This is a genomic window from Pedobacter sp. N23S346, from assembly GCF_048515415.1.
Taxonomy (GTDB): Bacteria; Bacteroidota; Bacteroidia; order Sphingobacteriales; family Sphingobacteriaceae; genus Pedobacter.
Window position 1 is genome coordinate 1 of the sequence record NZ_JBLYEE010000005.1, and the last position, 56971, is coordinate 56971.

Annotated in this window: 63 protein-coding genes (1 of these 63 cut by a window edge); 16 read left to right on the forward strand and 47 right to left on the reverse strand. The window is 36.8% G+C overall.

The window, feature by feature from the left end:
- Positions 1 to 682: 682 nt before the first annotated feature.
- Genes ACN1CD_RS10350 through ACN1CD_RS10360 form a run of 3 tightly spaced genes read right to left on the reverse strand, consistent with a single transcriptional unit; the run spans position 683 to position 3109 of the window.
- Positions 683 to 1042, reverse strand: coding sequence for a CoA-binding protein (locus ACN1CD_RS10350; RefSeq protein WP_419130319.1), 360 nt, complete (start codon positions 1040 to 1042; stop codon positions 683 to 685).
- 26 nt (positions 1043 to 1068) lie between these two features.
- A complete protein-coding gene (locus ACN1CD_RS10355) occupies positions 1069 to 1536 on the reverse strand; it encodes a DinB family protein (protein WP_419130320.1) in 468 nt (155 codons plus the stop codon).
- 31 nt (positions 1537 to 1567) lie between these two features.
- Positions 1568 to 3109: an FAD-dependent protein gene (locus ACN1CD_RS10360; protein ID WP_419130321.1), complete on the reverse strand. Its 1542-nt coding sequence runs from the start codon at positions 3107 to 3109 to the stop codon at positions 1568 to 1570.
- A gap of 414 nt (positions 3110 to 3523) precedes the next feature.
- On the opposite strand from ACN1CD_RS10360, the gene ACN1CD_RS10365 reads away from it, so the two are divergent.
- The 5 genes from ACN1CD_RS10365 (at position 3524) to ACN1CD_RS10385 (ending at position 6521) form a co-directional block, all read left to right on the forward strand.
- The gene (locus ACN1CD_RS10365) at positions 3524 to 4105 is read left to right on the forward strand and encodes a LemA family protein (protein ID WP_154279073.1); all 582 of its coding nucleotides are present in this window, start codon (positions 3524 to 3526) and stop codon (positions 4103 to 4105) included.
- An 87-nt stretch (positions 4106 to 4192) separates the two neighbouring features.
- Positions 4193 to 4636, forward strand: coding sequence for a TPM domain-containing protein (locus ACN1CD_RS10370; RefSeq protein WP_419130322.1), 444 nt, complete (start codon positions 4193 to 4195; stop codon positions 4634 to 4636).
- Between the two features lie 3 nt (positions 4637 to 4639).
- Complete coding sequence (locus ACN1CD_RS10375; RefSeq protein ID WP_419130323.1) at positions 4640 to 5419, forward strand: TPM domain-containing protein; 780 nt, start codon at positions 4640 to 4642, stop codon at positions 5417 to 5419.
- A gap of 114 nt (positions 5420 to 5533) precedes the next feature.
- Complete coding sequence (locus tag ACN1CD_RS10380; protein ID WP_419130324.1) at positions 5534 to 5920, forward strand: hypothetical protein; 387 nt, start codon at positions 5534 to 5536, stop codon at positions 5918 to 5920.
- Between the two features lie 43 nt (positions 5921 to 5963).
- A complete protein-coding gene (locus ACN1CD_RS10385) occupies positions 5964 to 6521 on the forward strand; it encodes an NUDIX hydrolase (RefSeq protein WP_419130325.1) in 558 nt (185 codons plus the stop codon).
- 161 nt (positions 6522 to 6682) lie between these two features.
- On the opposite strand, the gene dnaA is transcribed toward ACN1CD_RS10385, so the two are convergent.
- The 3 genes from dnaA to ACN1CD_RS10400 form a co-directional block, all read right to left on the reverse strand.
- The gene (gene dnaA, locus ACN1CD_RS10390; protein ID WP_154279078.1) at positions 6683 to 8113 is read right to left on the reverse strand and encodes a chromosomal replication initiator protein DnaA; all 1431 of its coding nucleotides are present in this window, start codon (positions 8111 to 8113) and stop codon (positions 6683 to 6685) included.
- Between the two features lie 444 nt (positions 8114 to 8557).
- Entirely contained in the window at positions 8558 to 10099 is a 1542-nt protein-coding gene (locus ACN1CD_RS10395) for an acyl-CoA mutase large subunit family protein (protein ID WP_419130326.1), read from the reverse strand.
- Positions 10100 to 10367: 268 nt separating this feature from the next.
- Positions 10368 to 10898 carry a hypothetical protein gene (locus tag ACN1CD_RS10400; protein ID WP_419130327.1) on the reverse strand — a complete coding sequence of 177 codons (531 nt, stop codon included), beginning with the start codon at positions 10896 to 10898 and terminating at the stop codon, positions 10368 to 10370.
- A 92-nt stretch (positions 10899 to 10990) separates the two neighbouring features.
- Between ACN1CD_RS10400 and ACN1CD_RS10405 the strand changes: the two genes are divergently transcribed.
- A complete protein-coding gene (locus ACN1CD_RS10405) occupies positions 10991 to 11344 on the forward strand; it encodes a HesB/IscA family protein (RefSeq protein ID WP_029286505.1) in 354 nt (117 codons plus the stop codon).
- Positions 11345 to 11501: 157 nt separating this feature from the next.
- On the forward strand, positions 11502 to 12731 hold the full coding sequence (locus tag ACN1CD_RS10410; RefSeq protein WP_419130328.1) for an ABC transporter permease: 1230 nt from the start codon (positions 11502 to 11504) through the stop codon (positions 12729 to 12731).
- A 577-nt stretch (positions 12732 to 13308) separates the two neighbouring features.
- Here the strand turns inward: ACN1CD_RS10410 and ACN1CD_RS10415 are convergent.
- Genes ACN1CD_RS10415 through ACN1CD_RS10435 form a run of 5 tightly spaced genes read right to left on the reverse strand, consistent with a single transcriptional unit; the run spans position 13309 to position 18041 of the window.
- Positions 13309 to 14046 (reverse strand): tyrosine-protein phosphatase, encoded by a 738-nt coding sequence (locus tag ACN1CD_RS10415; protein ID WP_419130329.1) that lies wholly within the window; start codon positions 14044 to 14046, stop codon positions 13309 to 13311.
- A gap of 11 nt (positions 14047 to 14057) precedes the next feature.
- On the reverse strand, positions 14058 to 14615 hold the full coding sequence (locus ACN1CD_RS10420) for a hypothetical protein (RefSeq protein WP_419130330.1): 558 nt from the start codon (positions 14613 to 14615) through the stop codon (positions 14058 to 14060).
- A complete protein-coding gene (galE, locus tag ACN1CD_RS10425; RefSeq protein WP_419130331.1) occupies positions 14616 to 15638 on the reverse strand; it encodes a UDP-glucose 4-epimerase GalE in 1023 nt (340 codons plus the stop codon). It lies immediately after the preceding gene.
- A gap of 1 nt (position 15639) precedes the next feature.
- A complete protein-coding gene (locus ACN1CD_RS10430; protein ID WP_419130332.1) occupies positions 15640 to 16668 on the reverse strand; it encodes a UDP-glucuronic acid decarboxylase family protein in 1029 nt (342 codons plus the stop codon).
- Between the two features lie 59 nt (positions 16669 to 16727).
- Positions 16728 to 18041: a UDP-glucose dehydrogenase family protein gene (locus ACN1CD_RS10435; RefSeq protein WP_419130333.1), complete on the reverse strand. Its 1314-nt coding sequence runs from the start codon at positions 18039 to 18041 to the stop codon at positions 16728 to 16730.
- A 35-nt stretch (positions 18042 to 18076) separates the two neighbouring features.
- Between ACN1CD_RS10435 and ACN1CD_RS10440 the strand changes: the two genes are divergently transcribed.
- Positions 18077 to 19318: a 3-deoxy-D-manno-octulosonic acid transferase gene (locus tag ACN1CD_RS10440; protein ID WP_419130334.1), complete on the forward strand. Its 1242-nt coding sequence runs from the start codon at positions 18077 to 18079 to the stop codon at positions 19316 to 19318.
- On the opposite strand, the gene ACN1CD_RS10445 is transcribed toward ACN1CD_RS10440, so the two are convergent.
- From ACN1CD_RS10445 to ACN1CD_RS10490, 10 genes are all read right to left on the reverse strand, one after another.
- Positions 19308 to 19814 carry a gluconokinase gene (locus ACN1CD_RS10445; protein WP_419130335.1) on the reverse strand — a complete coding sequence of 169 codons (507 nt, stop codon included), beginning with the start codon at positions 19812 to 19814 and terminating at the stop codon, positions 19308 to 19310. The two genes, ACN1CD_RS10440 and ACN1CD_RS10445, sit on opposite strands and share 11 nt — an antisense overlap.
- A gap of 6 nt (positions 19815 to 19820) precedes the next feature.
- Positions 19821 to 20831 carry a ferrochelatase gene (gene hemH / locus ACN1CD_RS10450; protein ID WP_419130336.1) on the reverse strand — a complete coding sequence of 337 codons (1011 nt, stop codon included), beginning with the start codon at positions 20829 to 20831 and terminating at the stop codon, positions 19821 to 19823.
- 82 nt (positions 20832 to 20913) lie between these two features.
- Complete coding sequence (locus ACN1CD_RS10455; RefSeq protein WP_419130337.1) at positions 20914 to 21588, reverse strand: fatty acid desaturase; 675 nt, start codon at positions 21586 to 21588, stop codon at positions 20914 to 20916.
- Positions 21589 to 21658: 70 nt separating this feature from the next.
- The gene (locus ACN1CD_RS10460) at positions 21659 to 22510 is read right to left on the reverse strand and encodes a 4-hydroxy-3-methylbut-2-enyl diphosphate reductase (RefSeq protein WP_419130338.1); all 852 of its coding nucleotides are present in this window, start codon (positions 22508 to 22510) and stop codon (positions 21659 to 21661) included.
- A gap of 83 nt (positions 22511 to 22593) precedes the next feature.
- Positions 22594 to 22674 (reverse strand): type II toxin-antitoxin system YoeB family toxin, encoded by an 81-nt coding sequence (locus ACN1CD_RS10465; protein ID WP_419130610.1) that lies wholly within the window; start codon positions 22672 to 22674, stop codon positions 22594 to 22596.
- A 109-nt stretch (positions 22675 to 22783) separates the two neighbouring features.
- The gene (locus ACN1CD_RS10470) at positions 22784 to 22990 is read right to left on the reverse strand and encodes a DUF2683 family protein (protein WP_419130339.1); all 207 of its coding nucleotides are present in this window, start codon (positions 22988 to 22990) and stop codon (positions 22784 to 22786) included.
- A 29-nt stretch (positions 22991 to 23019) separates the two neighbouring features.
- On the reverse strand, positions 23020 to 23694 hold the full coding sequence (locus ACN1CD_RS10475) for a carotenoid biosynthesis protein (protein ID WP_419130340.1): 675 nt from the start codon (positions 23692 to 23694) through the stop codon (positions 23020 to 23022).
- A complete protein-coding gene (locus ACN1CD_RS10480; RefSeq protein ID WP_419130341.1) occupies positions 23664 to 24761 on the reverse strand; it encodes a glycosyltransferase in 1098 nt (365 codons plus the stop codon). Before ACN1CD_RS10480 ends, ACN1CD_RS10475 begins: the two co-directional genes overlap by 31 nt.
- Positions 24758 to 25381, reverse strand: coding sequence for a 1-acyl-sn-glycerol-3-phosphate acyltransferase (locus ACN1CD_RS10485; protein ID WP_419130342.1), 624 nt, complete (start codon positions 25379 to 25381; stop codon positions 24758 to 24760). Before ACN1CD_RS10485 ends, ACN1CD_RS10480 begins: the two co-directional genes overlap by 4 nt.
- A 343-nt stretch (positions 25382 to 25724) precedes the next feature.
- Positions 25725 to 26231 (reverse strand): phosphoribosyltransferase family protein, encoded by a 507-nt coding sequence (locus ACN1CD_RS10490; protein ID WP_419130343.1) that lies wholly within the window; start codon positions 26229 to 26231, stop codon positions 25725 to 25727.
- A gap of 128 nt (positions 26232 to 26359) precedes the next feature.
- On the opposite strand from ACN1CD_RS10490, the gene ACN1CD_RS10495 reads away from it, so the two are divergent.
- Positions 26360 to 27064, forward strand: a complete 705-nt coding sequence (locus tag ACN1CD_RS10495; protein ID WP_419130344.1) for a head GIN domain-containing protein — start codon at positions 26360 to 26362, stop codon at positions 27062 to 27064.
- A 134-nt stretch (positions 27065 to 27198) separates the two neighbouring features.
- Here the strand turns inward: ACN1CD_RS10495 and ACN1CD_RS10500 are convergent, their stop codons facing one another.
- The 4 genes from ACN1CD_RS10500 to ACN1CD_RS10515 form a co-directional block, all read right to left on the reverse strand.
- Complete coding sequence (locus tag ACN1CD_RS10500; protein WP_419130345.1) at positions 27199 to 27609, reverse strand: hypothetical protein; 411 nt, start codon at positions 27607 to 27609, stop codon at positions 27199 to 27201.
- A gap of 63 nt (positions 27610 to 27672) precedes the next feature.
- Positions 27673 to 29097 carry a 23S rRNA (uracil(1939)-C(5))-methyltransferase RlmD gene (gene rlmD / locus ACN1CD_RS10505; protein WP_419130346.1) on the reverse strand — a complete coding sequence of 475 codons (1425 nt, stop codon included), beginning with the start codon at positions 29095 to 29097 and terminating at the stop codon, positions 27673 to 27675.
- Between the two features lie 186 nt (positions 29098 to 29283).
- Positions 29284 to 29394 (reverse strand): phenylalanyl-tRNA synthetase subunit alpha, encoded by a 111-nt coding sequence (locus tag ACN1CD_RS10510; RefSeq protein ID WP_419130347.1) that lies wholly within the window; start codon positions 29392 to 29394, stop codon positions 29284 to 29286.
- A gap of 222 nt (positions 29395 to 29616) precedes the next feature.
- Positions 29617 to 29745 (reverse strand): hypothetical protein, encoded by a 129-nt coding sequence (locus ACN1CD_RS10515; RefSeq protein WP_419130348.1) that lies wholly within the window; start codon positions 29743 to 29745, stop codon positions 29617 to 29619.
- Between the two features lie 41 nt (positions 29746 to 29786).
- Here ACN1CD_RS10515 and crtD point away from each other — a divergent pair, with 41 nt between their 5' ends.
- Positions 29787 to 31259: a 1-hydroxycarotenoid 3,4-desaturase CrtD gene (gene crtD, locus ACN1CD_RS10520; protein ID WP_419130349.1), complete on the forward strand. Its 1473-nt coding sequence runs from the start codon at positions 29787 to 29789 to the stop codon at positions 31257 to 31259.
- Here crtD and ACN1CD_RS10525 read toward each other — a convergent pair.
- From ACN1CD_RS10525 to ACN1CD_RS10540, 4 genes are all read right to left on the reverse strand, one after another.
- On the reverse strand, positions 31256 to 31798 hold the full coding sequence (locus ACN1CD_RS10525; RefSeq protein ID WP_419130350.1) for a shikimate kinase: 543 nt from the start codon (positions 31796 to 31798) through the stop codon (positions 31256 to 31258). The genes crtD and ACN1CD_RS10525 overlap by 4 nt on opposite strands.
- A gap of 84 nt (positions 31799 to 31882) precedes the next feature.
- Positions 31883 to 32938, reverse strand: coding sequence for an ABC transporter permease (locus ACN1CD_RS10530; protein WP_419130351.1), 1056 nt, complete (start codon positions 32936 to 32938; stop codon positions 31883 to 31885).
- A complete protein-coding gene (locus ACN1CD_RS10535; RefSeq protein WP_419130352.1) occupies positions 32935 to 34089 on the reverse strand; it encodes a BT_3928 family protein in 1155 nt (384 codons plus the stop codon). The genes ACN1CD_RS10530 and ACN1CD_RS10535 overlap by 4 nt, the downstream gene beginning before the upstream one ends.
- Before the next feature lie 43 nt (positions 34090 to 34132).
- Complete coding sequence (locus tag ACN1CD_RS10540) at positions 34133 to 34675, reverse strand: DUF1599 domain-containing protein (protein ID WP_419130611.1); 543 nt, start codon at positions 34673 to 34675, stop codon at positions 34133 to 34135.
- A 101-nt stretch (positions 34676 to 34776) separates the two neighbouring features.
- On the opposite strand from ACN1CD_RS10540, the gene folP reads away from it, so the two are divergent.
- Both folP and cdaA read left to right on the forward strand, forming a co-directional pair.
- Positions 34777 to 35631 (forward strand): dihydropteroate synthase, encoded by an 855-nt coding sequence (gene folP, locus ACN1CD_RS10545; RefSeq protein WP_419130353.1) that lies wholly within the window; start codon positions 34777 to 34779, stop codon positions 35629 to 35631.
- A 61-nt stretch (positions 35632 to 35692) separates the two neighbouring features.
- On the forward strand, positions 35693 to 36484 hold the full coding sequence (gene cdaA / locus ACN1CD_RS10550; RefSeq protein ID WP_419130354.1) for a diadenylate cyclase CdaA: 792 nt from the start codon (positions 35693 to 35695) through the stop codon (positions 36482 to 36484).
- A gap of 175 nt (positions 36485 to 36659) precedes the next feature.
- On the opposite strand, the gene ACN1CD_RS10555 is transcribed toward cdaA, so the two are convergent.
- The 11 genes from ACN1CD_RS10555 to recJ form a co-directional block, all read right to left on the reverse strand.
- A complete protein-coding gene (locus ACN1CD_RS10555; RefSeq protein ID WP_419130355.1) occupies positions 36660 to 37070 on the reverse strand; it encodes a BrxA/BrxB family bacilliredoxin in 411 nt (136 codons plus the stop codon).
- Between the two features lie 100 nt (positions 37071 to 37170).
- A complete protein-coding gene (locus ACN1CD_RS10560; protein ID WP_419130356.1) occupies positions 37171 to 37638 on the reverse strand; it encodes a CCC motif membrane protein in 468 nt (155 codons plus the stop codon).
- 3 nt (positions 37639 to 37641) lie between these two features.
- Positions 37642 to 37962 (reverse strand): DUF2752 domain-containing protein, encoded by a 321-nt coding sequence (locus tag ACN1CD_RS10565; RefSeq protein WP_419130357.1) that lies wholly within the window; start codon positions 37960 to 37962, stop codon positions 37642 to 37644.
- Positions 37946 to 38374: a YkvA family protein gene (locus ACN1CD_RS10570; RefSeq protein ID WP_419130358.1), complete on the reverse strand. Its 429-nt coding sequence runs from the start codon at positions 38372 to 38374 to the stop codon at positions 37946 to 37948. The genes ACN1CD_RS10565 and ACN1CD_RS10570 overlap by 17 nt, the downstream gene beginning before the upstream one ends.
- A 17-nt stretch (positions 38375 to 38391) precedes the next feature.
- The gene (locus ACN1CD_RS10575; RefSeq protein WP_419130359.1) at positions 38392 to 39282 is read right to left on the reverse strand and encodes a YARHG domain-containing protein; all 891 of its coding nucleotides are present in this window, start codon (positions 39280 to 39282) and stop codon (positions 38392 to 38394) included.
- Positions 39282 to 39911: a DUF2306 domain-containing protein gene (locus tag ACN1CD_RS10580; protein WP_419130360.1), complete on the reverse strand. Its 630-nt coding sequence runs from the start codon at positions 39909 to 39911 to the stop codon at positions 39282 to 39284. Before ACN1CD_RS10580 ends, ACN1CD_RS10575 begins: the two co-directional genes overlap by 1 nt.
- A 27-nt stretch (positions 39912 to 39938) precedes the next feature.
- Complete coding sequence (locus ACN1CD_RS10585) at positions 39939 to 40343, reverse strand: putative toxin-antitoxin system toxin component, PIN family (protein ID WP_419130361.1); 405 nt, start codon at positions 40341 to 40343, stop codon at positions 39939 to 39941.
- Between the two features lie 2 nt (positions 40344 to 40345).
- A complete protein-coding gene (locus tag ACN1CD_RS10590) occupies positions 40346 to 40564 on the reverse strand; it encodes a hypothetical protein (RefSeq protein WP_419130362.1) in 219 nt (72 codons plus the stop codon).
- 39 nt (positions 40565 to 40603) lie between these two features.
- Positions 40604 to 42127: a GH3 auxin-responsive promoter family protein gene (locus tag ACN1CD_RS10595; protein WP_419130363.1), complete on the reverse strand. Its 1524-nt coding sequence runs from the start codon at positions 42125 to 42127 to the stop codon at positions 40604 to 40606.
- A gap of 9 nt (positions 42128 to 42136) precedes the next feature.
- Positions 42137 to 42877: an LPS export ABC transporter ATP-binding protein gene (lptB, locus tag ACN1CD_RS10600; protein ID WP_419130364.1), complete on the reverse strand. Its 741-nt coding sequence runs from the start codon at positions 42875 to 42877 to the stop codon at positions 42137 to 42139.
- A gap of 81 nt (positions 42878 to 42958) precedes the next feature.
- Positions 42959 to 44662, reverse strand: coding sequence for a single-stranded-DNA-specific exonuclease RecJ (gene recJ / locus ACN1CD_RS10605; RefSeq protein WP_419130365.1), 1704 nt, complete (start codon positions 44660 to 44662; stop codon positions 42959 to 42961).
- Positions 44663 to 44772: 110 nt separating this feature from the next.
- Between recJ and ACN1CD_RS10610 the strand changes: the two genes are divergently transcribed.
- Positions 44773 to 46119, forward strand: a complete 1347-nt coding sequence (locus tag ACN1CD_RS10610; protein ID WP_419130366.1) for a Fic family protein — start codon at positions 44773 to 44775, stop codon at positions 46117 to 46119.
- Between the two features lie 6 nt (positions 46120 to 46125).
- Positions 46126 to 46893, forward strand: a complete 768-nt coding sequence (locus ACN1CD_RS10615) for an MBL fold metallo-hydrolase (RefSeq protein ID WP_419130367.1) — start codon at positions 46126 to 46128, stop codon at positions 46891 to 46893.
- Positions 46894 to 47376: 483 nt separating this feature from the next.
- Here the strand turns inward: ACN1CD_RS10615 and ACN1CD_RS10620 are convergent, their stop codons facing one another.
- Both ACN1CD_RS10620 and ACN1CD_RS10625 read right to left on the reverse strand, forming a co-directional pair.
- Positions 47377 to 47964 carry a YceI family protein gene (locus ACN1CD_RS10620; protein WP_419130368.1) on the reverse strand — a complete coding sequence of 196 codons (588 nt, stop codon included), beginning with the start codon at positions 47962 to 47964 and terminating at the stop codon, positions 47377 to 47379.
- Positions 47965 to 48110: 146 nt separating this feature from the next.
- Positions 48111 to 49184: a serine hydrolase domain-containing protein gene (locus ACN1CD_RS10625; protein ID WP_419130369.1), complete on the reverse strand. Its 1074-nt coding sequence runs from the start codon at positions 49182 to 49184 to the stop codon at positions 48111 to 48113.
- Between the two features lie 148 nt (positions 49185 to 49332).
- On the opposite strand from ACN1CD_RS10625, the gene ACN1CD_RS10630 reads away from it, so the two are divergent.
- Positions 49333 to 49695 (forward strand): glyoxalase, encoded by a 363-nt coding sequence (locus ACN1CD_RS10630; protein WP_419130370.1) that lies wholly within the window; start codon positions 49333 to 49335, stop codon positions 49693 to 49695.
- A 104-nt stretch (positions 49696 to 49799) separates the two neighbouring features.
- Here ACN1CD_RS10630 and ACN1CD_RS10635 read toward each other — a convergent pair whose 3' ends face one another.
- Both ACN1CD_RS10635 and gcvP read right to left on the reverse strand, forming a co-directional pair.
- Entirely contained in the window at positions 49800 to 50426 is a 627-nt protein-coding gene (locus ACN1CD_RS10635; RefSeq protein ID WP_419130371.1) for a carboxypeptidase-like regulatory domain-containing protein, read from the reverse strand.
- Positions 50427 to 50673: 247 nt separating this feature from the next.
- The gene (gene gcvP, locus ACN1CD_RS10640; RefSeq protein WP_419130372.1) at positions 50674 to 53550 is read right to left on the reverse strand and encodes an aminomethyl-transferring glycine dehydrogenase; all 2877 of its coding nucleotides are present in this window, start codon (positions 53548 to 53550) and stop codon (positions 50674 to 50676) included.
- A 298-nt stretch (positions 53551 to 53848) separates the two neighbouring features.
- Here gcvP and ACN1CD_RS10645 point away from each other — a divergent pair, with 298 nt between their 5' ends.
- Entirely contained in the window at positions 53849 to 54697 is an 849-nt protein-coding gene (locus tag ACN1CD_RS10645) for a hypothetical protein (protein WP_419130373.1), read from the forward strand.
- 25 nt (positions 54698 to 54722) lie between these two features.
- On the opposite strand, the gene ACN1CD_RS10650 is transcribed toward ACN1CD_RS10645, so the two are convergent.
- The 3 genes from ACN1CD_RS10650 to ACN1CD_RS10660 form a co-directional block, all read right to left on the reverse strand.
- Positions 54723 to 55286, reverse strand: coding sequence for a hypothetical protein (locus tag ACN1CD_RS10650; RefSeq protein ID WP_419130374.1), 564 nt, complete (start codon positions 55284 to 55286; stop codon positions 54723 to 54725).
- Positions 55287 to 55608: 322 nt separating this feature from the next.
- Complete coding sequence (locus ACN1CD_RS10655; protein WP_419130375.1) at positions 55609 to 56502, reverse strand: EamA family transporter; 894 nt, start codon at positions 56500 to 56502, stop codon at positions 55609 to 55611.
- Positions 56503 to 56637: 135 nt separating this feature from the next.
- A protein-coding gene (locus ACN1CD_RS10660; protein ID WP_419130376.1) for a pyridoxine 5'-phosphate synthase crosses the window boundary here: on the reverse strand, positions 56638 to 56971 show its 3' end. 383 nt of this gene lie beyond the right edge of the window; 334 of the gene's 717 nt are visible here — the last part of the coding sequence; its start codon lies beyond the right edge, outside the window; its stop codon occupies positions 56638 to 56640.

The following is a 56971-nucleotide window of genomic DNA, read 5'->3' on the forward strand; positions in this document are numbered from 1 at the left end:
TCCGAAGCGGGATGCAAAGATAGCAAAAATTACAACCACTGCAAATGGGAAGGCAGATAAAATGAAGGGGAAATCATAAGCCACTGGGAATCATTATAGAAAAAGTTAAAATTATTAAAACTTTTTGGAAAAGAGGGTTTACGGGAGATTGGTTAGGGGGTTATAGGGTTAGAAAAAGGTTAGGGGTTAGCAGCGATGGTTAGTTTAGGATAGTTTTATGAAGTGGAACGAAAACCTGTAACGCTTAGCTTGGGGATGCCTCATGCTTTGGCATGACCGTGGGGGATAATACGGAAAGTATTTGCAACTATGTTAAGCGATCGCATTAGCCAACTAACAAGGCCAAACCACTGTTTCTTCGTTCTGCGCCTAGACCGGCATGGTCAATTTTTCGGGATGGCACTGACCTAGCTCACTTACTGACTTTAACAGAAAAACGGCGCAGCACTCATGAATACCATTGAAAATATAAAAACTATATGAATAATTGCGAGCCGGCACTTTTGTGTTTTCACATGTGTTTATTAGTTATTTTGTGTTCAAGCTAGCTCCGCTGGTCTTTTGGTGCCAAAAGAAAATAAGCCCATCCGGCTAGGACAAGATCATTTAAATAGGCTATAAAAATAGATTTTTTTCATAGTCTGGGACTATTTTAAGCTTCACCAGAAAGGCAAATACTTAATTAATATTGTCCGGTACTTAACAAGACCAAAGTACATGCTTCTACAGGTTCGATATTATGCTGATCCAGCAGTTTTTCTAACTCATAATTTTCTGTACCAGGATTGAAAATAACCCGCTTTGGTTTAGTTTCCAATATATAATCGTGGTACTGCGGTTGCAGCGCCGGGCCTATATATAAGGTAATCGTATCAATATCCTGATGGATTTCGCCTGGCTTCTCAATTTCTACTCCTGCAACTTCACCTTTTTTGATTCCAACATTAACAATTTCATGATTGAAACGCGTTAACATATGAGCAGCTTTATAAGAATATCTGGATGGATCCGGAGATGCACCAATTATTAATGTTTTTTTCATGGTCTTATTTTTTCAATACGATCAGTTTAGAACTTAGCTAATAATGCAATTTGACCCGCATGATAGGCATGATGTTGTGCCAATCCACTCAATAACTCTCTTTTAGTTATCGATTTACCTAAAATTACATTTGGTGCCTCATTTATTTCATCATCCCACTGGTTTACATCAATAGATTCACAATACCTGATTAATTCTTCGTTTGCTATTTTAAAATCGAAAATTATTTTCTCCCAAGCTTGCGGTGTCTGATGATCCGCAGAAGGCCAATCGCCCATTACTGGTTCATTCGCTAAATTGCCCATTAAACGTGAAGTAACTTCTTCTGTCCAGGCGGTTAAATGAAGCGCAATTTCTGCAATGGAATGGGCATTTGGTATAAAAAAGTTAAAGGCATTTTCCGGCTTTACGTTATTCAATACTTGCATCACATGGTTTCCATGCCACGCATCTCCATTAAAAGCCTTCTTAATTTCGTTAGTAATATCAAACATAATAAAACAACAATGCTGAAAGTAGAAAGTTTTAAGCTGTTGCTAAGATGGCATTTGCACAATTGATTCCATCTATAGCTGCTGAAATAATTCCGCCAGCATAACCAGCACCTTCAGCGCAGGGATATAATCCTTTGATCTGAGGATGTTGAAAGCTTTCTTTATCCCTCGGGATACGAACTGGTGAAGATGTTCTACTCTCCACACCAACTAAAATCGCTTCATTTGTATAATAGCCTTTCATCTTTTTCCCGAATACGGGCAATGCGGCCTTCAAACTTTCTGAAACAAAGCCAGGCAAAATATTATCCAGCATCACACTTTTTGTACCAGGCAAATAGGAGTTTTTGGGTAGGTCTATCGACAGTTTATTATGAACGAAATCAATCATCCGCTGTGCGGGAGCGACCAAATTTCCTCCACCTGCTTCAAAAGCAAGTTTTTCTATTTCAGACTGAAAATTCAACATTCTCAACGGATCATAGCCCTGAACATCGTTTAATGTAACTTGTACAACTGTGCCAGAGTTGGCAAATGGATTATTCCGTTTCGACGGAGACCAGCCATTAACCACAATTTCATTATCGCCAGTTGCACAAGGCGCAATGATTCCGCCCGGGCACATGCAAAAAGAAAATACGCCACGGGCGCCAACTTGCTCTACCAAGCTGTAATACGCAGGAGGAAGAAACTCAGATCTCGTATCGCAATGGTATTGAGCAGAATCAATAATTTCCTGAGGATGTTCTATCCTTACCCCTAAAGCAAATGGTTTTGCCTCGATTAATATATTTTTACTATTCAGCAATTCGTATACATCTCTGGCAGAATGACCAGTAGCCAGGATAATATGATCTGCGAATAATTTATCTTCAAAATTAATTTCTACTCCCTTTACTTTTCCGAATTCTATTAAAATATCAGTCATCTGACTATCGAACATCACCTCCCCACCTGCATTTAGGATGGTATCTTTAATGGCGGTAATAATATGGGGTAACTTATTTGTTCCAATATGCGGACGGGCATCGATTAAAATATCTTTTTCTGCGCCATGGTCTACAAATGCCTGAAGTACTTTATTAATGTCGCCACGTTTATTAGACCGGGTATATAGTTTTCCGTCAGAATAGGTACCTGCCCCACCCTCTCCATAGCAATAGTTAGATTCGGTATTTACTATGCCTTGTTTATTAATGGCCGCTAAATCTCTTCGACGCTGCTTAACGTCTTTGCCTCGTTCGATGATGATTGGCTTTAACCCATTTTCAATACACTGCAAAGCAGCAAATAATCCTGCCGGACCTGCCCCAACGATAATTACAGGCTTTGCATCACTCACATTTGGATAATTGATTGTATTGATTTCTGGCACCGGAACTTCATCCACAAAAACTTTAACCTGTAAACGAAAAATAACTTTTCTGGATCTTGCATCAATCGACCGCTTTAAAACATCATATGCTTTGATACGATCTTCATCTAGTTTTAATGCTTCGGCAAGTTTGGTTTTTATTACTTCAGACTGCTCTACCTCATGTGGGAGCAACGTAATTTCAATATCTTTTTGCATAAGTCAGTCAGGTTTTTATCCTGAATTGGCACAAATGTAAATAGAAATTCTAATATTTGAATAACAACTTCAGTTTGCTACTTATCGTTCATTTGGTAAAACTTTATATGAGATGTATGGTTGATTAAAATACACTCAAATTGTAATCATATTTATAAAAATTAGTTCATTCCAACTCCTTTATTGTGAGCGCTACTAAATATTTTCTCTTTAATTCAGTTTCTCAAATGATTGATATGACCTGGATAAATCTGCCTAAACGTATTGAATAATAGCAAAACAATCTAAATGCGACATAATTCACATACAAGTTGTCAGTTTTTAGACTAAATTGTAACAAAGGAACAGATTTTGTGATCTGATTATTAAATTGAAATATTATCAGTTTGACAACATAAGACAAAAACCATAAAAATGAAAAGATTAGTATTCGGAATTTTAGCTGCTGTAATTGCAGTTACCTCTTTGAGCTCATGCGGATATAACAGCATGGTTAAACTTGATGAGAACGTAAAATCAAAATGGGGAACGGTACAAACCCAATATCAAAGACGTGCAGATTTGATTCCAAACCTGGTAAGCACGGTTAAAGGTGCAGCTAAATTTGAGCAGGGAACTTTGACCGCTGTAGTTGAGGCTCGTGCAAAAGCCACACAGATGACAGTTAATGCTGATGATTTAACACCAGAAAACATTCAGAAATACCAGGCAGCACAAGGGCAGTTAAGCCAGGCATTGGGTAAATTATTATCGATTACCGAGGCTTATCCAGAGTTAAGGGCTACTCAACAATTCAGCGATTTATCTGCTCAGTTAGAAAGTACTGAAAATAGAATCACGGTTGCCCGTAAAGATTTTAATGATGCTGTTCAGGCCTATAATGGAAAGATCAGATCGTTTCCAACGAACTTAACATCTGGCATGTTTGGTTTTAAACCAAAAGGATACTTTGAGGCTGATGCCACTGCAAAAGATGCTCCAAAAGTAGAATTCTAATTCCTCAACAATAACATTTAAGGGTAGTGTATGTTTAATCTAATGATAAGCATGCATTACCCTTTTTACTTCAATTAAAACAAAATCATGTCGTTATTTTCAGATATTGAACAAGATAAAATAGCTCAGGCAATTTCAGATGCAGAAAAAGCAACATCTGGTGAGCTAAGAATTGCCATTGACAAACATTGCGAAGGTGATCCTTACGAAAAAGCAACAGATTATTTCTCCAAACTGAACATGGATAAAACATCATTGAAAAATGGTGTATTAATTTATCTTGCTCATGCAGATCATAAATTTGCCATTATTGGCGACTCTGGAATAAATAGGGTTGTACCTGCTGATTTTTGGGAAACCACCAAAATTGCAATGACGGCTCATTTTGCAAAAGGTAACTTAGCAGATGGAATTATTGCAGGTGTGGCACTGGCCGGTGAAAAGTTAGCCTTGTTCTTCCCTCCTCAAAAAGGTGACATCAATGAATTACCGAATGATATAGTATTTATGGATAAACCCGAAAATAAATAAACAATGAAAAAATTATTCCTTTTTTCGCTCCTCAGTTGCTTTTTTACTTTTGGTTTTGCGCAAGATTTTCCAGCTAAACCGACTACACTTGTTAGTGATTATGCCAATGTTTTATCTGCCGATCAAAAACAGGCATTGGAAACAAAGCTGGTAACTTTTAACGATTCATCTTCAACACAAATCGCGATTGCTATATTAAAATCTGTTGGGGATTATGACATCAATGAATACGCGGTAGAATTAGGCCGGAAATGGGGCGTAGGTCAGCAAGGCAACAACAACGGCATTATGATCGTTGTTGCTGTTGGCGATAGAAAAATCTCTATACAAACGGGTTATGGTCTTGAGGGAGCTTTGCCCGATATCTATGCCAAACGAATTATAGACAATGACATTAAGCCAAATTTTAAGGCCGGAAACTATTATGCCGGATTAGATGCCGGTACAACCTCAATCATTAAATACACCAAAGGCGAATATAAGAATGATAGCCCAAAAGCATCCTCTTCAAAAAAAGGTGGATTTGGCAGTATCTTCATCGTGATCATTATTGTTGTGGTAATCATTATCGTTATGCGCAAAGGCGGTGGTGGCGGTGGCAACAGTGTAATTGGTGGTCGTGGCGCATCTAATGCATTGTTCTGGGCGATGCTTTTCGGAAGCGGCGGTGGTCGTGGAGGAAATAGTGGCTGGGGAGGCGGCGGTGGTTCTTCTGGTGGCGGTGGATTTGGAGGATTTGGTGGCGGAAGTTTCGGCGGTGGCGGATCTAGCGGAAGCTGGTAGTAGAAAGTCGTTGAGCGTTGTTCGTTTGACGTTTGGATAGAATCTATATGTTTATCAATTTTTTTTTTAAGTAAACAATATCGCTCACCATTTTAAAATATAACATTACAAAAGATGTATAGGAAAGATTTGATTACAGCTGAGATTCAAAAGTTAGCGGAAATCCTGGCCCGCATTATGGGATTAAAACTAGAAGGGAAACTGAAAGACGCCCAAAATATTTTTGATGAAACCATGGAAAGGAGTTTTCTGCTTCCAGTTAATATTTTGGAAAGTGAAGACCTTTCCATTTTCGAAAGTTGGCTGGACACCTGTAATCTTCCTCCAGAGAAGCTTGATTCCTTCAGCGAGTTTCTTTATTACGAACTTGGCACCAGTGCAGAAAGAAATCAAGCTATTGCACCAAAACTCAATTTAGTTTATCAGTTTTTAGCAGATAAACACAAGATTGTACATTTGGTAAATTTACATCGCCAAAAAACTATCCAGCAATACGTCTAGCTATATTTTTTGAGCGATAATTATAATTCAATATCAGGAACACATGATTATAGAAAAGTGGCAAAAACTTGCCTCTAAATATTTAGTGAAAGCGCAATGGGCTACCCTGAGGGTAGATGAGGTAAAGCTTCCAACCGGCATAGTTAAAGATGATTATTTTGTTTTAGAATACCCAAACTGGGCGACAGCTGTTGCCTTAACCGAAGAAGGTAAAATCATTATGGTACGCCAATATCGTCATGCTGCAGACATTGTATCTCTGGAAGTTCCTGGAGGTGTGATAGATGGGGATGAAGGTCCGGAGGCTGGCGTAAAAAGAGAGTTGCTGGAAGAAACAGGATACACCTTCAAAACCTGTAAACTGGTGGCCGAGCTTTATCCAAATCCTGCTACATCAAATAATAAAACCTTTACTTATGTTTTAACAGGAGGTATTAAAACCCACGAGCAGCATTTAGATGAACATGAAATTTTGAATGTTGAAGAATATACCATCGAAGAGGTAAAGCAATTATTAAAGGAGAATAAAATTGCGCAGTGTATTCACGTTGCTGCATTACACTATGGTTTGGTGGAATTGGAAAGAATGGGTAATTGCTAATTGGTTTTTATTTTTAATCTCCTAAGACATTTAAGAAAAGCTTCGCAGAATAGCTAAAACATGAAACAAAAAGTCCTGATTTGAAAATTCAAATCAGGACTTTTTGTTTTCCAAGAATTGGGATAGCAAGCGATTTTTTAACCTTATACCCTAAACCTTTATTAGCTCATTTTTAATTTTTTCTGAATATCGTGTACGTAAGCTTTGAATTTTTTGTCTGTATCGATTAAATCTTCAACAGTTTGGCAAGCATAAATTACGGTACTGTGATCTCGGCCACCAAAGAAAGCACCAATAGTTTTTAATGATGATTTGGTATGGCTTTTAGACAAATACATAGAGATTTGACGGGCCTGTACAATTTCGCGTTTACGGGTTTGAGATTTAACCATATCTACCGGTACTTCGAAATACTCACAAACCAACTTCTGAATGTATTCCATCGAAATTTCTTTCGTTGTATTTTTTATAAAGTTCTTCAACATCTGTTTAGCTAACGCTAAATCGATCTCTTTCTTATTTAAGGTAGCTTGCGCCAATAGTGAAACCATGGCACCCTCTAGCTCACGAACATTGTTATCAATATTGTGCGCTACATATTCTACTACTTCACCTGGCAACTCAATACCATCTGCATACATTTTCTTTCTCAAGATTGCAATACGCGTTTCTAAATCAGGAATCTGTAAATCTGCAGATAAACCCCATTTAAAACGACTCAATAAACGCTCTTCCAAACCAGCCAAATCTTTTGGCGCTTTATCAGATGTTAAAATAACCTGTTTACCTGATTGATGTAAATGGTTAAAAATATGGAAGAAAATATCCTGAGTTTTTTCTTTACCAGCGAAATTGTGTACATCATCCATAATGATCACATCCATTGCCTGATAGAAATTAACAAAATCGTTAATAGTATTGTTTTTTAACGAGTCTACAAACTGCTGGCAGAATTTTTCACAGCTTACATAGATTACCAGTTTATCTGGCATGCTGCGTTTAATTTCATTACCAATTGCCTGTGCAAGATGAGTTTTACCTAAACCTACACCGCCATAAATCATTAACGGGTTAAATGAGGTACCACCTGGTTTAGCAGCTACAGCGTAACCAGCAGAACGGGCTAAACGATTGCAATCTCCCTCTATGTAGTTTTCAAAAGTGTAATTAGCGTTTAATTGTGGATCAACATTTAATTTTTTTAATCCAGGGATGATGAAAGGATTTTTAATGTCTTTATTGATGGAAACTGGAATTGGCATTGATTGTACCTTGGCCTCTGCTCCGTTTCCATTTGAGGGCATATTTGTGGTATAAGGATTACCGCTATTTGATGATTTATCAACAACGATATTATATTCTAACCTGCCGTCCTCTCCAAGTTGTTTTTTTACTGTCTTACGTAGCAAGCCTACGTAGTGTTCTTCAAGCCATTCGTAAAAGAACAAACTTGGCACTTGTATGGTTAAAACCTTACCTTCTAATTTAAGGGCTGTGATAGGCTCGAACCAAGTTTTGAAACTTTGGGTCGGGATGTTATCCTTAATAATTTGAAGACAGTTCTTCCACACTTCTGTACAAGTTTTTTCCATTGCGATTTCTATAATTTATTGATTACTAGGGCCATTTGGACTATACTGGATGGTCCGTTTCGGGATTACGAATATTGAGAAAATTATCAACATTTTAAACAAAAACTTCAAATAAATCGTAACGCGCTGAAAGGTAATACCCTAACCTAGTTAACCTCAATTTTTTATGTTGATAACTATTTACTAACATTGTTTATCCACATTTAGCTCTAAAAGAAGCTGACGTTATCTCTCAGGTCGAATTGACGTGAAATGAGCAAATTCTAAGCCACCTTTAAATCATATTTATTAAATTTTGTAGTTTTTATCTTTCAGTAAATTCAAACTACTGATTATCAAGCACTGATGTAATTACAATTATTCTATTCATTTTTAGCAGCGCTAGTCAACGCCAAAATTTTCCCATCAAGCAATTAATTCATACCTGTCGATAAAGCAAATTTGCTACCTGTATTCACCAAAGGTTTTACGCATCACATCAGAAATTTCTCCCAATGTTGCATATTTTTCTACCGCATCTATAATGAGCGGCATCAAATTTTGATTGCCATTTGTACCATCTTCCAGCAAATTTAGCGCCTTTTGAACGGCGATGTTATCTCTGTTACTTTTTAGATGTATCAACTTATCGGTTTGGAGTTTTCGAATGGAATCATCAATATTGAAGACTTCCGTTATCCCCTCCTCCCGTTGGGTAAACTTATTTACCCCAACAGAAACCCGCTCCCCGGTTTCTATTTCTTTCTGATATTGATAAGCGGAATTTGCGATCTCATTTTGCATATAATCACTTTCGATGGCATTAACCGATCCACCCATCGCATCTATCTTATCAATATATAGCCAGGCTGCAGCCTCGACCTCATCTGTTAAATTTTCCACAAAAAAAGAACCAGCCAAGGGATCCACGGTATCGGTTACACCACTTTCAAACCCAATAATCTGTTGTGTGCGTAATGCTATTTTTGCTGCAGCTTCCGTTGGTAAAGAAAGGGCCTCGTCATAACCATTGGTATGTAGCGACTGTGTGCCGCCCAGCACCGCTGCCATTGCCTGGTTTGTTACTCTGATTACATTATTAAGCGGTTGTTGGGCGGTTAGTGTTGAACCGCCGGTTTGTGTATGAAAGCGGAGCATTTGCGCCTTCTCGTCTGAAGCGCCAAGTTCTTTTGTAATTTTTGCCCACATTCTTCTAGCCGCCCTGAATTTCGCAATCTCTTCAAAAAAGTTGTTATGGCAATTAAAGAAGAATGAAAGCCGTTTGGCAAAAACATTAATCTCGAGCCCCTTATCTATTGCTGCTTTAAGATAAGTTTTTCCATTTGCCAAAGTAAAGGCGAGCTCCTGTACCGCACTTGACCCGGCTTCGCGAATGTGATAACCAGAAATGGATATCGTATTCCATCTTGGAACTTCCTGACTGCAAAATTCAAAAATATCTGTAATTAAACGCATTGATTGCTTGGGTGGATAAATATAGGTTCCCCTTGCAGCGTATTCCTTAAGGATATCATTCTGAATGGTTCCTGAGATCTGCCTTAAGTCTGCTCCCTGTTTTTTAGCCAGCGCAATATACATGGCTAGTAAAATAGAAGCAGTTGCATTTATCGTCATAGAGGTAGTGATATCTTTTAGCTGGATTCCATCAAAAAGTATTTCCAGATCCTTTAATGAATCGATGGCTACACCAACTTTCCCAACTTCTCCATCGGCCATTTCATGATCAGAATCATAACCAATTTGTGTGGGTAAATCAAAAGCTACAGATAAACCGGTAGTTCCCTGTGCCAATAAATAATGATAGCGTTTATTCGATTCTTCGGCTGTTGAAAAGCCTGCATACTGCCGCATGGTCCACAAACGGCCGCGATACATATCTTTCTGAATGCCCCTGGTAAAAGGGTATTCCCCTGGTTTTTCCTCAAGTGGCTTTGCAGAAGTGTAAAGTTCTTTAATTTCGATCCCGGATGTAGTGGTATGTTTCATAGGAAATTGGGTTATTGGTTAAGAATAAATGGTTAGCAGTTTAGACGGTTAGGGGTTTAGTCCATTAGTTGGTCTTTTAATGATTTTAGAACTAACAGGAAAGAAAACGAACTAAAGGATTTGAAGTGATTATAACCCTGTCAATGATAACTTCATTCTTTACGCCTAACATTGCACCCAGCTATTTGCCCTACTCAAGTCATCTAACCTTCTAACCAATTCTAAACCCCTAACCTTTTTCTAAATATCTCCACATCTTACATCGTTATTAAAACAATCGCTGAATGTCTTTTTTCACCAACTCAATAGTTAAATCATAAGGATTTTCATCGATGCTGGCCATGTGTGTTAAAATCGCTTTGCTTAATTCTATGCCATTAGCATCTGCCGGCAAACCACCAACAGCATTATTTATCATGGCAATGGTATCATCCTTTAACTTTCGAACAACATTCCAGGTAATACTATCCACATACAATTGTTGTGTAATGTTATGTTGATATTCTGATTTTACTTCATTTAATATCCCTGCCTGAAGGGTTGAAATCCCGATTCCCTGCTGATGTAAACGCACCAGGAGATTTGCAGGATTAATCCGGTCTGTAAAAATGATCAACCGCTCATGCGCTTGTAAGCGTAAAGGTAAAAGGTGTGCCCTGCTTTCCTTATTTAATTCTATTTCCTTTAAGTTAAAAAACCGCTGTATATCAACTTTTAAAATGTAATATACGCCCATTAAGGCGATAAAAATGCCTGCAAATAATATAACTATATCAGTTAAAATCTGTTGGATGTTCATAGGTATTGTTTAAATACGGTAATTTCTCGAACCGCTGAAAGCAAAAATGTGCATTATTATTTATATTTGTAACAGATAAAATTTAAATAGATATGAGCACAACAGTTGATACAACATTTGCACCGGTTACTTTCTCTGAGGGAGCGTCTAAAGAACTATATAAATTAAAAGATCAGCAGGAAATTGGCGAGGATTATGGTTTACGCGTTGGGGTTGAAGGCGGTGGTTGCGCAGGAATGAATTATATTTTAGGTTTCGACCAGAAGAAAGAAGGTGATCAGGAATTTTTTATCGATGGTATTAAAGTTTTTATGAACAAAGCACATCAAATGTACTTAATGGGCATGATGATCGATTGGCAAGATGGCTTAAATTCTCGTGGTTTTACCTTTGTAAACCCTAATGCAACCAGCACTTGCGGTTGCGGCACGAGTTTCTCTGCATAAAAAATATATTATTGTAACATAAAGTATAGTCCCGATGTCTAAACATCGGGACTTTTTTTATTTTTACAAATAGAGGTTAAAGGCAAAAGGTATAGGGTTTAAGGCTAAACCATCTTCATACTCTTTACTCAGTACTTACTACTCGATACTTATTTAAATGAATTATACAGAAAATATCAGACTGGCATTAGAATCCATTAAGGGTAATCGTTTACGTACTATGCTTACTGCCTTGATTATTGCTATCGGACTAATGGCACTGGTTGGAATTCTGACCACTCTTGATGCGGTAAAGAAAAGTATGACTGATGCCTTCAGTAGTATGGGTGCCAATTCATTTACGATTAGAAACCGTGGTACTGGGATCAGGATCGGAAATGGTAAAAGGCCTAAACCTTTCAAATCCATTCGTTATGAAGATGCAATTAAGTTTAAAGACAGTTTAAATGCACCTGCAACTGTTGCAGTTAGTGTTGTTGCAAGTGGTGGTTCTACAGTTAAATATGGTAATTTAAAAACCAACCCAAACATTAATGTGCAAGGCATTGATGAAAATGGTTTGGCATCTCAAGGATTAAATCTCTCTGAAGGAAGAAATTTTGGTGCTTCGGAAGTAAAGATGGGAAGCAATGTATGCATCGTTGGTGGCGAGGTGGTGACCAGACTTTTCAAGGATACCGACCCTATGGATAAGTTAATTAACGTAGGAAATAACCGTTTCAAAATTGTTGGTATTTTAGAGAAAAAAGGTTCGAGCATGGGTTTTAGTGGAGACAGAGCCGTTTATGTACCCTTGCTAAAAGCAAAGCAGATTAATGCAAATGCCAATCCATCTTACACCATTACCGTTATGGTATCTGATAATAACGACCAGGAAAATGTAATTGGTGAATCAACAGCTTTATTTAGAAACATACGGAAGGTAAAGATTAACGATACAAATAATTTTGAAATTACTAAAAGTGACGCCATTGCACAAACGCTATTTGAGAACCTGGCTTTTGTTGCTGTTGGCGGAATAGCAATTGGAATTATTACCTTAATTGGTGCATCAATTGGTTTAATGAATATTATGCTGGTTTCTGTAACTGAGCGAACAAGGGAAATTGGAATTAGAAAAGCCATTGGTGCCAACCCAAAAGTAATTCGCCGGCAATTTCTAATAGAGGCCGTTGTGATTTGTTTAATGGGTGGTGCATTGGGAATATTTTTAGGAATTGTACTGGGCAATATCATATCGCTCGCCATGGGTGGTGCATTCCTTATCCCTTGGGCATTTATTTTGGGCGGATTTGTACTATGCGTTGGTGTAGGAATTCTTTCTGGCTATTATCCTGCTAAAAAAGCATCAAGATTAGATCCTGTTGAGGCTTTAAGGTACGAGTAAGTTCAAGCAATTTTTATCAATAACTGGAGTTCAATAATTGATTTACTGTTTTTACACCCTGGTCTGCAACCACCCATCTGAAAGATTATCGTGTGGGTACCATTAATTTGTAAAGATATTTTTTCCGCTCTTTGCCGCGGAGGCATGGTACTTTGGAGCGCCAAAGTACCCAAAGCGCTTTGTCAATCCAGCTATAGGCCTTTTACAACATCCCGCACACATCAAAAAAACAGCGGTCACTTCGTTTTGTGTTCAATATTCTTTCACTTCGAACCTTCATTTATGAACACAAAACCACTGCATTTAAGGTTTGTTAGTGCAATACTATACTATTGTACAATTGTTTTTTTGATTTCTCCGGCCCTTGGGATTGACGGCGTTCTTCGGTAAGGCTTATGCTTTATTAAAGTTGGTTAGCAAAATGCATAGAAAATCACGCTTGGAAGATGTGTCCACACGATATTTCTTTTGAGGGGTGCCTAAAGGGCGAGGTATTAAAAAAAATCGTTTAATGGTATTTAACGCATATTATTAAAGAACTCTCAGATCAACAGCAAGCTTAAATTGGAAGAATATCTTAAATAAGAACATTATTTAATTGATGCTGACTCAATAACTGCTGCATCAACGGGGTATATAAACTTTCCTCCAGGGCAGCCGCATGTTTCAGATGATGCATATCACTTCCAATGAAATCAACAAGATGATATTCTACCATTTCTTCTGCTGCTTTTTTTGCGCCTGATCCGTAATAACCAGTTAAGGCAATAGAATTCATCTGAAGCAAACAACCTGTTTCTCTGATTTGATGTAAATTTTCGATCGAACTATAAAAATATGGATAGCGCTCTGGATGGGCCAATACGGGCTGAAATCCGGCATCCTGAATAATTTTGATAAAATCCAACAAATTTGGTGGCGCATTGATGTAGGAAAGTTCAAAGAGCAAATATTCCTTCCCAAATGTTAAAACTTCTTTCTGTCTGACTTTCTTTTCCAGTGTTTCATCAAGATAATATTCAGCGGCAGCATCTACTTCCAGATCAATTTGAACATCGCTAAGGCCCTTTCTCAAAATATCAAGTCCACGATTAATCGTATCTGGTGTATTCCTGAAATAATCTGCCATAATATGAGGCGTAGCAATCAGTTTTTTAAAACCTAAGGCTTTAAAACGTTTCGCTAATTGAATAGAATCGTTCAAAGTTTGCGCACCATCATCTATCCCTGGGATTATATGCGAATGCATATCTATTCCAATATTGGAGAAATTAAATTCAGGTACTATCTTCTTTTTCTTAAATAATCCGAACATCACAATAGTTCTTAATTTATTTCTTTGGGGAGATTTGACGCTTCTGCAGATGAGGCTAATTTAGAGGAATAGATTTTACCGAGCAAACTATTTAAATCTACACTTAAATCAAATTGCAAATCCTCATGCAACTTTTTGTATTTATTAATGGTTACGGCTACCGTTTTTAAGTAAAATGTCGAAAATAAAATCATATAATCCCGATAACCAAGCGTAGATTTTCTATAATCGAACGGAACCATATTTAAGATAAAAATTTTCAGTTCAACTTCACCAATCGGGTCTTTGGTTACCTTGTAAAAATGATTTACTGAGGTGATCATCTTTCGAACTTTAACCAGTGCTTCTTTGGCATTTAGCTTTTTCAAATCAAACACCTGCTCTTCTACATCCGCTTTAATCTGTTCTTTCCGATGCTCCAGATCAGATTCATCTTCCAACAATTTATAATGAAGGTGTTCGGTAAGCACTTTATCTTTTGCTATTAAACGCAATAACAGCCTGTCTTTTTCCTTTACAGGCAGATCTGTTATCGCATTTTTTAAATCTTTGTGCTCCGATAGTTTCATTTAAAAAGGGTTAGCCTTGATGTATTTTTCCCACTCCCAGGCCGATCGCATCATCTCATTAATATCAAGCGATGCTTTCCAACCTAATTCCTCATTAGACTTAGTTACATCACCATAAATCTGAACGATATCACCTGCTCTTCTTGGTCCGAGGTTATAATCAAGTTTCTCTCTATTAACATTTTCAAAGGCAGAAATGATTTCCAAAACTGAAGATCCTTTTCCTGTTCCGATATTGAAAACATCATAATTTGAAGAATTATCTTTTTTCTCTAATTTTTTTATTGCGGCCACATGTGCTTTTGCCAAATCTACTACATGAATATAATCACGGATTGCAGAACCATCGGGAGTGTCGTAATCATTACCGTACACAGTAATCGGACCGCGTTTTCCAATAGCAGACTGCGTAATAAAAGGAACCAGATTAGCTGGAACACCATTCGGTAATTCACCTATTAAAGCGGTTTCGTGTGCACCTACTGGATTAAAATAACGCAATGCGATAACATTTAAATCTGGTGTTACTGCTGCAGTTTCAGCCAAAATTTCTTCTGCAACCTGCTTGGTGTTTCCATATGGAGATTCTGCCTTTTTTACAGGAGCAGCCTCCGTAACTGGTAAGCTATCTGGTTGCCCATAAACGGTACATGAAGATGAAAACACAAAGTCTATCTTCCTGTTAAAGGATGTTAAAAGGTTAATCAAACCGAAAAAATTATTTTTATAATATTTTAAAGGTTTTTCAACAGACTCTCCAACAGCTTTTGATGCTGCAAAATGAATAATCCCGGTAACATCAGTCTGGGCTGCTGCAAATTCTTTTACAGCATGTTCATCCTGAAGATCAATCTCATTAAAATCAAACCACTTACCTGTAATTGTATGCAACTGGGTTAAAATTTTAATGTTTGAATTGGATAAGTTATCAACAATAACAACCTCGTAGCCTGCATTGTGTAACTCTACAACGGTGTGCGAACCTATATATCCTGTTCCACCGGTAACTAATATTTTTGACATCTTAACGGTTAAATGTGGTAAAATCTTTATGGTCTATTTTTTCTAAAGCTTCAGCTGGTAAAGATTTGAAATACTCATAAGTAATTCTCAAACCTTCTGCTCGCCCTACTTTTGGTTCCCATCCTAAAATTTCACGGGCTTTGGTTATATCCGGGCGTCTTTGCTTTGGATCATCCTGAGGGAGGTCTCTATATACTATTTTCTGAGAAGTACCAGTAAGTTTAATGATCTCCTCGCAAAACTGCTTAATGGTAATCTCATCCGGGTTGCCAACATTTACCGGCTGAGCATAATCACTCATCAATAAACGGAAGATTCCTTCAATCAAATCGTCTACATAACAGAAAGATCGGGTTTGGCTGCCATCGCCAAATACAGTTAAATCTTCACCCCTTAAAGCCTGGCCAATAAAAGCAGGTAAAACACGACCATCATTAAGTCGCATTCTTGGTCCGTAGGTATTGAAGATTCTTATAATTCTGGTTTCTACACCATGAAAGGTATGATAGGCCATGGTGATGGCTTCCTGAAAACGTTTTGCCTCATCGTAAACACCTCGAGGGCCAACGGGATTTACATTTCCCCAGTATTCTTCTGGTTGCGGATTCACACTTGGATCTCCATAAACTTCAGATGTAGATGCGATCAGCATTCTGGCGCCTTTATTTCTGGCTAAACCCAAAAGGTTGTGTGTGCCCAATGAACCTACTTTCAAGGTTTGAATTGGAATTTTCAGGTAGTCAATCGGACTAGCCGGAGAAGCAAAATGAAGAATATAATCAAGCTTGCCGGGAACATGTACAAATTTTGAAACATCATGATTGTAAAACTCGAAGTTCTCCAATTTAAAAAGGTGCTCAATATTGGCCAAATCACCAGTGATCAGGTTATCCATTCCAATTACATGATAATCCTCTTTCACAAAACGATCACAAAGATGAGAGCCTAAAAATCCGGCTGCACCTGTGATTAAAATTCTTTTTTGACCCCCTAAATCTCCTGAAGGAGATTTTTCCGTACTTTCGTTCATATTCTTTTTAAAATATTACTATTTTCAATATACTTTTAATTGCCCCTTCCCTTAGGAAACTAGGGGGCTAATAATCTTCTTCCTATACTGTTATAATAATAGCCAAGATCGATCATTTTTTGCAAATCATACAAATTACGACCATCGAAAATCACTTTATTTTTTAATACTTTATCTATTTTTTCGAAATCCGGATTACGGAATACCGACCATTCAGTTGCGATTAACAACGCATCAGCATTTTCGAGTGCCTCATATTGGTTTTTCGCATATTTAACCTGATCTCCAATAATACCTTCTACATTTTGCATCGCTTCAGGATCAAATACCGTAACAGTTGCGCCATTTTCAATTAAAGCATTGATGATGTATAATGCCGGAGCTTCACGAATATCATCAGTCTCAGGCTTAAACGCCAGTCCCCAAAGGGCAAAATGCTTTCCTTTAATATCGTTTTTATAATATTTCAAAACTTTATCTACCAGAATAGTTTTTTGTCGTTCGTTAACTTCCATCACCGATTTTAAAATCTGAAAATCGTACTGATAATCATCAGAGGATTTAGCTAAAGCCTGAACATCTTTTGGGAAACAAGAGCCTCCGTAGCCGATACCAGGAAAAAGAAAACGTTTACCAATCCGATCGTCAGATCCGATTCCTTTTCTTACGGCATCTACATCGGCACCTACCAATTCACAAAGGTTTGCCACCTCATTCATGAAGGTAATTTTTGTTGCCAAAAATGAGTTTGCCGCATATTTCGTTAATTCGGAAGAACGTTCATCCATAAATAAAATCGGATTACCCTGGCGAACATAAGGCCCGTACAGTTCTGACATTAGTTTTTTAGCTTTCTCGCTTTTGGTACCTAATACCACGCGATCAGGCTTCATAAAGTCATCTACCGCGACGCCTTCTCTTAAAAACTCCGGATTGGAAACCACATCTACTTCAATTGAAGTATGCTCCTGAAAAACAGCTTTAACTTTATCTGCTGTACCTACCGGCACTGTAGATTTATTTACAATCACTTTATATTCTGTAATCAGCTTGGAAATATCTTTTGCGGCACCAAGAATGTAAGACAAATCAGCAGCACCATCCCCACCCGGAGGTGTTGGTAGCGCCATGAAAATGATTTGCGCATCTTTCACAGCATCAGCAAGATTGGTGGTAAAAGTTAATCTTCCTTGTGCGATATTTCTATGAAAAAGCAGATCCAGTCCTGGCTCATATATCGGCACTTCGCCGTCCTGCATTTTCTTTACTTTACTTTCATTTATATCAACACAGATGACATCGTTTCCAGTTTCTGCTAAACAAGTTCCGGTAACTAAACCTACGTATCCGGTACCAATAACGGCTATTTTCATATATTCTTGAGCTTTTTAAATATATTCGTTTTATCTTGGCACGAAGATATGAAATTACACTTATGCTTTTGCTTTACACAGTCGGAATTCAGGTTTACTCACTAATAATAAGGATATTTTCACTCTTTAACCCTAAAGCTAAACTGTTCATCGAAGGGCGTAAAGATATTTTTGAACAAATCGCAAAGCGGATAGATGCTACGCAAAAACACATCTGGTTTCATTTTGCATCCTTAGGTGAATTTGAGCAGGGCAGACCTGTTTTAGAAAAACTAAAAGAAGAATACCCTCAAAAGAAAATTGTAGTTACTTTCTTCTCGCCCTCAGGATATGGAATCAGAAAAAATTATGCGCTGGCCGATGTATTTTACCTTCCCATAGATGCTAAAAGCAATTCCAAACGCTTTATTGATGCCATAAATCCAGAAATGGCCATATTTACAAAATATGAATTCTGGCATTACTACTTTAAAGAACTTCATGATCGTGCCATTCCTCTATATGTAATTTCGGGTATTTTCAGACCTAGCCAGGCTTTTTTTAAATGGTATGGTGGATTTTACCGGAACATTTTATCCTGCGTTACGCATTTCTTTGTCCAAAATACGGAAAGCGAAACTTTATTGAAATCTATTGGAATAAATCAGGTAACCCTCAACGGTGATACCCGTTTTGACCGGGTTTTTGAAAACGCGCAGGCACCTAGACAATTAGATTTGATTGAGCAATTTATAGGAAATTCACCCACGCTAATATGTGGCAGCACCTGGCCTGAAGATGAAAAACTATTATCGGCTTTGCCGGAGAAATACCCAGACTGGAAGTTTATCATTGCACCACATGAAATTCATGATAGTCACATCGAAAGTATAGAAAAACAGTTTCCAGTTGGCAGTTTACGGTTTTCCGCTTACACACCTTCCATCAAACATCTTCCATCAAACATTCTTATTATCGACAACATTGGCATGCTTTCGTCTTTGTATCAGTATGGAAAAGTAGCCTATATTGGCGGTGGCTTTGGTGCCGGAATTCATAATACGCTAGAGGCTGCAGCATTTGGTTTACCTGTAATTTTTGGCCCTAAGCATGATAAATTTCAGGAAGCAAAAGATTTAATTGCTTTTGGTGCAGCAAAGACCATTGTTACAGAAGTTGAGCTTATTAAAGCTTTTGAAGAATTAATGGGTAATGAAAATGCTGCAAACGCAGCAAAGAAATATGTAGAAGATAAAAAAGGTGCTACAGATCAGATCATTTCGATGATTACGAAATAAGATCAGCCTTCACAATTTCATCAACAATTTCTGAGATTTCCTGATCTATCGAAACCACAAAAACGTCTGGCTCATTACTTTGTGGCTCTTCCAGTGTTTCAAACTGGCTTTCCAGTAAACTTGATGGCATATATTGGTGAGATCTTTTAGAAATCCGATCGTAAATTAGTTCAAAACTTCCTTGTAAGTATACAAAACGGATGGAATCATTTTCTTTTCGCAACAAATCGCGATATGCTTTTTTAAGTGCAGAACAAGCTATGATACAACTTGTTCCTTCTTCTACATGTTTATGACCAACCTTCGCAATCAGGGCTAACCAATCTTGCCGATCTGCATCGGTAAGTGGAATACCTGCAGCCATTTTATCTACATTTCTTTGAGAATGTAAGTTATCACCATCGATAAATTCTGCATGGATAGCCGGAGCAAGAGCGCGACCAATAGCGGTTTTGCCACTTCCTGAAACGCCCATTAAAATAATAAAATTTGCCATTTAATGTTATTTTATCATATCAGCTAGAGCCTCTATAAACACCGGACTATCGTTTAAACTTTCTACCAACTGCACATGTTCGCCACCAAGTGCTCTAAATTCTTCATGGTATTCTACTGTAATTTCATAAAGTGTTTCCAAGCAATCCGCTACAAAAGCAGGACTAAAAACCAACAAACGTTTTTTACCTTCTGCCGCTAACTTCTTCAACACATCGGTAGTGTAGGGTTGTACCCAAGGTTCTTTTCCTAAACGCGATTGAAAGCAAACTGTATATTGATCTCTCGTTAAATTTAATTCTTTCGCAATTAAGCGGGCAGTATCATGTCCCTGAGCAGAGTAACAAAACTTATTCGTATCGTTTAAAGTCTGGCAACAATCTGCTGTCTTTAAACAATAACTTCCGGTATGATCGCATTTTAAAAGCTGACGTTCTGGTAATCCATGGAAGCTAAAAAGTACATGATCAAAATTTTCTACCTGATGTTTTCTTGCATTTTCCGCAAAAACCTTAATCATCAGCTCATTATCATGAAAGGAATTTACAAATGAAATTGGCGGTACAGTTTGCCATTTACTTACCAGCTCCATCACCAATTGCATTACTGAACCAGAACTGGCAGAAGCATATTGTGGAAACATTGGAATTACCTGGATACTTTCTACCAAGCCTGCTTTAAGATTAGATAATGCAGAGGCAATGGATGGACTTTGATAACGCATGGCCAGCTCTACATGGTAATCATCACCTAATCTTTCCTGCAACATTTTAGCTTGCAAACGACTGTAATAAAGCAAAGGAGATCCATTTTCATTCCAGATTTCTTTATACAATTTTGCTGTTTTGGGGCTCCGGAAAGGAACAATAATTCCTTTAACCAATAGTGTTCTGTTCAATTTAGGAATATCAATCACCCGTTCATCCATCAAAAACTGATCAAGATATTTTCTAACGTCTGGTGTTTCCGGACTATCAGGTGTTCCTAAATTTACAAGTAAAATTCCCTTTTTGCTCATTGATAAAAATATGTTTCGTTGCGCAAATATCGCGTTTTTAGTTCCAAGTAGTGAGTACCAAGTATCAAGATTTGGTAAAAAGCTATGCTTTTGTTTTATACAGTTGCCACCAGGGCGTGCCTGGTTTTTGATGATGCTCTAAATGATACCCGAAAAAATAACAGGTAAAGAAAGCTAATAAATGATTTTTTTGAAGTGTTGAGGAATGGTATTCGTTGTCATGTTCTCCCTTATGGGGAAGATAAGTTCCGAAATAAAACAATTGGAAAGTGCTTAATAGCGCCGGCGATACCCAAAACAGCAAAAGATTTTTCTGCTCAACCCAAATTTGTAAAACATTAAAAGCTACAGCCATAATCACCAATTGAATGATGGTTACATAATTGAGCATAAACCTTAAATACCACTTCCAAAAACCATGAGGGGCAAAATCCGGATCTTCTTCCGTGTGCACATGACTATGGTGTTTATGGTGTTTGGAATATAAACGATTATAAAAAAAGCCTGCGTATAGGAATACAGAAAGGTAGCCAATGAAATTATTAATCGTTTTATTCGGTGAGATTGTACCATGCATGGCATCATGGGCAGTAATAAACAAGCCCGTGTAAAGATGCATTTGAACGAAAATCATCAGGTAAACCAGCGGATTACTCCAGGCAAAATTCCAGCGCAAAAGGAAAAAAAGTGAAGTAAACCATAGGGTAATTACCACTAATGCAACCAGAATTCCTAAATATGCGTGATTTGTTTTCAAATGAATAATATTAAATGCTTACAATAGAGATAAACAGTTAATGCTAAAAAAGGTTACAAAAAGAAAAGAGTTAAAATTGCTCTAAAGCAACTTTTACTTTCTCCATTAGCCACATTGGTGTTGAAGTAGCACCACAGATTCCAACTTTATCGTTTGCTGCAAACCAACTCAAATCCAGTTCTTCAATATTTGAAATGAAGTATGATTGATCGTTGAATTTTTTACATACATCGTAAAGCACTTTTCCGTTGGATGATTTCTTGCCTGAAACAAAAATAATCCTGTCATAATGACTCACGAAATTTTCCAGCTCCTGGTATCGGTTAGATACTTGCCTGCAAATGGTATCATTTGCTTTTACCTCATAACCGCGACTCAATAATTCGTCTTTAATGTGATAGAATTTGTCAGTGCTTTTTGTAGTTTGGCTGTAAAGGGTAAACTTCGAAGGCAATTCTACGTGATCGAGCTCTGCTAAATCCTGAAAAACAATAGCTTTTCCATCTGTTTGCCCTTGCAAGCCAATCACTTCTGCGTGTCCATGCTTACCAAAAATCAAGATCTGCTCATCATCATCGTGAGAGTTTTTGATTCTGTTCTGCAATTTTAACACCACAGGGCAAGAAGCATCAATCAAGGTAAGGTTATTTTCTAATGCCAATTGATAAGTGGAAGGTGCCTCGCCATGTGCCCTGATTAAAACTTTCTCGTTTCGCAAGTCTTGCAGAACTTCATGATCGATAATTTTTAATCCGCGTTTGGTTAAGCGTTCAACCTCTTCATCATTATGAACAATATCACCCAGACAATATAAATAACCTTCGTTATCTAAAATATCTTCGGCCATTTCGATAGCGTAAACCACACCAAAGCAAAACCCTGATGATTTATCTATATTGACTTGTAAGTTTAAATTGCTCATTATTTTTTTAGGATTAGTTATTTATCGTCATAATGTCCCTTTGCAGAAATTATAAATACTGTTATAATCTCTTCATCGATTCTTTAGACTAACCTATCTTTTTTATTTATCTGTCTTGACCAGTATCCAGAAAATTCGAATTTTAATTTCTCTGGTTTACTGATTCAGGATGAATACTTAATTCAATAAAAATCTTCTGAAGTTTTTTCGTTGAAGCTTTATCTCCAGATTTTTGAATGAAAGCCAGATGTTTTTTGGCCTGGTCGGTAATTTCTATAAAATACTTTCCCATATATTCTGAACGTCCTTAATTCTGGTAACATGTCCATTTTTAACATCCTCTACACCTTTTTTTATTTCATCTGCAAATTCAGAAGTATAATTACTTTCTTTCCTGAAAGTAACATTTAAAACATTTAGTACCGCTTCTATAGCTACAAGCTGCTTTTTGTTTTTAGGTTGTACAATCAGTGTTTCCATAATTTAATCTTTAAAATTACGTCACAAAATTACGCAAAAATATTTGTTCCGGTTGTCATGTACAAGACAACAAAAAATACCAATTGAGAGATAAACATAGCCGCTCCGATATATTTTTGTTGTTTAAGGTCTAAGGCATAGTAAAACTTTAATAATATAATAGATACGATAAACCATGCGATGTAGTTCTGAAGTGGAATTTCATGCCAATCCCACTGCCAATAATCAAATTTCATAGCAACCGGCTCCATAAAAAAATCAAAAGTAATGAGCATCAGCGCACCGGTTAATGAGGCTAAAATGCTGTTTCTTATTTTGAAACTCTTCACCATCTGGCCGATACTAAAAATTAAGATTACCCAATTAATACCCATTAGAAGTGGCACAGCGGCAATTTTATAGCCCAAAGTATCACCATAATAATAGCGTCCAAAAATTTTGCCCGTATGTACACCTAATACCTCTACCAGCCAGCCGCATAGAAAAACACCGCACACGAATAATAAAAGTCGCTTAACATCGCCAACATAAGTATAAATAATGATGGCAAACATTAAAAGCAGGTGAAAAGGCACCATTTTCATAAAGTAAGGTTGCAACGCTGGAATTAAAAACCCCATTAAACCGACTACGTGAAAAATAATAATCACAGCGACTGCAATCTTGTTAACTTTTAAATTGCTTTGATCGATCTGCCCTTCCATGTGCCTGTTTTAAATATGTGTTGTGTGATGGATAAAAATGAGATCATTAAAAAGAAAAACATCTGAAACGGATGAAGAATCAAATTAATTAAAACATTCTGACCCGATAAATAGGAAATCATTATTCTGCTTAAAAAAATTAATGTTAATGGTAACACCATTAAAGAGATGTTAAAGTTTAATAATAAAACTAACGGCCCTATGGTAACCAAAAGCTGGTAAAATAGTAAGATAATCACATTACTACCAAAACCTGCAAGTAAATTCTTACTAAAGCCATTTAAACTTTCGTTCAGGTTTTTATACATCCGGCAGTAAATCAATCCGTTGCCTAGTAATGCCTCCCCATTAAATTTTTGAAGTTTTACGGCTTTCATAATCTCTACATCTTCTACTACTTTATTTCTAACATGTTCATGCCATTGATTTTCCTTGTAGTTACTGGCATTAAAAAACATGCATTGTCCGCTTGCTGCAGAAAATGCCGGATTGCCAGAAAACTTAACCAGTCTTAATGGTAACAGGTTTAATAAAATGAAATGCATTAACGGAACAGTTAACCACTCTCCCGTCGATTTCATTACCTGATTGGTAAAAATACTGAGTAAAGCCAGGTCACCCAGCTCCATCCTACTAATCAGACTATTGATAAAACCTTTTTTTATGGTTTCATCAGCATCTACAAAAAGCAAGTATTTTCCTTTTGCTAAGGCCGCCAATTGATAGCAGGCGTAATTTTTACCAAGCCAGCCTTTCGGAAGTTCGTTCCCATGCGCTACACGAAATTGAGGATTCTGAAGCGAAAAGGCAGCTACCCGCTCATAGGTTTGATCATTGCTGCTATCATCCAAAACGATAACCTCAAAGTTTTTGTAATCCTGGCTTTTTATAGATTCGAGTAATTGAAGGATATTTTCCTCTTCGTTACGAGCTGGAATTAATATCGAAACAAAATCATTATAATGTTTGGTCACTCTCGGCAACTTCGGATTGGAAAGAAAGTTGAACACCGTGACCGAAAAACGGATCACCAGAAAAATTAAAACCGCATAAATAAAAATGGTCATTCAGTAATTTGTGTTTGTTTAACAACCGATTGATCGTAATGTTTATTATAGGCGCTTTTTAATAATTGCAAACTCATGTATTCTTCGCTATCCCAATTTTGAAGATAGGTTTGCGCTGTTGGCTTCCGCCTGGAGAAATAATCAATAAACGTGGCCGCAAATACAATGTTTAATCTTTTCTGACTGGATTTAATTATTTGCATCACCCCTTTTTCAAAGGTGATATTTTTTACGTGATTAGACTGTAATTTACCTTGGGGGAAGATCAATACCAGGTTATTTTTATCATCCAGAAGTTTACTGGCATAACCTAACATGCCTATAATATCTTTCCCACTACTTTCTGCGGCAAATGCACCCAGGTACTTTAAAAAACCAACCTTATTATAGTTTTCTGCATTGACCAAAACATGAAACTGCTTTTTAAATAGTTTCTTATTGATGTAGAAAATAAAAAAACCATCCCACCAGCTAAAATGATTAGCCAAGATTAAAATTGAAGTATCTTCTTTGGTTTCAATGGTATTGTAATGAAGACTTGCAAAATCTTTCTTAATAATGAATTCGATGTACCAGGAAAAAAAGCGATAAATGAATGTATTTTTTCGAGGATGGTACATGTTGGGAAATTGCAAAAAAATGAGGTGAATTGCAAATCTAGCCTCAATGATAAACGAAAATAATCAAATCCTCACCTCGTTGAAGAGATTCATGCGTTTGGAATAGCGGTTATTAACCACAGACACAAAGAGAAGGCACGAAGAAACACAGAGAAAATGTTAGGGTAAATGCTTTAAGTTGATGGTTAAGGAAGGAAAAATAAAATACAAACCTCAGACTGTGCTTTTGAAAGACCCAGTGCCTTTACGATTAAACAAGAAACTTAAAAATCACTTTTAACCAAGTAATTGGCTCCACAACTAGAAAATAATCCCCTTAGATCAATTCTGTTTCAGACTAATACTAGCTTAGATAAACCCGATCTTCTTCGCCTTCCACATCCATAATCACATCAACGTGTTCTTTTAAAACGGTTGCCAGTTCCAAACCAACAAAATCTGTAGCAATTGGGAAAATTTTATGGCTTCTATCTACCAGCACTACGGTACGAATTTTTTTATGTGGTGTGTTTAGGAAAACGCCCAGACCATATGCCAGCGTTTTGCCACTATTCAGCACATCATCAATAATGATAATGACTTTGTTCTTCCAATAACTTTCATCTAAATCTGTAGTTGCAATGAGTTTGCTGCTTTCCTTCTGAAGATCAATACGTAAAAGCGTAAGCTTAAAACCAGATATCTTTTTCAAAACCTTTTCCAAACGAACAGCCAGTTTATATCCACGGTCCCAAATACCCGCAAGCACTACCTCTTTCTCATTCAAGTTATCTTCCAGGATTTGATACGCGATTCGATCGATCTTCTGTTGAATCTGTTTCTTATTAAGTATGAGGATTTGCGATGTCATTGTATTAAAAGGATTGAATACAAAAAGAACGATTTTAAGGATGAAATTCAAACTATTTGAAAAATAATTTCGATTGCTTGCAACGTTTCCGTTCTACCTGCGTCTAATCAATAACCAAAAACAAAATTATGAAAAACCTGATTAGAATATCTGCTATCTTATTTATTGCCTTCTCCGCCTATACAGCAAAGGCTCAGGATAGCAAAAGCTTCCCGGTAAAAAACTTTAAGAGTGTTGGCATCAGCAGCGGAATAGATTTATACCTTACTCAAGGCAATAGCGAAGGTGTTGTAATTAAATCTGACAGCGAAACATTGAAAAATATTCTTGTAGAACAAAATGGAAATGATATCAGCATCAAGTTTAAAGATGGAATTAAATGGAGCAGCATGTTTAAAAACCGTGTAATCAAGGCCTATGTAAATTATAAAACATTAAATGAAATTGCAGCATCGGGCGGCTCAGACGTGTTTACTCAAAATCAAATCAAAACCGATAAGCTGGCTATCCATGCTTCGGGTGGATCGGATTTAAAATTAACCGTGGCAAGTAATGATTTAACTGTTCAATCTAGCGGTGGCAGCGATGTTAGCCTAAAAGGAAAAGCAACAAATATGAGTATTCAATCTAGCGGCGGCAGCGATGTTAATGCCTTTGAATTAATTACTGATTATGCAAAAGTACAAGCTTCAGGAGGATCTGATGTAAATATATACGTGAATAAAGGATTGGAAGCTTCGGCAAGTGGCGGTGGCGATGTGAGCTACAAAGGAGATGCAGCATTACACAAAACATCGAGTTCAAAAAGCGGAGATGTGCATCACGTCAATTAAGAACTTTAGTTTAGTTAATGATAAATTCGCCGCTTTGTGGATGCAAAGCGGCTTATTTTTTATGCTTGTTTGAGAAAATTTAAGTACAGAGCTTGATCAATTAGAAATCACTATAACCTTACACCTCCTACCTATTATTTTACCTTTTTATAGGGATAATAAACGAAATTTGCGCCTTCAGGTACGACCACAAATACACACATAAAGTCTTCGGGTCTTTTGTAAACCTTTAAAAACGGTTCCTTTTTCTCTTTGGTAATGATTCCCTTTTCTACAAACTCTTCCAAAGTAGAAGCTTGAATAGACCAATCCGTATTTAATTCTTCTTTATTTAAAATCATTTCACCGATGCTAACCTGGTGTTGGTGGGCAATAAAAATGGGGTGAGCAGAAATGCCTTCCACCATGATTTCAATCCCTACTTCTTTAATCGCATCAGCATAAAATTCCAAATCCTTTTCTAAACTTACTAAAGGACTTTCTTGTTTTTTCTGCGGTTCTCCGCTATCTTCTGGCGTTGCGCCTAATAATTCTTCTCTATCCATCTTAATGCTTGTATTTTTGAATGAGTGATTGATTGAATGTTGACAAGTAAATTACACATTCAATCATGCTCTAATGCTATCCTTTAATTTCAACAATACTACATTTTCTACATGTTGCGTATGCGGAAACATATCTACGGGCTTGATACGAACTACTTCATATTTTTCGTCTAATAGTTCTAAATCCCTGGCCTGTGTTGCTGCATTACAGCTTACATATACAATTTTCTCTGATTCCATTTCCAGCAAACGTTGTACTACATCAGCATGCATACCTGCTCTCGGGGGATCAGTAATCACCACATCTGGTTTACCATGTTTGGTGATGAAATCAGCAGTAAGAATATCTTTCATGTCACCAGCATAAAAAAGCGTATTGTCAATTCCATTTAATGCAGAATTGAACTTTGCATCTTCGATAGCTGTTGGTACATATTCTACCCCTACAACTTGCTTTACATTTTTCGCTACGAAATTAGCGATGGTACCAGCACCGGTATATAAATCATAAACCAGTTCATCACCTTTAAATTCTGCAAAATCTCTGGTGATTTTATACAATTCAAAAGCTTGTTCAGAATTCGTCTGATAAAAAGATTTTACACCAATTTTGAAACGGATTCCGTCCATTTCTTCAAAAATATGGTCACGGCCTGAAAATACATGAACATCCTGATCGAAAATTGTATCGTTTTTCTTTTGATTAATGATATACAATAATGAAGTAATCTGTGGAAATTCTGCTTTCAAAAAGCTCATCAATCCTTCTAGCTGCTCTAGCTCAGGATAAGCAAAAACAACAGCAATCATTACTTCGCCTGTAGATGAGGTACGAATAATCAGGTTGCGCAATACGCCTTCATGGTTTCGTAAATCATAGAATGATAATTGATGATCTAAAGCATATTTCCGAACTGCATTTCTAATTGAATTTGATGGTTCATCTTGCAAATAGCAATGCTCAATATCCAGAATTTTATCAAATCGCAATGGAACATGAAAGCCTAAAGCATTCATATCAAAATCTTCATCACGATCGATATCAGTTCTATCTAACCAGCGTTTATTTGAAAACGTAAATTCTAATTTATTGCGATAGTATCTGTTTTTAACCGACCCTAAGATAGGTTCTGTATTTGAAGTATCTATTTTACCAAGACGCTGTAAGGCGGCCTCAACATTTTTTTGTTTAAACTTTAATTGAGAGTCGTAGCCCATGTGCTGCCATTTGCAGCCGCCACAGGTTCCAAAATGAGGGCAAAAGGGATCTGTACGCAATGCTGATTTTTCATGCAACTGATCAATAATTGCTTCTGCGAAGTTTTTCTTCTTCTTGGTTAACCGAACATCAACAACATCGCCAGGAACAGCTTTGTCTACAAAAATCACTAATTCATCGGCTTTGCCAACGCCTTTTCCTTCTTCAGCAATATCAATTATATGTACGTTTGGAATTATAGTTACCGTACCTGGTTTTCTTCTACTCATTATTCTGCAAATATAAGGCTAAAAGCTGAAAGACTAAAGTAGAAAGCCTAATGCTTATAGACTAAAACAGAAAGTATAAATGATGAAGTGAAAAGCTGGGGTTAGCCGTTAAGATACTGGAAAATTAAGGCAATAAAAATTTCACCGGTTGATAAAACCGTCCATAGGAAAAAAAGTTATGAAAAATTATTTTCCAAAAAACTTAAATGCAACGCCCCAAAAGCCATCTAACCAATTAAATTTTAGGTCAAATTTTTCATCTACTAGTACAGAAAACTCTAAAATTTCTTTGCTCATGATAAAAAACCTCTCTATTTATACAATAATACAAAATTCATACCCGAAACCAAAACGGTATAAGTTAACTTTACATTAATTTTATAGGAGAAAATTAGAAATGTATGTTAACTGCATCTGCTGGCTTGAAATAATTTAATTTTTAAAATTAATGAGGTCGATGATTATCGCTCTTTTGAAAGTTCTCCTTCTTTAAGATATTACCAATAGGTTTGGAAATCGTCATGTAATCTTTATTAAATATACAGACATCTGCTGTTGCGTAAGCCAAACAGTATTGTTCTGCATAGCAACATCAATGGCAGGCAAGCCATCTTCATTTTTATAAATAATAATTTCGCCGTTATGCATCTGCTATAAGTTAGTAAAATATTTTATCCTATTTTAGTGCCATGCCAAAAGCAATAGTTATCGGAGCAGGAATAGCAGGAATAGCCTCCGCTATCCGCCTGTCTGTGAAAGGTTATCAGGTTGATGTTTTTGAAGCCAGTTCAAAACCAGGTGGCAAATTAGGCGAGATCAAAATGAATGGTTTCAGGTTTGATACCGGACCAAGTCTCTTCACGATGCCTCAATATGTTGATGAACTTTTTACACTCGCCGGCAAAAACCCTAAAGACTATTTTGACTATATCAAACTGAAAGAGGTTTGTCGCTATTTTTATGAAGATGGATTAAGGTTAACTGCAAAATCAAACATCGATCTGTTCGTACAGGAAATTGAAGAGAAAACCAATTCTACTGCTAACGAAGTGCATCATTTCCTGCAAAAAAGCGCCACCATTTATGAGGTTACCCACCAGGTATTTTTAGAACGCACACTTCACAAATTAAAGAGTTACCTACATTGGGATACGCTTAAATCGGTTTTTAGGTTTTTACAGATTGATCCCTTTCGATCTCAGGCCAAAGCCAATCAGCGATTTTTTAAGGATGAAAGAATAGCACAATTATTTAACCGCTATGCCACCTATAATGGTTCAGATCCCTATCAGGCGCCGGCAACCTTAAACGTTATCCCTCATTTTGAATATCATTTCGGCGCTTTTCTCCCAAAAAACGGCATGTATGGCATTGTTACCGCATTGGTAAAGTTAGCTGAGGAATTAGGCATCAAGTTTCATTATAATCAAAAAGCAGAAGAAATACTTTATACTAATGGTTCGAAGTCAAAAATAGAAGGAGTTAAGGTTTACGATAAAATCTATAAGGCAGAAGTGGTTGTTTCTAACCTCGATATCTGGTTTACTTATAAAAACTTATTAAAAGGTATTGACGCACCGAAAAAATTGTTAAGTCAGGAACGCAGCAGCTCGGCACTGATTTTTTATTGGGGCATGGATGGAAATTATAGCGACTTAGGCCTGCATAATATTTTTTTCACTAAAGATTATAAAAATGAATTCAATGCGATTTGGAAAGAGAAAACCATTTGTGATGACCCTACGGTTTACCTCAACATTACCGCAAAACACATCAGGGGTGAATCGCCAAATGATAGCGAAAATTGGTTTGTAATGATTAATGTTCCTGCCAACAATGGCCAAAATTGGGACCTTTTAATTAAGGAGGCCAGGAAGAATATTATTAAAAAAATAAGCCGCATTTTAAACAGAAACATTGAAAAAGAGATTGTTTGTGAACAAATTCTCGATCCCAGAACCATTGAAAGTAAAACGGGTTCTTACCAGGGTTCACTCTACGGAAACAGTTCAAATAATCAGTTTGCAGCTTTTTTAAGGCATCCTAATTTCAGTTCAAAAATTGATGGCCTTTATTTTTGCGGCGGTAGTGTGCATCCGGGTGGTGGAATCCCTTTGGCCCTTCTTTCCGCTAAAATCATTGATGATAACCTCCCTGCTTAAAGCGTATTAGCTATAGCTTCCTCTAATGTTTCCACATCCAGATCGAATGCATTTACAATTACTTTGGCTTGGGTGTAAAAAGGATTGCGTTCAGTTAGTTTTTCATTGATAAAATCAAGCAACTGTACATCATCTAAATCTTTAATTAATGGTCGCTTTTGCCTGTTCTGCAATCGGGATACCAGTTGAGCAGGCTCCATCTGGAGATATACTGTCGTGCCATTGGCATTCATCCAATCCATATTATCAAAAAAACATGGTAACCCACCTCCTGTTGCCACCACACATTTTTCTGGATAACTGAAAGTTTTCAGTATTTCACTTTCATAATCACGGAAACCACTTTCACCAGATGTGGCAAAAAATTCTGCTATTGTTTTCCCTGATTGATTTACAATTTCGGTGTCCAAATCTATAACAGAGCAGCCTAAGCGGTGAGCCAGTTGCTTGGCTTTGGTACTTTTCCCGCAACCCATATAGCCAACCAGGAAGATAAGCCCCTCCGCTCCTAAAGGGGAACCTGAATTTCTATCGTTCATATATAATTTCAAATAGTTTAGTATGTGTTTTATCCCTGTAGTGCCAAAATGCTTTTCACTTCCCCCTTCAGGGATATCCGGGGGTTAGGCTAATTTCACTCGCGGATCAACGTAAGCGTAAAGAATATCGACCAATATATTGATCACCACAAAAACAAAGGCAATAAATAATATGGAACCCATTACAACTGGAAAATCCGACATTTCGAGCGCCGTAACGGTTGTTCTGCCTAAGCCATTATAGCCGAAAATATATTCTACAAAAAACGAACCCGCAAGCAAGGAAGCAAACCAGCCAGAAATAGCGGTAATCACCGGGTTCATTGCATTCTTCAACGCATGTTTATAGATGATGGCATTTCTACTTAATCCCTTTGCTTTAGCTGTACGGATATAATCTTGGGCCAGAACATCGAGCATGGCACTTCTTGTTAATTGTACAATAATCGCAAGTGGCCTTAAACCCAATGTAATCATGGGTAACCATAAATTTCTTAAGGTTAAAATTTCACCGCTAAACGGATCGTATGAATATAAACTTCCACTCATTTTTAAGCCGGTATAATCGCTAAGCATGAAGCCAAAGATCCAGGCAATAATGATTCCGGCAAAGAAAGATGGTGCAGAAATGCCGAGGATAGCAAAAGCATTTGCAGATTTATCTATCCATGTATCTTTGTAAACAGCAGATAAAACACCCAGAAAAACACCAATTACCGTAGCAAAGATCATTGCTGTTAGTGCCAGCACAAATGTGTTCGGAACCGTTTCAGATAGTATTGCGGTAACGTCTCTTTTAGTTTGGTATGAACTCCGCAAATAAGGCCATTTCAGCGCCAATACTTTTTTATCAAAACTAACTAGTTTAACAAAATGGTATTTTGCCTTTGTAGTGCTATCATGATCAAGCACACTTACAGGTGAAAGGTCATTAATATATAGCAGAAACTGAACAGGTTTCGATTTATCCAATCCAAATTCTTTACGAACGGCTTCTAATGATTGTACATCTGCACGTTGCCCCATGGTCATCCTTGCGGGATCGCCAGGTAAAATATTGAAAAGCACGAAAACCACCAACACTACACCACCCATTACCAGGAGACCATAAAGCAGCTTTTTCAGGGCATATCCAATCATTGTACATCAAAGTATTTTCTACTCAACTGATCAAAAGTAGGTACATTATGATTATGCCACTTGTTTACTATCACACCATTTTTCAACAATAAAACCCCTGGATTAGCCCGAACCATACTTTTTAAGGGTACAGCATCAGCATAAAAAACTTCTGAAAATAGGTTATTCTTTTTCACAAAAGCCTCTGCATCCTGTGCTGCGTTCGAAGTTAACAGCACCGTACGAATATTAAATTGCTGGGTTGCATTAATGGCAATTGCATTTAACTTTCCTATCGCATTTTCGTTGGTATTTTTCAAATCGTAAGCTACAATAACGAGGCTATAGTAAGGATTTTCAATTATTTCCTTCGTGTAATCCGTTCCCGATGCATCACTGATGACAAGATCTTTAATTTTCGGCTCGTAGCCTTTCTTAAGCAAACGCTTTACTGGTTCGCCTATAATTTCCCAGTTATTATCCTTCCAGATTTCAGTTTTAAGGTAATCCTTATCACTCATATCTTTTTCTTTTTTTGTTTTCTTGTTCTTAAGGTGATACATGATCTCAAATTCATCGGGCTTTTCTCCCGGAGGAATTACCATTAATGATGGGATATGAGCACCCACTTTATAAGGTAGAAAATCAATCACAGGCAATACGTTATAGGTGTATAAACCGAATCCTAGTGATACCAGCGTTACGGCAATAGCAATATTTCTTTGACTGGATGCTTTTTTAACTAAAGGCTCAATTGCATTTTTATTGATAAAAATGATCAAAATCAATACTAATAAAACGAGGTCTTTACTAAATGATTGCCACGGCGTAAGCGGAATGGCGTCTCCAAAGCAACCACAACTGGTTACCACTTTAAATGCAGCTGAAATAAATGTAAGTAACGTAAAGAATATAATCAGCAGCAATAAACCCCAGGCTACCTTCTTACTCCAAAAACCTAAAATTAATAGCGCACCCAATACAATTTCTAATGTGCAGAGCAAAATGGCTATACCAGTTGCTGCCGGACTCAGAAAATTCATGTGGAATACTTCAAAATATTCTTGCAGCTTATACCCAAATCCAAGCGGATCGTTCGCCTTTATTAATCCGGAGAAGATAAATAATGCGCCTACAAAAAATCGGGAAAAGCTTAAAAGTATATTTCTCATCAGTATTAAATCATTTTAAAATTGGTCTTCTGCTTGCAATAAATTACTTAATGCCTAACTTAATCAAAGCAAAAACAGCGTAATTAAGCATATCCTGGTAATTGGCCTTCACTCCCTCAGAAGCTAAAGTTTCTCCGTCATTATCCTCAATCTGTTTCACCCGAAAAACTTTCATTAAAATCAGATCGGTTAAAGAACTTACCCTCATATCACGCCAGGCCTCTCCATAATCGTGGTTTTTAGCGAACATCAACTCTTTGGTTTCCGTTATTTTTTCCTCGAACAAGCTTGCAACCTGTTCAAAGGGCATTTCATTTGGATCAGCTTCGCTTAGCTCTAATTGCATCATTGCAATTGCACAGTAATTAATGATTCCAATGTATTCTGACACAATGCCTTCACCAACCATGCTCACCTTTTTTTCTTCCAATGTACGGATCCGCTGTGCCTTAATAAAAATCTGATCGGTGATCGAACTTGGCCTTAAGATCCGCCAGGCCGTTCCATAATCTTTCGTTTTTTTAAGAAACAATGATCTGCAAACTGCAATTACTTCATCAAATTCTACAGCGGTATTTGTTGGTATCAAAGCCAATATTAATTAAGTTTTAGTGTATTTTTGTCGTGAAAAAACAAAAGCTAAAGATACATTTTTATAGTGAAACTCAAATCCCGAAAGGGCTTAACATGGCAGAAAAAAACTTTTTTGAACCCAAACAAAGTATAAATATTAAGGGAAGACTCCTCGATTTGAGTTCGCCAAAGGTGATGGCTATCCTGAATATTACGCCGGATTCTTTTTACAGCAAAAGCAGAACAAAATCTATTGATGAAGCGCTGGCAAAAACCGAAGCTTTTTTAAATGATGGCGCAACATTTATAGATCTTGGTGGTTATTCATCCCGACCTGGCGCTACGGATATTTCTGAAAACGAGGAAGTTGATCGCTTAATTCCTGTAATCGAATGTATCATGGAAGAGTTCCCGGAAACTGTGATCTCCATCGATACTTTTAGGGCTGCTGTTGCAAAAGACGCCATACTTGCCGGCGCACATATCATCAACGATATTTCTGCCGGAGAAATGGACGCGAACATGTTTGAAACCGTTGCCAACTTGCAAGTACCTTATATAATGATGCATATGCAGGGAACGCCGCAGACCATGCATTTAAACCCATCTTATCAGCATGTAACCCTTGAGGTGATCGACTATCTGGCAAAAAAGGTTGCTGAATTAAAAGCACTGCATGTCCACGACATCATTATCGATCCGGGATTTGGATTTGGTAAAACCATCGAACATAATTACGAATTACTGAATCAACTCAATGCTTTCAAAATATTTAAGCTTCCGGTGCTCGTTGGTTTCTCCCGGAAAGGAATGATTTATAGAGCGCTTAACACCACTGCCGACCATGCATTAAATGGCACAACCATTTTAAATACCATTGCCTTGCAAAAAGGTGCTGGTATTTTACGGGTTCATGATGTTAAAGAAGCTATTGAATGTATAGAATTGTTAAAAAGGCTAAATGGCTAATTATCTTACTTGAATTATTATCCATTAAAGACTTTAAACTTATTTTCATAAATTGCCCTAAATGAAAGGTTTTGATTTCGATTTTCTTAAAATATCTGTAACAGATGTAGTAGACATTGTGCTGGTTGCGCTGCTAATCTATTATGTTTATACCCTTATCCGCAATACCCTTGCGGTGAACCTGTTGGTAGGTATGTTCATTATTACAGTATTTTATTGGGTTGTAAAAGGTCTGCAAATGGAATTGCTTACCACCATCATAGAGAAATTTATGAGTGTGGGGATCATTGCCCTGATCGTAATCTTCCATCCCGAGATCAGAAGATTTTTACTAATGATAGGAAAAAATGCTTTCTTACAAAAAAACAAGGCTTGGTGGGGCTATCTGTTCGGAAGAAAGGAAATTGAAAGAAACAACCTTACCCGTATTAAGCCGATTATAGATGCGTGTAAAACGATGAAGAAGACCAGAACCGGTGCACTTATCGTTTTTGTTAAGTTTTATGATGAACAATTTTTTGCAAACAGCTGCGAAGTAGTGGATGCCAAAATCTCGAAACGTTTGCTGGAGAGTATCTTTCAAAAAAATAGTCCGTTGCATGATGGCGCAGTAGTGATTTCAGAAAACAAGATTAAAAGTGCCAGTTGTATTCTACCCTTAACAGATAATGATCAGTTGCCTTCGCAATTTGGATTGAGACACCGTGCTGGTATTGGTGTTTCCGAAACTACAGATGCTGTTGCAGTGATTATTTCGGAAGAAACAGGTGAAATATCATATGCCAAACAAGGCCGGGTAAGAATGAACGTATCATTCGGAGAGCTGGAGAAATTGCTTAATAAAGACTTTTAGTAAAAAGTAAGGAATAAAGAGCAAAGATTAAGGAGCAAAAGAGCAAGGAACAAAAGAATAAAGAGCAAGGAACTAAGAGCAAAAAACAAAACGTAGAATTTAGCTTAAAAAAAGAGCAAGAATTATCGACACTATGTCCTTAATCCTTGCTCTTTATTCTTTTATCATTTTCCTACTAGCAGTATTGCTCAAAAGCACCAATCAGATTGTCAGCAATCATTTGTGCTGGTCTGCCTTCTATTTGATGACGTTCTATCATGTGAACCAATTTACCATCTTTAAAAAGTGCCATTGCTGGTGATGATGGAGGAAAAGGCATCATATAACTTCTTACTTTATCTACAGCTTCTTTTTCCATACCCGCAAAAACAGTTACCAATTTATTTGGGTGTTTTTCATGAGCTGCTGCTGCTCTTGCTGCCGGACGAGCGTTAGCTGCTGCGCAACCACATACCGAATTTACAACAACTAATACAGTTCCTTCGCCCTTAATAGCCTGATCTACATCTTCTGCATTTTTTAATTCTTCAAAACCTACGTTAGTTAATTCCTTACGCATTGGCTCTACTAAATATTCTGGATACATTATCGTTAGTTTTTATTTACAATTTGAATAGTACAAAAATAAGAAAATCGGATGGCATGTGTCATCCGATTTATATTTTTAAGGTAAAATTAGCAGCCTGTTACTGGATTCCCTTAAAGAATTGATCGTAAGCAGCAGGATGTGTAATTGCTCCTACAACAACGAGGATTACCAATATAATAAATATTACACTTAAGATGGTTGCAATCATTCCGCAAATCTTACCTGCTTTTGCGTTTTTATAAGAAGATTCTGTGTAAAAGGTAGGATTTAGCTGGTATTTTTTCATATCGCCTGCTCCCAAAATCCAGGCAATAATCCCGAAAACGAGACCAAAGATACCGTAAAAACAACAGGCGGGAATTGCAACAATACCCAGAATTAGTGCAGCTGTGGCATTAGGTAGATTTTGCTGTCCCATTCCACCACCAAACTGCCCGAATGGCGGAGCTTGTTGAAATGGTGGAGGCGTTGCAAAACCAGCATTTCCAGGGTTTTCTCCTGGTGTTTCACTTTTATTTAGATTAATAGGTTGATTTTCCTGAGGTTTTTCTTGTTCTTCTGACATAATTTAGATGATAAGTTGGTGAGTGTATATTTTATAAATATAATTGATTAAGATAATTACTGCAATAGTAGCAACAGTGATTTTAATGATTTGTGCTCCAAACCTGAAATCATACCGAAGATGCACAAACATAAAAATAACCACAAATAAAAATGGAATCGTAGCTGGATATAACTTAAAAGACTCCAGGATGTTCCCTTTTAATAAGGCAATTAAGGAGCGCTGGAATCCACAACCCGGGCAATCGATACCAAAATGCGACTTAAATGGGCAGGTAAACAGGTGATGACTGAGCCAATCAAGAAAACTAGATCGTACCTCCATCAATATTGATAATTTTTACCTGACTATCTTTCCATTCTTTATATTTTTCCAAATCTTTTAAAACCTGCTTATAAACCAGGTTGAGGATAAAAATATCATCAAAAAATCCTAGAAATGGTACAAAATCCGGAATGACATCTATTGGCGATAAAAAATAAACTATTCCACCCAAAATAGCTATAATAGATCTTTTTGGAATCTCCGTATAATCGCCATTCACATAATCTTTTGCTACGCCAAACAACAATACCATCTTCTCCCAAACGCCATCTAATGCGCCTTTATTAGTAATTGCTTTACCCAAAGCATCTTTAATAGTTTTATTAGCCTTCGATTTATCGTTCAGTATTACGGTTGCCCTATTCTCAGATTTCCTGAAGAAATCCAATATTTTTCGTCTATTCAACTTCATAAGTAATGCCTTACAAATTAACGGCCAAAAGTATCGTAATTATCTTCCGCATAATTTGTAAAGCGATCCAATAATTTAACGTTTTTGTTTTCAATAGGAGTTAAGTCGTTATCTACATTATTTTTGACTGGCACATACCATTCCACAGGGTCGAAAAAATTTCTTAATGTCTGCTTTTTGAAAGCATAACCATGACGAGCGAAAATTGTGTTTTTTATTATTTGTAAATCGAGCTTGCGCAGGTTTTTCACATCATCTTCTTTGAGTAGCGTGCTAGATGCATTTATTTTGAAGATCCCTTCAGATGCACTTCTATAAAAAGTATTGGCGCCCAGGGAATCTACTGTTCCATCTTCCAGCGTATCTAAGCTTTCTACCATTTTATGATCGGTCCAATCAATATAATCCGCTTCAGTTGGCAACATCAGGTTGGAATTATAAACAAATGCTTTTTTCACTAACTTAAATTCTTTTTCCGGCCATTTAAGGGATGTCTTATAGGCATTCCATTTCCCAATCAGTGTATCACCCATGAGTGTAATTTCAAACTTCCCATCATATTTATCTGTTCCGGGCTCGTTCAGTACAAAAGAAATTTTAGTCCCATTTTCAGATATTTTACCAATCAGCGGGCGGCTGTTCCCCGAAACCACGCTCTGAGCAATTACCGTGTCTTTTGTAATTTTTTTTATATTAATATTTAGCTTCTTTACCGCTTCATTCATATCGCCTTCGTATTCAAATTCTTCGGCTGTTGCAAAATCGCCGACCCAAAAACCATAAAGTTCTTTATGAATTTCCTGTTGAGGAATCTGAATTTTCTTTGAACCGTTTTGTGCAGACTTTTTAGTGTCTTTACAAGCCATGATGGAAATGGCGATAACAGAGAGTATTAAGATCTTTTTCATTAAATGATTTTTTTTCTGATGAGCCATTCGGCGATTAACAAATTGGGTATCCAGCCTAACCATGCAATTACCTGATATAAATCCATAGGCGCCGGATGAAATAAATATACTAAAATAACTTTCCAAAGTCTCAACGTGATGGCCGAAGTGGCTAGCGCAAAACTGCGATACATCATATTTTTATGTGCTTTGATCTTTCTTTCGATAATCAGTTTGGTTGCATTTACGGTAAACCACAACCATAAAATACCTAATATGATAAATGAGGTTTTGGCTATTAAACCACCATTTGCAAACCAGCCAATATAGATGCCAGACGGCGCTGCAAATATTAACACAAAACTAACATACAGATAGCCAAGCGCCCGGTGTATTCTCGGATATTTAGTTAAAATTTTAGCATTAAATTGTGTGAAGCCTGCTAACAGCACAAATATTGCACTATAAACATGAACATAAAAAACAAGAAGATAAGTATTGTTCCTGATTACTTCAGTTTGTTTGATCTGGAGAAAAGCCACTTCGCTACTAGCTGGCAGATAGCGTAATGTAATCTGCAACATGAGCATAAAAAAATAACTGAAGAACAATAGCCATGCGATTTGGAAATAATTGATCGTTTTCTTCAATTTACTTTTATTAAAAAATTTAGTCAATTATTTAACTATCGCTAAAAATTCATCAATTGTTAAGATGTGGATTTTTGGAAAATCTATTTGATTTAATATTTTAAAATGATGATCATTCGTGACAAGATAATCTGCATTGCCAGATACATATGCATCAACATATTTATTATCATCAGCATCTGACAAGATTAATTTCCATTCAAAATAGATTTCTATCTTTTTAACATTTTTGAGGTTAAGCAATAACTCAGCAATGTTATTTGCTACAACAGAATTTGTCTTTTGTTCTATAATTTCAACATATTCAGAAAGAATATCATTACTAATTACGCCTTGGAAACTTCCTCCTACTAATGCATCAAAAATCGGCCTATATTTTGACTTTCTTGGAATGGAAACAAGTAACGCATTAATATCTAATATGACTTTCATTACTACTGTTTCTTCCTCAGATGATCACTTTTCCAAGATTCAATAGTTTCCTCATTAAAGTTTCGCTCATCCCAAAGCTTATCCATTTCATCAGACGCAGATTCGGCAAAATATTTTGCAAGCATCTCCTTGATATCTCTCAATTGAGCATCTGGCAAGTTATATTGAAATAATTTCAACAATTCTAATTGAATATTTGTCAATCTTCCTGTAGCTTCCATACATTATTGGTTTTAACTATCAAATATAATCAATATATATTACACAGAAACACTTTTCATCATCTCCAAAATATCATCTACATATTTCCGCTCGTTAGCTAAACGAGGCACTTTGTGTTGCCCACCCAACTTATCTTTCGCTTTTAACCAATTGTAAAATGTATTTGCCGGGGCATTGTGCACTTTGGGTCTGCACAGTGCCATGTCTTTAAAACGTTTGGCATCGTAATCTGAGTTAATTTCCCGTAAGGTATTGTCCATTACATCTATAAATTTCTCAAAATCCTCAGGTTGTTTATCAAACTCGATGATCCATTCATGTCCACCAGCTTTTTCGCCGGCAAAATAAATCGGACCAGCAGTATAATCTTTAATTTCTGCACCAGTTTCCTGACAAGCCTTTTTTAATGCCTGCTCTGCATTATCAATAATCACTTCTTCGCCGAATGCATTAATGAAGTGTTTGGTTCGGCCGGTAATTTTTATCCGGTAGGGAGACAATGAGGTAAACTGGATCGTATCGCCAATCATATAACGCCACAAACCGCCATTTGTAGAAATCACAATGGCGTAGTTTTTATGAAGTTCTACCTCTCCCAGCAACAAGGCTTTCGGATTTTCTTCACCAATATTTTCCATTGGGATAAATTCATAGAAAATACCATAATCCAACATCAGCAGCATTTCTTCTGAATTATCCTGATCCTGAATCCCGAAGAAACCTTCGGAAGCATTATAAGTTTCCAGATAATACATTTCAGATGAAGGGATGAGTTGTTTAAACTGCTCCCGGTAAGGCGCAAAATTTACGGCACCATGGATATAAACTTCCAGATTTGGCCAAACCTCTAATAAATTATTTTTGCCCGTAAGCTCTAATACTTTTTTAGCCAAGACGATGGTCCAGGTAGGCACGCCTGAAATGCTGGTTACATTTTCCTGAATAGTAGCTTCTGCCATTCTATCCATTTTGATTTCGTAATTATCCATCAAAGCGATAGACATATCAGGCGTACGGTAAAACTCTGCCCAGATGGGTAAATTTTTAATTAGCACAGCTGATAAATCACCATAAAAGCAATCTTCATTTAGCTGACTTACCTGATGGCTTCCTCCTAACACCAAACCTTTTCCGGTAAACATTTGGTTATCAGGCCGATTATTACAATAGATGGAAAGCATATCTTTGCCACCTTTGAAATGGCATTCTTCTAAAGATTCTTTCGAAACCGGAATAAATTTGCTCCTATCGCTTGTTGTTCCTGATGATTTAGCAAACCATTTAATATCTGAAGGCCATAAAATATTCTGTTCGCCAGCCAGCATTCTTTCTATGTAAGGCTTAAGGGTATCGTAATTCTGAATGGGAACACGTTCCTGATATTGTTGAGGTGTAAGGATGCTTTTGTAATCATACATCTTACCCCATTCGGTATTTTCTGCACTATCAATTAAATTATGAAACCATTCCTGCTGCACATCATGAGGATATTTCATAAAAAGCTCGATCTGATGGATCCGCTTCTTCATCAGCCAGGTAAAAATGGAATTTACAATTGCCATGCTCCGAAATTAAATATCAAATTTTTTGCGCTTCAATACAAAGTTTGAACCCAGATAAACTTTCCGAACCATTTCATTCTCTGCTAAAACCTCCGGCACACCTTGTTCAAGAATTTTCCCCTCAAAAAGCAAGTAGGCCCTATCGGTAATGGAAAGGGTTTCCTGAACGTTATGATCGGTAATTAGAATACCAATATTTTTATGCTTCAGTTTTGCTACAATACTCTGAATCTCTTCTACAGCTATTGGATCTACCCCTGCGAAAGGTTCATCTAAAAGAATAAAATTAGGATTTGCAGCTAATGCCCGGGCAATTTCAGTTCTTCTTCGCTCCCCTCCAGATAATAGATCACCCCGGTTTTTCCGAACTTTATGTAAACTAAATTCATTAATAAGCTCCTCTAGTTTATCCTTTTGTTCTTCTTTGCTGAGACTGCTCATTTCCAGAATCGCCAAAATATTATCCTCAACAGTAAGCTTTCTGAATACTGATGCTTCCTGAGCCAGATAGCCGATGCCTTTTTGCGCCCTGCGGTACATGGCATCTTGCGTAATATCTTCATCTTCTAAATAAATACGCCCCTCGTTTGGCTTAATTAAACCCACAATCATATAAAATGAAGTCGTTTTACCTGCACCATTTGGCCCCAACAAGCCTACAATTTCACCCTGGCTTACGCTGAAAGATACATCATTAACAACAGTTCGCTGTTTATATTTTTTAACCAGATTTTCGGCTCGTAATATCATTCATATTTATTTATGGAGAAAAGAACAAAGATCAAGGATTAAAGACTAAGTGGTTAAGCTTTTATCTTTGTTCCTTTATCCTTATTCTTTTATCTTAATTCCCTTTATATTTAGCTGTAGTCTTCTTTTCTCCCGCCATACATTTTCTTCAATTGTATAACAAACAGAAAATGGCACCTTTGGTTGTAAAAGATTTTGAAATTCTCCCAAGCCAAATGCAATGCATTCAAAAGTAGGCGAATTTTGTTGCTTTATATTAATTTTTAAATGATTTGCACCAACCGCCATTGCTGCTTTATCTAAATAGACCTGATTTGATACAAATACGGGAGACAAATTTTCTGGTCCGAAGGGACCCATTTGAGATAAAACCCGAAAGAATTTACCATCAATTTGCGACAATTTAATTTCCGCATCAATCTTAATCATCGGGGTGAGTAATTCTTCTGTAATAGAGGCAGAAACAATTTCCTCAAATTTATCAGCCAGGGCATCAACATTATGCTCTTGCATGGTTAAACCAGCTGCAAATTTATGTCCCCCATATTGATCCAGAAGATCAGCACATCCACTCAAGGCTTCGTACAGGTCAAACCCAACAACAGAACGGCACGAACCTGCCACATGGCCATTAGATTTAGTAAGTACTATTGTTGGCCGATAATATTTCTCTGTTAACCGAGATGCTACGATCCCAATCACACCTTTATGCCAGTTTTCATTAAAAACCACCGTAGTTTTGCGATTAATTAAAATATCGCTATCGCCGATCAAAGCCAAAGCTTCACGGGTAATATCCTGATCGTATGTTTTGCGCTCTGTGTTTTTAAGATTTATCGATTCGCTTTGCTCTAAAGAATTGCTGTCTATCTGACATAGTAACATGGCCACAGCATGTTTCGCGTGATCTATTCTGCCCGCAGCGTTAATTCTCGGGCCTAATGTAAACACCACATCTGTAATGGTATAGTTCTCCGTTTTCCCAGAAACCTCCATCAGTGCACGCAAACCCTCACATGGATTTGTATTGAGTTTTTTTAAGCCATAATAAGCTAAAATTCTATTTTCACCAACCACCGGAACAATATCTGCAGCAATGCTTACCATCACTAAATCCAGATATTGAAGATAAGATTCGCTTGGGAGACCATGCTTTTGTGCGTAAGCTTGTGCAAGTTTAAATCCAATTCCGCAACCTGCCAATTCTTTAAATGGGTATTCGCAATCTACTCGTTTCGGATCTAAAACGGCAACCGCCTTCGGAATTTCCTCACCAGGTAAATGGTGATCACAAATGATGAAATCGATGCCAAAACTGTTCGCATAATCAACTTTATCTAATGATTTGATACCACAATCTAACGCAATGATGAGTGAAAAACCATTTTCATTTGCGTAATCAATACCTGCTGTAGAAATTCCATAACCTTCAAGATAACGATCCGGAATATAATATTCTATGTTTTTGGTAAGCTGCGAGAAAAAACTATATGCGAGGGCTACAGAAGTTGTTCCATCCACATCATAGTCACCATATATCAGAATTTTTTCGTGAGTGGATAATGCCTTTTCTATTCTTTGAATGGCTTTATCCATGTCTTTCATTAGAAAAGGATCGTGTAAATGAGTCAGTTCTGGTCTGAAAAAGTATTTAGCCTGATCAAAATCGCAAATGTTTCTTTGTACTAAAATCTGAGCTAATGATCTGTCTATATTAAGTTGTTCCGCTATGTTCTTTACCGTATCATCATTACAAATTGATGTCGGCACCCATCTTTTTTCCATTATATTTGTTTCCGAACAGTAAATATACTTTTTTAATTTAAATCTACATTACCTTGCAGAAAGTCGCAAATCCAAATAACTTGTATCTTTAACTCTAAGATTTTTTATAAATGCTTTCAAGTAAATTACTTAACGAAATTAAAAAGAAATCAGAATTATTTAATTCTTTGAAGCCTTTAACACCAGAAAATCAAGCTAAGCTTGATAAGAAATTTCGCTTGGAATTTAATTTCAATTCTAACCATTTAGAGGGAAATACTCTAACGTATGGTGAAACAGAATTACTTTTGATTTTTGACCAAACGGAGGGCACACATGATTTTCGCGAGTATCAAGAAATGCAAGCACATGATTTTGCCTTAAAGATGGTGCAAGAAGAAGCAGCTGAAAAAGGTAGACCCCTACTTGAAAATTTCATTAGAGACTTAAACGCAAAACTTTTAGTTAAGCCATTTTGGAAAGATGCGATAACTGCTGATGGCCAATCGACCCGCAAAGAAATTATTCCAGGAGAATATAAAAAAACCCCAAATTCTGTAAGATTAGCCAATGGAGAAATTTTCGATTACACAGCACCTGGCGACGTGCAAAATGAAATTGCAGAATTAGTAAAGTGGTTTAATGAAAAAAGTGAAACAGAAGACCCAGTCTTTTTAGCCGCTCTTTTACATTATCGTTTTGTTAGAATCCATCCTTTTGATGATGGAAATGGGAGGACTGCAAGATTACTAATGAATTATGTTTTAGCCAAAAATAATTTACCGCTCATCGTTATTAAAAGTGCTGAAAAGAAAGATTATTTAGCCGCCTTAAATCGTGCAGATACGGGAGATTTAAATGCCTTTGTCGAATACATTGGAAATCAGTTATTATGGAGTTTGGATTTAAGTATCAAGGCTGCCAAGGGAGAAAACATTGATGAAGATGATGATTTGGACAAGGAATTGGAGTTGCTGAAGCAAGAGTTGAAAGGGATTCCTGATGAATTTGAAAGTGAAAATACACACCCTGCAATAGCCCAAATAATGCATAGAAGTATAATACCTCTATACATAGAATTAGATAGTAAATTTGACAAATTAAAAGAACTTTTTAATGATATTAAAAGTTACCTAACAATTAATTATGAAGATTCAACGGGAAGTTCTTTGGAGATTGATTTTGATAAAACAGAACTATCAGAAGTAGATTTTAGTGATTATAAAATTCATACATCATTTCTCTATTTCAAATGTTTAAAATTAAAAAAATCGACCCATGAAGTAAACATTAATTTTACCCTTGAAATCTATTTCGATGCAAACTCTTATGGAGTATTTAATGAGAACAATGGAGATATACTTATCGATAGGTCTTACGGTAAATTTCTAACGCACCAACAAATAAATAATATCTCAAAATCTGTAATGACCAAAATTATCCAAGAAATCAAATCAGCTACAAACCTTAAAAATTAATACATTTTGCAAGTTCACACCCTATTCGAAGGAACCTATTCGGTAGATGCTACCAAAAAATTTATTCCTTTCGATTCAGCCATTCATAGTTTTAAAGATAGACCAGCTTCACTGTTCATCAATGTTCAGCCTTTTTTGGTGGAACTGAAAAATGATCTAATCCTTTTTGATACGGGACTGGGTTTTAGTGATGATCATGGCGAATTGATTTTACATAAAAACATCCGCAATGCAGGATTTGATCCTACAGACGTGACAAAGGTTTTGATGTCGCATTTGCACTATGATCACTCCGGCGGGATGGTCCATAAACATGCCGATGGAAAAATGGAACTCAGCTTCCCCGATGCAGAATACGTAATTAACCGTGGTGAATGGGAAACGGCATTTAGCAGCACTTCTGATTCTTACCACACTGATATTTTTGATATTGTACAACGCAATGCACAGTTAAAATTTGTAGAGGGCGATGGCAATCTGGATGAAAGCATCGCTTATGAATTAACTGGCGCACATTGTCCGCATCACCAGGTTTTCCTATTAACGGAAGGCAACGCTAAAGTATTCTTCGGTGGCGATGTTTTACCGGAGCCAAGTGAACTGATTAAAAATTTTATTGCAAAATATGATTTCGATGGTCGCAAAGCGATGGAACTTCGTAAAGAATTTGGAAAAAGAGCCGCTGCAGAAAACTGGGAATGTTTATTTTATCACAGTAAGGAACAGGCGACGGGTTTTGTTGATGAAATTGAGGGTGGGTTTAGGGTAAGGTGAAAGGAGAAAGACTAAAGCAGAAAGCGAAAAGCCAAAATACTAAAGCTTAAGGTGAAAAACAAAACGAACGACGATCAACGAAAAATGTCTTGAAAGCGGAAAGACTAAAGCTTAAAGCAAAAAACCAAAGCGACAGACCAACGACGGAAAGCGTAAAACGAAAAACGACTTGAAAACGAAAACCTAAAACGAAAAACGATCGACGAAAAACGTCTTGAAAGCAGAAAGACTAAAGCTTAAAGCAAAAATCCAAAGCAGCAGACCAACGACGGAAAGCGTAAAACGAATAACGACTTGAAAACGAAAAACGATCGACGAAAAACGTCTTGAAAGCAGAAAGATTAAGGCTTAAAGCAAAAAACCAAAGTGACAGACCAACGACGGAAAGCGTAAAACGATCAACTAAAAACGACAAAAAAAATCCCGACAAATGCCGAGATCTTTATTATGTTAAAAATTCCTTTTTAAGGGAAATTACGATACTTATTTCTTAGCTACTAATTTCACACCGATTTCAAAGTTATCATCAATTGCTTTGTCGCCAACGCTATCGAAGAATGATTTTGAACCATAACGAATATCATATTTAGTTCTATCAACAGTAATTTTCCCTGCTAATGCAGATACAGTGCCATCAGCATTCACCGCAACTGTAGCTGGGAAAGTAACTGGTTTAGTAATTCCTTTAATTGTTAAGTTACCTGTAACCGTTAATGCAGCACCAGAACCTGCAACTTTTGTAATTACGAAAGTTGAAGTTGGGAATTTAGTTGTTCCAAAGAAATCATCTGCTTTTAAGTGACCTTCTAACTTCGCGCTACCATCTGCATCTTTAATAGAGTTCATATCGATAGTGAAAGTTCCACCAGTTACTTTTTTACCATCAACATTTAAAGTTCCTGATTGTAAAGCAATTGTTCCATTGTGAGAACCAGTTACTTTTTTACCAATCCAAGTGATGGTAGATTTTGCCGGGTCAACAGTATAAGCTACTGGTTTAACAGGGTTTTTAAAAGCTGACAATGATACTACTGCCACGAATAAAAAGATTGAAGAGATTTTTAATTTCATTTTTTGGTTTTTAAATTGTGATACAAAGATATAATTATGGTTCATCCTTTATTATTGACCTATGTTAAGTTTTTCAAAAATAATAGATTTATTCAAAATCATTCTATGGACAACAGAATATGGCCTTGGTTTAATCTAGCTTCACGTTAATTTCCCCCAAATGCTTTCGAAGCCAATTTTGCAATATCTTTAACCACCTGTGTAGGCGAATTACAATCGCAATTACTTAAACCAAGTACATAAATATCCTGGTCAGGAATGTATACCCCCATTGTTTTAAATCCAAAAATACTACCGCCATGTTCTCTGGTAGCTATTCCATCAATATCTTTTAAATGCCAGCCGTAACCATAAGTAAATGCTTCGCCATTATTTAATTTGTATTTGGTAAATGCTTTTTTAATAGTTACTGATTTAAGGAGTTCATCCTTGTTTAAGGCATTTTGCCAAAGCAGCATATCATCTATGGTAGACATTAAAGCTCCTGATGAAAAAGGAATACTAAAACTTATAGCAGTTTTATTCACATAGCCTGATGTTTTCTGCTGATAACCATAAGCCCGGTTTTTGATAATGGCCGCATCAGATGCATACCGAGAGTGCTTCATGCCAATCTTCTCAAAAATATTTTTGTTGATGTAGTTCTCATAGGTATCACCAGAAACCAATTCAATAATATATCCAAGGATTACATACCCTGAATTATTATATTCAAACTTTTCTGCGGGATTAAAATCCACAGCCTCATTTTTAAAAAAATCGACCATCTGCTTGGGAGACAGATTTTGTTGTGCAATCTGATTGAGCGATGTCATTTTAGTAAAATCCTTGATGCCCGAAGTGTGGGTAAGCAAATGATGAACCGTAATCTTATCTCCCATAGGGTAATCCGGAATGTATACTGAAATGGGTTTTTGCAAATCTATTTTACCTTGTTCAACCAACATTAAGATGGCTATGGCGGTAAATTGTTTCGTCATTGAACCCAACTGAAATACATTTTGGGGTACCATTTTAATACCTAACTCAATATTTGCATTACCGAAGGCTTTTTGGTAAACGGGTTTGCCATTTTTAGCGACCATAAAGACACCTCCGGGTCCGTTTTTGTCTTTAAAGATTTGGTTAAGTAAACTATCTACTTTAACTTCAAAGGTCTGTGCCCGACTGAAGCTAAAAGTAATGGCTGTTAATATGAATAACGTAATAATTTTTTTCATTTAAATTTTATTTGCAGTATCAGACGACATTTCTTAATCTTGGGTTACAATAGATATTGAAAATGTAATCGTCATCGGATTAATAGATACATCAATTAGGTATTCATCTGATGACTGAAGAAAAATACTTTAATTTAAAATTGACCAAATGAACAAACAGGTAAAATCAATCCGTCCCTTTATTGGTGCGAAAGATTTCAAAACGTCTAGAAATTTTTATAAGGATTTAGGATTTGAGGAAGCTACCTTAGGCGATGGGATGTCTGTTTTTAAAATGGGTGACCTGGCCTTTTATTTGCAAAATGCATATGTAAAAGATTGGGTTGATAACACCATGATCTTTATGGAAGTAGAGAACATAGAGGAATTCTATAACGAGCTTATTAAACTGGATTTACCAAACAAATATGAAAATGTAAAATTGAGTACCATCCGAAATGAAGATTGGGGAAGTGAATGTTTCCTTCATGATCCATCTGGGATATTATGGCATTTTGGAACGTTTAAATAATATGGATAAGTCATCGGATGAATATATACATCATGCAGATATCCACCCGATGAAGATCATTTAAGACAAAAAAACAGCAGTTCTATGAGAATGAATTAAATATTTTAATTTTTCAATTTTATGTTTACCGTTTCTCCATCTGTTTTAACTTCAACAAACGTTTCTAAAAAATCATTATAGTTTTTAGCATAAGCGTTTTGCTTGTAATAATCTGTTTTTCCATAAGCATTATATCCACTCCCAGTATATTCTTTAGCATTATAACTCAGATCATAATTAACGTTCGCAAACAAATAATACTTACCAGGCTTCATATTGGGGAAAGTAAATTCACCGGAACTATTGGTAATCGCTTCTAACCGCAAACGAAATGCCCGATCAGCCATGTACACATATTTATTATTTTTTGGGTTATTCTTGCTTTTATCTTTCCAAAGTTTATAATATTCTTCAAAATAAGGTGTTACCGGGAAAAGTTGAATCTTAACTTTTCCAGCTAAAATTTTCTTTGGGGGATTATTTGCCCCATAAGTACCTCTTGGGCGTGTAAAAGCTACCCCAGTTATTTTCCCTTTTCCCTCTGTTAAAGCATTTCGAGTTTGTACGGAATCGAATTTTATAGAAGGATAAGTAATAATTTCAGTAGCTTTTCTTTTAATTGCTTCCTTCTCTGCCTTTTCAGGTTCTACATATTGTGCACGAATGGAATAACAGCTTACAATTAGTGCCATTAGGCAAATCATTTTTTTCATCGTCAAAATTGTTTTATGTATCCTGACAATTACAAACCACATACCAGCCTAAAAAAGGTTCAAATTTCTGGAGAATTCATTTCCAAAAAAAAAATCTGCAAGCTTTATGAAAATGAATTCACAAAACTTGCAGATGATTTTCTAAGAGATTGCTTCGTACCTCAATGACGGAATTGGTTTTGGAAAGGAAAACCTTTAACCCTCTACCTTCTACCGTCAGCCTTGATTAAGGAACGATTTCTTCCAAATAACTTTCCACAGGTGGACAAGCACAAATTAATGAGCGATCGCCATGGCTATCATTTACTCGGCCAACTGATGGCCAGAACTTGCGTTCTAGTACATAAGGAAGTGGAAATGCAGCTGTTTGACGGCTGTAAGCATGCTCCCAATTATCAGCCGTAATCACAGCAACGGTATGCGGTGCATTTTTAAGCGGATTATCAACCTTATCGAAAGTCAAGTTTTCTACCTGAGCAATTTCATTTTTAATCGCAATTAAAGCATCACAGAAACGGTCTAACTCATGTTTAGGCTCAGACTCTGTAGGTTCAACCATTAAAGTACCTGCAACCGGGAATGATACCGTTGGGGCGTGGAAACCATAATCCATTAATCGTTTGGCAATATCTACCACCTCAATTCCAAAAGCTTTAAATGAGCGGCAATCTAAAATCATCTCGTGTGCGCAACGACCCTGAGCACCTGAATAAAGTACCGGGTAATGCTGCTCTAAACGTGCTTTCATATAATTCGCGTTTAATATCGCATATTTAGTAGCATTGGTTAAACCTTCCGAACCCATCATGGCAATATAAGCGTGAGATATAATTAAAATTGATGCTGAACCCCAAGGTGCAGATGAAACCGCAGAAATTGATTTCCCTTTATCAATATCAACCACGGCATGCCCTGGAAGGTAAGGTACTAAATGTTTCGCCACACCGATTGGGCCCATTCCAGGACCACCACCACCGTGAGGAATACAGAAAGTTTTGTGCAAGTTTAAGTGACAAACATCAGCACCAATATTAGCCGGACTGGTTAAACCAACCTGCGCATTCATGTTGGCACCATCCATGTAAACCTGTCCGCCATTAGCATGAACAGTTTCGCAAATTTCAATAATGCTTTCTTCAAAAACACCGTGGGTTGATGGATAAGTAACCATCAAACACGAAAGATTATCCTTGTGTAATTCAGCTTTCGCTTTTAAATCTTCTACATCAATGTTTCCATTTTCTAAAGATTTAACCACAACAATTTTCATATCGGCCATTGCGGCAGAAGCAGGATTGGTACCGTGAGCAGAAGCCGGAATTAAAGCCACATTACGGTGGAAATCGCCTCTATCCTGATGGTAAGCACGAATCACCATTAAACCAGCATATTCACCTTGCGCACCAGCATTTGGCTGTAAACTCATTGCGGCAAAGCCTGTAATTTCGCTTAACCATTTATCCAGCTCATTAAAAACAGAATAATAACCCAATACCTGATCGGCTGGAGCAAATGGATGAACGCGACCGAAGTGAGACCAGGTAACCGGAATCATTTCTGCAGTTGCATTTAATTTCATGGTACAGCTACCCAAAGCGATCATCGAGTGGCAAAGCGATAAATCTTTTGCTTCTAATGATTTGATATAACGCAACATTTCATGTTCTGAGTGATGCGAATTGAAAATTGGGTGTGTTAAATAAGCTGAAGTACGTTCTAAAGCTGAAGGAATAACCGTTTCTACATTTTCCACAACTTCAACCTGGTCGGCTGCGATTGCTTTAACCTTCGCAAAGATTTTAGCAATTAAAGCTACGTCAGCAAAAGTGGTAGTTTCATCAATAGAAATGGTGGCTACATTACCAACGTAGTTTAAGTTGATCTCATTATCGATACAACCCGATTGGATGCCACCTTTTAAATCACCTAAATCAAAACGAATGGTATCGAAATAAGCTGAATTTAATTGCTCAAAACCTAAGCCTTTTAACGTTGAGGCTAAACTAACTGCCAAACCATGTGTGCGTTCAGCTATCGCTTTTAATCCTTTCGGACCGTGATAAGCGGCATAAAAACCAGCCATAATAGCCAATAATGCCTGTGCGGTACAAATATTTGAAGTTGCTTTATCTCTACGGATGTGTTGCTCGCGGGTTTGCAAAGCCATACGTAAAGCATAATCACCATGGCTATCAATGGTTACCCCAATAATACGGCCAGGGATTGAACGTTTATATTCTTCTTTAGTAGCAAAAAATGCAGCATGTGGACCACCAAAACCCATCGGAATACCAAAACGTTGTGTTGTACCCACCACAATATCAGCACCCCATTCACCCGGAGGCGTTAATAAGGTTAAGCTTAAAATATCTGCAGCAACTGTTAATTTAATATTTTGATTGTGTAATTCTGAAGCAAAGTTTTTATAATCGAAAACTTCACCATTACCTGCTGGATATTGAACGATTGCACCAAAGAAATCTTCAGTAGCTACAAAATCCAAATGACTGCCAATAACTAATTCAATACCGTAAGGGTTGGCACGGGTTTTTAAAATATCAATGGTTTGCGCAAAAAGCAATTCAGAAACGAAGAACTTTTTAGCTGCCTGATTTTTACGCGTACTGTATTGCATAAACATCGCCTCAGCCGCTGCTGTACCTTCATCTAAAAGTGAGGCATTGGCAATTTCCATTCCGGTTAAATCAATCACCATCGTTTGGAAATTTAACAAAGCCTGTAAACGACCTTGCGCAATCTCTGCCTGGTATGGCGTGTATTGGGTATACCATCCTGGATTTTCAAAAACATTACGCAAAATTACTCCTGGCGTAATGGTATCATAATAACCTTGACCGATAAAGCTTTTGAAAACTTTATTTAACAATGAAGTTTGTTTTAAAGCACCAAGATATTCAGTTTCTGATTTCGCTGCTGGCAAATTAAGTGGTTGTTTTAACCTGATCGTTGCCGGAACTGTTTGTTCAATCAGCTCATCAATTGAATTAACGCCAACAACTTCCAACATTTCGGCTGTATCTGCCTCATTTGGTGCAATATGACGATTTTGAAAATCTTCCTTGTAATGGATATTTAAGCTCATGCGGTATGAATAATAAATTTCCCGCAAAGGTAACAAAAATGCAACTATTTTTAGGCATGAAAAGCGCTCCTAATCGTCATATTTTCGTAGCTAAAAAACAGATAAAATCTACGTTTTTAGTAGGATAAGCTAATTTTTTTTCATAAGTCATAGGATGAATATTAGCATCATGCTTATATTCATCCTATGACCATTAGTAAGTGACTATAGGTGTTCATATTCATCCGAAGAATATAAATTGCAATTCGAAAACATATTCAATTTTAGTAGCTTTGAAAACCATTTCAACTACCATTTAATGCCGAAAAATCAGAATAACGTTGCTTTATTAGTTCATGCCTGCGATCGATATGAATTTCTTTATCAAGGTTTTGACATCTTCTTCTCTAAAAACTGGGATTTTAAAATTCCATGCAACTGTTATTTTGCCACTGAAGTTAAGGATGCAACAGTAAATGGCTTTCAGAATATCAAATCGGGCAAAGGCGAATGGGCAGACCGGCTAACTGCTTTATTAAATAGCATGGAGGAAGAATATGTACTCTATTTTCAGGAAGATATGTGGTTGAGCAAACCAGTAAACTCAGCTTTTTTTAAACAACTCTTTGATTTTGCGAAGCAAAATAACTGTCAGCAAATAAAACTTCATAGCGCTGATGTCTACACTACATTAGAGACTCATCAATTTATAGAGGGTTTTAATCTGGCTACAATAGATAATAAATCATCTGATTTTCTAATGTCGCACCAGGTGACACTTTGGAAAAAGGATTTTTTATTGGCGCAGCTCTATAAAAAAGAACATCCTTGGCGAAATGAACGGAAAGGCACCAAACGTCTGAAAAAATTAAATCCACTGATTCATCATATTGATTATTTTTCAGAAAACGGTTCAGCGGAAATTAATCAAAATAAAAAGCCTGTTAAACGAAGCGAATACTTCGCAGTTTCGTTTAACAGTACATTAAATCATAATGCCCTTCGATTTATTGACGAGCTAAATATTGGCAAGAAACTAGAAAAAGACTATGCTGACGAGCTGCAAAATCATTATGATAATGTGCTCACTCACGATGGAAAAGCAAGACCAAAAAAAACTGACTTATTTAAACAGTTCAAAACCTGGTTTCTAAAAAGGAAAAGTTAATAGTCTTCAGCCAATCTTTCTTTTATTACTTCTGCACCCGCCAACCCTCTGCTTTATCTAACTTTAATTTGTAAGTTTTCGTAATGAAGTTGCTGTTTTTACTGGCATCTTTATCAAAAGGCTCAAAATCTGATGTTACCATTTTTAAAGAAACGGTCACTTTAGCAGTGCTTGAATTTACTTGTTCGAAATTAACTGGTTTTTCATCAGCTAAAACATAGGTAACGGCTTTAACTGTTGCCCTATCTGCATCTTGTTTTAATACCAGCGGACTAGCTTTATCCGTTAAATTAATTTGATAAACAAAGCTACTGTCTTTAGAAAGAAACTTCTTTTTTGCCTCCTTTAAATTTAATGTAACCAATCCTTTGCTTGCTAACGATTTATATTTCCCCAACTCAAACATTTCGCTTGTGCTGTTAAATTTCATTTCTCCAAACCTGAACCGGATAGTTTTATATTCTGGATTGGCTTTTAAATAATCTGTAATTACTTCGCCAGCTTCATCCTGGTTAATGGTGACTTTAGTTTTACATCCGGCGAAGCCGATTATAATAACCGACAAAATATAAATAGTAAGTTTTTTCATGATTGTATCATTTGCTTGTTAAAGGTATTTAATTTTAGTTTAACCGCAAAGGGCGGAAAGTGTTTCGAAGAGGGAGAAAAGATTAAGGGGTTTAACCGCAAAGATGCAAAGTGGTTCGCAAAGGAGGCAAAGCTAATCGTTTCAATTTTAACCACAGAGGGCACGGAGATTTTCACATAGAAACAGAGAGCAAGTTGGTTAAATGCAAAGAAAGTAAAAACCTACTACACTCCACACCTCGGTGTGGTGGTTAATAATTTGTTTTTAGCTCCCAACTTTGCGCCCTTTGCGTTTTAATCTTCCACTCTTTGCGGTTAAAAACTCATGCCTTCCGCTTCAAATACTTCAAATTTGGCAACACCATCGCCGATAAAATAATCGCCACACCAACCCATCTTAAAAGCGAGACCTGTTCTTGCAATACAAAGCCAGCCATCATAACCGCTACCGGCAATTCCGCTGCACTCAAAATAGAACTTAAGGCGGTTCCGATTTTAGGCACGCCTTCTGCATAAAATAATGGTGGAATAACCGTTCCAAAAACAGCAATGATTAAACCCCACTTCAATAAACTACCACCTAAAGCGCCATTGAAAATAAATACAGGTGGGAAAAGTATAAAAATCAAAATGCAGGCACCAGTAATCATTAAGGCACTTTTTTTCAGTGCCGGATATTCAGTTCCAATTCGGCCACTAAGCATCAAAAAACCTGCATAGCATAATGCTGCCAATAAGCCGAAACCAATTCCAGCAAGATTTAACTCATTAATACTAGTCTCCACCATTCCACTCGCCAAAACTGTTCCACCCAAAACCAACAAAATGGCGGCAAACTGAACTCCCGAAGGCTTCTTCTTAAAAATCAGAAATTCCAGCAAAATACTCATCCAGATAAATTGCATCAGCAGAATAATCGCAACGGAATTAGGAACCAGTTTTACGCATTGATAGTAAAAAACGCTGACGAAGCCTGTACAAGTTCCCGCGAGAACCATTTTCCACCAGGGCGTGATGATTTTGATTTCTTTTGCTTTATAAGCAGATGTTCTACTTTGAAAGAAAAATAAGACCCATAGAATCACAGCACCAAAAAAAGCCTGTGCACCAGTTACATCACCTAAGGTATAACCTTCATGATAAGCAAGTTTTACAAAAGTAGAAAGAATGCCAAAACTGCAGGCACCGAAAAAGACAAGGAGAATTCCTTTTAACATTAAGATAGTATCAAGTATTTAGTAGAAAGTATATAGTACGAAGTAGTTAGTATCAAGACATAAACCTCAAAATGGTGAAATAAAAAATTCCACGCAACAAGCGCTTTGGTCTTTCGGCTTTAGTCTTTCAGCTTTTTAAGAAAGTTGTTGTAAATATTTTTGAACTGTAGTTTCCAATCCTAAATAAAGTGCATCACTAATTAAGGCATGGCCAATAGAAATCTCCAACAAACCGGGGATGCTTTGAGCGAAATAATGAAGGTTATGCAAATCTAAATCGTGACCTGCATTAATGCCCAAGCCCAATTTATTTGCATGATGTGCCGCTGCAATATAATTTATAATCGCTTTTTCTCTATCCGCATAATAATTATGAGCATAAGCCTCCGTATATAACTCAATTCTATCCGTACCCGTTTCTACAGCACCTTCAACCATTTCCACAACAGGATCTACAAAAATTGAAACC

Excerpts from the sequence above, each read along its gene's own strand:
- ACN1CD_RS10350 (WP_419130319.1), bottom strand. The coding sequence starts at position 1,042 with ATGAAAAAAACATTAATAATTGGTGCATCTCCGGATCCATCCAGATAT.
- ACN1CD_RS10355 (WP_419130320.1), bottom strand. The coding sequence starts at position 1,536 with ATGTTTGATATTACTAACGAAATTAAGAAGGCTTTTAATGGAGATGCG.
- ACN1CD_RS10360 (WP_419130321.1), bottom strand. The coding sequence starts at position 3,109 with ATGCAAAAAGATATTGAAATTACGTTGCTCCCACATGAGGTAGAGCAG.
- ACN1CD_RS10365 (WP_154279073.1), top strand. The coding sequence starts at position 3,524 with ATGAAAAGATTAGTATTCGGAATTTTAGCTGCTGTAATTGCAGTTACC.
- ACN1CD_RS10370 (WP_419130322.1), top strand. The coding sequence starts at position 4,193 with ATGTCGTTATTTTCAGATATTGAACAAGATAAAATAGCTCAGGCAATT.
- ACN1CD_RS10375 (WP_419130323.1), top strand. The coding sequence starts at position 4,640 with ATGAAAAAATTATTCCTTTTTTCGCTCCTCAGTTGCTTTTTTACTTTT.
- ACN1CD_RS10380 (WP_419130324.1), top strand. The coding sequence starts at position 5,534 with ATGTATAGGAAAGATTTGATTACAGCTGAGATTCAAAAGTTAGCGGAA.
- ACN1CD_RS10385 (WP_419130325.1), top strand. The coding sequence starts at position 5,964 with ATGATTATAGAAAAGTGGCAAAAACTTGCCTCTAAATATTTAGTGAAA.
- dnaA (WP_154279078.1), bottom strand. The coding sequence starts at position 8,113 with ATGGAAAAAACTTGTACAGAAGTGTGGAAGAACTGTCTTCAAATTATT.
- ACN1CD_RS10395 (WP_419130326.1), bottom strand. The coding sequence starts at position 10,099 with ATGAAACATACCACTACATCCGGGATCGAAATTAAAGAACTTTACACT.
- ACN1CD_RS10400 (WP_419130327.1), bottom strand. The coding sequence starts at position 10,898 with ATGAACATCCAACAGATTTTAACTGATATAGTTATATTATTTGCAGGC.
- ACN1CD_RS10405 (WP_029286505.1), top strand. The coding sequence starts at position 10,991 with ATGAGCACAACAGTTGATACAACATTTGCACCGGTTACTTTCTCTGAG.
- ACN1CD_RS10410 (WP_419130328.1), top strand. The coding sequence starts at position 11,502 with ATGAATTATACAGAAAATATCAGACTGGCATTAGAATCCATTAAGGGT.
- ACN1CD_RS10415 (WP_419130329.1), bottom strand. The coding sequence starts at position 14,046 with ATGTTCGGATTATTTAAGAAAAAGAAGATAGTACCTGAATTTAATTTC.
- ACN1CD_RS10420 (WP_419130330.1), bottom strand. The coding sequence starts at position 14,615 with ATGAAACTATCGGAGCACAAAGATTTAAAAAATGCGATAACAGATCTG.
- galE (WP_419130331.1), bottom strand. The coding sequence starts at position 15,638 with ATGTCAAAAATATTAGTTACCGGTGGAACAGGATATATAGGTTCGCAC.
- ACN1CD_RS10430 (WP_419130332.1), bottom strand. The coding sequence starts at position 16,668 with ATGAACGAAAGTACGGAAAAATCTCCTTCAGGAGATTTAGGGGGTCAA.
- ACN1CD_RS10435 (WP_419130333.1), bottom strand. The coding sequence starts at position 18,041 with ATGAAAATAGCCGTTATTGGTACCGGATACGTAGGTTTAGTTACCGGA.
- ACN1CD_RS10445 (WP_419130335.1), bottom strand. The coding sequence starts at position 19,814 with ATGGCAAATTTTATTATTTTAATGGGCGTTTCAGGAAGTGGCAAAACC.
- hemH (WP_419130336.1), bottom strand. The coding sequence starts at position 20,831 with ATGAGCAAAAAGGGAATTTTACTTGTAAATTTAGGAACACCTGATAGT.
- ACN1CD_RS10460 (WP_419130338.1), bottom strand. The coding sequence starts at position 22,510 with ATGAGCAATTTAAACTTACAAGTCAATATAGATAAATCATCAGGGTTT.
- ACN1CD_RS10470 (WP_419130339.1), bottom strand. The coding sequence starts at position 22,990 with ATGGAAACACTGATTGTACAACCTAAAAACAAAAAGCAGCTTGTAGCT.
- ACN1CD_RS10475 (WP_419130340.1), bottom strand. The coding sequence starts at position 23,694 with ATGGAAGGGCAGATCGATCAAAGCAATTTAAAAGTTAACAAGATTGCA.
- ACN1CD_RS10480 (WP_419130341.1), bottom strand. The coding sequence starts at position 24,761 with ATGACCATTTTTATTTATGCGGTTTTAATTTTTCTGGTGATCCGTTTT.
- ACN1CD_RS10485 (WP_419130342.1), bottom strand. The coding sequence starts at position 25,381 with ATGTACCATCCTCGAAAAAATACATTCATTTATCGCTTTTTTTCCTGG.
- ACN1CD_RS10490 (WP_419130343.1), bottom strand. The coding sequence starts at position 26,231 with ATGACATCGCAAATCCTCATACTTAATAAGAAACAGATTCAACAGAAG.
- ACN1CD_RS10495 (WP_419130344.1), top strand. The coding sequence starts at position 26,360 with ATGAAAAACCTGATTAGAATATCTGCTATCTTATTTATTGCCTTCTCC.
- ACN1CD_RS10500 (WP_419130345.1), bottom strand. The coding sequence starts at position 27,609 with ATGGATAGAGAAGAATTATTAGGCGCAACGCCAGAAGATAGCGGAGAA.
- rlmD (WP_419130346.1), bottom strand. The coding sequence starts at position 29,097 with ATGAGTAGAAGAAAACCAGGTACGGTAACTATAATTCCAAACGTACAT.
- ACN1CD_RS10510 (WP_419130347.1), bottom strand. The coding sequence starts at position 29,394 with ATGAGCAAAGAAATTTTAGAGTTTTCTGTACTAGTAGATGAAAAATTT.
- ACN1CD_RS10515 (WP_419130348.1), bottom strand. The coding sequence starts at position 29,745 with ATGCATAACGGCGAAATTATTATTTATAAAAATGAAGATGGCTTGCCT.
- crtD (WP_419130349.1), top strand. The coding sequence starts at position 29,787 with ATGCCAAAAGCAATAGTTATCGGAGCAGGAATAGCAGGAATAGCCTCC.
- ACN1CD_RS10525 (WP_419130350.1), bottom strand. The coding sequence starts at position 31,798 with ATGAACGATAGAAATTCAGGTTCCCCTTTAGGAGCGGAGGGGCTTATC.
- ACN1CD_RS10530 (WP_419130351.1), bottom strand. The coding sequence starts at position 32,938 with ATGATTGGATATGCCCTGAAAAAGCTGCTTTATGGTCTCCTGGTAATG.
- ACN1CD_RS10535 (WP_419130352.1), bottom strand. The coding sequence starts at position 34,089 with ATGAGAAATATACTTTTAAGCTTTTCCCGATTTTTTGTAGGCGCATTA.
- folP (WP_419130353.1), top strand. The coding sequence starts at position 34,777 with ATGGCAGAAAAAAACTTTTTTGAACCCAAACAAAGTATAAATATTAAG.
- cdaA (WP_419130354.1), top strand. The coding sequence starts at position 35,693 with ATGAAAGGTTTTGATTTCGATTTTCTTAAAATATCTGTAACAGATGTA.
- ACN1CD_RS10555 (WP_419130355.1), bottom strand. The coding sequence starts at position 37,070 with ATGTATCCAGAATATTTAGTAGAGCCAATGCGTAAGGAATTAACTAAC.
- ACN1CD_RS10560 (WP_419130356.1), bottom strand. The coding sequence starts at position 37,638 with ATGTCAGAAGAACAAGAAAAACCTCAGGAAAATCAACCTATTAATCTA.
- ACN1CD_RS10565 (WP_419130357.1), bottom strand. The coding sequence starts at position 37,962 with ATGGAGGTACGATCTAGTTTTCTTGATTGGCTCAGTCATCACCTGTTT.
- ACN1CD_RS10570 (WP_419130358.1), bottom strand. The coding sequence starts at position 38,374 with ATGAAGTTGAATAGACGAAAAATATTGGATTTCTTCAGGAAATCTGAG.
- ACN1CD_RS10575 (WP_419130359.1), bottom strand. The coding sequence starts at position 39,282 with ATGAAAAAGATCTTAATACTCTCTGTTATCGCCATTTCCATCATGGCT.
- ACN1CD_RS10585 (WP_419130361.1), bottom strand. The coding sequence starts at position 40,343 with ATGAAAGTCATATTAGATATTAATGCGTTACTTGTTTCCATTCCAAGA.
- ACN1CD_RS10590 (WP_419130362.1), bottom strand. The coding sequence starts at position 40,564 with ATGGAAGCTACAGGAAGATTGACAAATATTCAATTAGAATTGTTGAAA.
- ACN1CD_RS10595 (WP_419130363.1), bottom strand. The coding sequence starts at position 42,127 with ATGGCAATTGTAAATTCCATTTTTACCTGGCTGATGAAGAAGCGGATC.
- lptB (WP_419130364.1), bottom strand. The coding sequence starts at position 42,877 with ATGATATTACGAGCCGAAAATCTGGTTAAAAAATATAAACAGCGAACT.
- recJ (WP_419130365.1), bottom strand. The coding sequence starts at position 44,662 with ATGGAAAAAAGATGGGTGCCGACATCAATTTGTAATGATGATACGGTA.
- ACN1CD_RS10610 (WP_419130366.1), top strand. The coding sequence starts at position 44,773 with ATGCTTTCAAGTAAATTACTTAACGAAATTAAAAAGAAATCAGAATTA.
- ACN1CD_RS10620 (WP_419130368.1), bottom strand. The coding sequence starts at position 47,964 with ATGAAATTAAAAATCTCTTCAATCTTTTTATTCGTGGCAGTAGTATCA.
- ACN1CD_RS10625 (WP_419130369.1), bottom strand. The coding sequence starts at position 49,184 with ATGAAAAAAATTATTACGTTATTCATATTAACAGCCATTACTTTTAGC.
- ACN1CD_RS10630 (WP_419130370.1), top strand. The coding sequence starts at position 49,333 with ATGAACAAACAGGTAAAATCAATCCGTCCCTTTATTGGTGCGAAAGAT.
- ACN1CD_RS10635 (WP_419130371.1), bottom strand. The coding sequence starts at position 50,426 with ATGGCACTAATTGTAAGCTGTTATTCCATTCGTGCACAATATGTAGAA.
- gcvP (WP_419130372.1), bottom strand. The coding sequence starts at position 53,550 with ATGAGCTTAAATATCCATTACAAGGAAGATTTTCAAAATCGTCATATT.
- ACN1CD_RS10645 (WP_419130373.1), top strand. The coding sequence starts at position 53,849 with ATGCCGAAAAATCAGAATAACGTTGCTTTATTAGTTCATGCCTGCGAT.
- ACN1CD_RS10650 (WP_419130374.1), bottom strand. The coding sequence starts at position 55,286 with ATGAAAAAACTTACTATTTATATTTTGTCGGTTATTATAATCGGCTTC.
- ACN1CD_RS10655 (WP_419130375.1), bottom strand. The coding sequence starts at position 56,502 with ATGTTAAAAGGAATTCTCCTTGTCTTTTTCGGTGCCTGCAGTTTTGGC.